This is a genomic window from Shewanella sp. NKUCC05_KAH (assembly GCF_019345585.1).
GTDB classification, from domain to species: Bacteria; Pseudomonadota; Gammaproteobacteria; order Enterobacterales; family Shewanellaceae; genus Shewanella; species Shewanella oncorhynchi.
On record NZ_JAHKQZ010000004.1, the window covers coordinates 173,015 to 230,685 of the forward strand.

Consider the following 57,671-nt stretch of genomic DNA (forward strand, 5'->3'; position numbering starts at 1 on the left):
AGGTGTTTACTTTCACTTACTTTGGTTTCTTTGTAGCGCTGTGGGTATACAGCAAGAATGAAAAAACTAAACCTGTTCCAGCGAGGTTGACACACTAATGAAAAAATTATTGATTGCATTAGTTACCTTGTTGCCGACGTTGGCTATGGCCGCGAGCGGACATAAAATTCATTTAGAAGATGCCAATGTTGATCTGCATGATAAAGCTTCTTTAGAGCGTGGTGTGGACCTGTTCCAACATTACTGTTCTGGTTGCCATAGCACTCAGTATCAACGTTATGAACGTGTAGCGACCGATATCGGTATCTCTGCGGATGATATGCGTAATAAGTATATGTTCACCGATGCTAAAATTGGTGAGTTGATGCAAAACGCTATTCCACCTAAAGATGCTGCTAAATGGTTTGGTGCTACACCGCCAGACTTAACTTTAGTTGCTCGTGTGCGTGGTGAAGATTGGGTTTATTCCTATCTGAAAGGCTTCTATAAAGATCCAAGTCGCCCATTTGGTGTGAATAACACAGTATTCCCATCTGTTGGTATGCCACATGTACTCGAAGAGTTACAAGGCACACCAGTTAAACAACAAGATGGCACTATTGTGGTGACTGGCGGTAAATTGAATGCGGAAGAATACGACCAAGCAGTACGTGATATCACTGGCTTCTTAGTTTATTCGGCTGAACCTGTTAAGCTAGAGCGTCAAGCTATGGGCTGGTGGGTACTCGGATTCCTATTTATATTCTTTATTGTGGCCTACCTCTTGAAGAAAGAGTATTGGAAAGATGTACACTAGGCACCAATAACGGGTAAAATGTAATATCCGCATAGTGTAAACGGGGGGCTTTGCCCCTCGTTTACTTTTGTTTTATTTCGATTCTGGAGGGTATCAATGGCTGTTGCTGCCAACAAACGCTCTATCATGACACTGTTTTCAGGTGCTGATGATCTGTATAGCCATCAAGTACGTATCGTGTTAGCTGAGAAAGGGGTTACTGTTGATGTTTTACAGGTCGACCCTAACGAAATGCCTGAGGATTTGCTCGAAGTAAATCCATATAACTCAGTGCCAACTTTGGTAGACCGTGAACTCGTTTTATACGAATCACGCATTATCATGGAATATTTGGATGAGCGTTTTCCTCATCCGCCTTTGATGCCAGTTTATCCGGTGTCTCGCGGCCAAAGCCGTTTGATGATGCATCGCATCGATACTGACTGGTATTCGCTTGTTGACCGTATCCGTAAAGGTGATCGTGTTGAAGCGGCTCGTAAAGAGTTGACTGAAAGCCTGATCGCAATTGCGCCTATCTTCGGTGAAGTGCCTTACTTCATGAGCGAAGAATTTGGTCTAGCGGATTGCTACCTTGGCCCATTGTTGTGGCGCTTACCTGTATTAGGTATTGAGCTAGATAGCCGTGTAGCTAAAGATATCAAAGCGTATATGACACGTATTTTTGAGCGTGAATCGTTTAAAGCTTCTTTAACTGAAGCCGAACGCGAAATGCGCATGGGTATGTAATGAAACCTTTGACTCCAAATCGTCCTTATTTACTAAGGGCTTACTATGATTGGTTGATGGACAACCAATTGACTCCTCACGTTGTGGTTGATGCCTTTGTTGAAGGCACTCAAGTACCGCAGCAATACGTGAAGGATGGCCAGATAGTGTTAAATATCGCTGCTGGCGCAGTGGGCAATTTGCAAATTAGCAATGAGTGTGTGGAGTTCAATGCGCGTTTTGGTGGTGTTCCTCAGCAGGTGATGTTGCCAATGGCGTCGATTGTCGCTATTTATGCCCGTGAAAATGGTGCTGGCACTGTCTTCGATATCGAAGATGCTTACCTGATGGACGATGAAGTCGATTCATCTTTATCTGTTGTTGAAACAACAGATAAAGCGTTTGAACCGACAGATGAGCCTCCTAAGCGTCGCAGTCATTTAACTGTGGTTAAATAACTATGGTGAAATGCCCAAGTCGTTTAAAAACTAAGCCAGTCTAATGACTGGCTTTTTTGTCGCTGTATTTTAATCCCCACAATTGGTTAAACCTTAAGTACAAGGTGTGATAGCATTTGCGCCCGCATTCATCCGTTAGATATGCGTTACCTTTACCCATTTAGACCAATGGATCTTGTATGTTGCTAATGATCGATAATTACGACTCTTTCACCTTTAACTTAGTGCAGTATTTTCAGCAGCTAGGGCAAGAGATAGTGGTTAAGCGTAATGACGAAATTAGCCTAGCCGACATCGAGGTGCTTGCGCCTAGTCATTTGGTGATTTCTCCAGGACCTTGTACTCCCAATGAGGCGGGGATCTCCCTTGCGGCGATTGAATATTTTGCTGCGCGAATGCCAATCTTAGGTGTCTGTTTAGGACATCAAGCGATGGCGCAGGTTTTCGGTGCCAATGTAGTGCGTGCCGAACGGGTGATGCACGGCAAGGTCAGCGTTATTGCGCATACAGGACAGCGGTTATTTAAGGGATTAAATCAGCCTTTAACCGTGACACGTTATCACTCGTTACTGGTTGATGCTGTGCCTGAAGGTTTTGTACTCGATGCTTGGTTTGACGATGCAATTCACGGCCGAGAAATCATGGCCATGAGCCATCAAGACTTACCGCTTTATGGGGTGCAATTTCATCCCGAATCAATTCTCACCGAGCAAGGTCTCGAACTGTTAGCCAATTTTTTAGCGCAACCGGCTGTGTCCGTATAATTTCCTCGCCTTAAAAACTCTCCACACTATCAATTTCTGTTACAAGATTTATCCTTCTTTTAAGCAAGTTTAGCGATTAACTATGCTATAACTGCCGCAAAACTACGCGAATAGGCGAAACCAGCAGATAAGTAGACTGGGTCATTTAGCCATTGCGATAACAATAAAAGGAAGGATAAATGAGAAGCGTAATGCGAAATTTGGGTTTTAGTGCGTTAGCGGTTGCCGTATTGGCAGGGTGCGCAGCGACATCGACTGAAACTGCAACTCCCGTAATAGCTCCGCCAGCATTCCAAGTTCCCTTAGCCCAACCGCCACAAGTTTCACAGGCGCTTACGCTTAATCAAATTATGGCAAATCCTGATTGGATGGGGATCTTTGCCAAAGAGGCTTACTGGAGCGACGATAGCCAAAGCGTGCTGTTTGCCCGCCAAGCGAGTGCTTCACCTCTGCGTAGCTATTATCAGCAAGGCATCAATGACAGTCGCGCCGTCGAGCTAGCTCTCGATAAGTTACATGCCGCAGATCAGCAGTTTGGTGTGTTTGATCGCACTAAGTCCCACAAGGCTTACCTATATCAAGGCAACATTTTTGTTAAGCAATTAAGCACGGGTAAGATCAGCCAATTGACTCGCCAGCGCACCGCCATCGATGGTGTGCGTTATCTCAATAATGGCGATATTGCCTATTGGCAGGGCGACAATGTTTTCCAAATCCATCAAGATTCAGGCTTAGTCGAGCAACTTGCTGAAATTAAAATGGCGAAAGCGCCAGAAGGTGTAAAAGAGCCGACGTCTTATATTGCGAAACAACAGCACAGATTGATTCAGTATGTAGCGCTGCAGCAAGAAAATGCTAAAGCTAAAGCGCAGTACCAAGATGAATTACAAAAAAACGATCCAACGCTCGCCGCCAGCACTTGGTATTTAGGCGATAGCGAAGTGGTGTCAGAGCTGAGTTTATCACCCGATGGCCGCTATATTTTAGTCGCGCTTACAGATAAAAATTACACAGGTAGCAGCGAACACGACATCATGCCTAATTACTTAGGTAGCGAAGGTTATATCGACCCAGTGCCAGTGCGCGCGCGCGTGGCTGAAGATACGCCACCAGGGCAACGTTTTGTTGTGCTTGATTTAAACCAACATAAAAAAGTCGATATCACAATCGAGGGCCTTACTGGTTTTGATGAAGATGTGCTAGCCAAAGTGAAAGCTGAAAATGCTAAAGCGAAAGGCGAAACTTATCAAAGCACTAAATCGCCACGTAAAATTCAGTTGATGCAGGATTGGGGCTGGACTCAGAGTGCGATTCAATGGCATGAGTCGGAAAATAAATTAGCCCTGATGCTAGAAGCCACCGATAACAAAGATCGCTGGATCGCCAGTGTCGATTTAGCTAAGGGTAAATTCATTACCGAACATCGTTTGCATGATGATGCATGGGTGAATTACGACTACAACCAATTCGGTTGGTTACCGGATACGGATACCTTGTATTACTTGTCAGAAGAGTCCGGTTATTCGCAGCTTTATATTAAAGCTCAAGCCGAAAAGCCGCGTGCGTTAACCCAAGGCAAGTTTGTGGTGAGTGATATTACGCTGTCACCGGATGCCAATTACATCTATTACAAAGCGAACCTGAGTCACCCCGGTATTTATAATGTTCACCGCGTGAATCTTGCCACTGGTAAAAATGAGCAACTAACTCAGTGTGATGGAAACTTAGATTACAGCTTAAGCCCCGATGGCACTCAGCTATTACTCAATGCCTCACGCCGCACACAGCCTAATGAACTCTATGTTCAACCCATTGGCGGCGAGTTAAAGCAGCTGACGTCTTATACCAGTGATGCCTTCAAAAATTACCCATGGCAAGCGCCAGAAGTGGTAGCAGTACCTTCAAATCATGGTGCTGGCAATGTGTACGCTCGAGTTTATCTGCCGCAAGGCTATGATAAGTCCCGCGCTGAGAAATATCCTGCGGTGATTTTCAATCACGGCGCAGGTTATCTGCAGAATGCCGATTATGGTTTTAGCGGTTATTTTCGCGAGTTTATGTTCCACAACCTGCTGACTCAACAAGGTTATGTTGTGATGGACATGGATTACCGTGGCTCTAAAGGTTACGGCCGAGATTGGCGCACCGCTATTTATCGCAATATGGGTCATCCAGAAGTGGAAGACTTAAAGGATGGCGTAACGTGGATGGCGACTCATACCCATGTCGATACTAAGCGTGTCGGTACTTATGGTGGCTCTTACGGTGGATTCTTAACCTTTATGTCTTTGTTTACCGCGCCGGACTTGTTCCAAGCTGGAGCTGCATTGCGTCCTGTGGCGGACTGGGCACATTATAATGCGCCTTATACCTCTAATATCTTAAATACGCCTGATGTCGATCCTATCGCCTATGAGCGCAGCTCTCCGATTGAGCATGCTCAAGGATTAACTAAACCACTGCTTATCATGAGTGGCGTAATGGATGACAACGTTTTCTTCCAAGACAGTGTGCGTATGGTACAGCGCCTCATTGAACTGGAAAAACCAACCTTTGAAATGGCGATTTATCCTGTTGAGCCCCATGGTTTCCGTCAACCTTCTAGCTGGTTAGATGAATACCGCCGCATCTATAAGTTATTTGAACAAGAACTTAAATAATTCAGTTCGATTTCTTTTAAAGGTCTCCTAGCCGAGGCCTTTTTATTGGGTAACTGACTAGGAAATATCCGATATAACTCTTTGTTTGCGTTCTGCGACTTTGCATTATTGCTAAGATTAAGTGTATGTGCTGAAATTGTAATGATTTTGAGAGTTTGATTGTGTTGACGTCACTCGGGCATTAGCGATATAGGAAAGATTTATAGTGGCGATTTCGGTTGCGGGCGGTGTAAGACCCGGCAAAATTATAGAGATAGAACATAGACTCTATCAACAATTGATCCTCGGAAAGCAAAAAGCGAGCCCGACTCTTTTGGATGAACTCGACCTTGAATTAGAGGCCGATGCAAATAAGTTAGATGTTGAACGCGAAGCCATTTTGGTGCGTTTGATGAAACAAATTAAAGCTAAAGAAGTGTTTGAAGCCGTATCGAGCCAGTTGCATGAAACTGTCATTAACGCCATCGAGCATCAACTCGCGTCCCCTGAATCTGTTCTGGCTAAGTCAGATATCAATGAGTCGCAAATCCTCTTGCTGGAATTATTGCTGGCAAAAAATCTCGATGCAACGCGATTAAGGCCACTGATCAGTAACTTAAGTTGGTTGTGCCGCGACTTAACCAACATGGTCAACAGCCCATCTTTTCGCGCTCGCCGGTCTCAGAGCTCAGATGTGCGGGTCACTGATATCAAATTAGTGATGAATTACATCGGTATCGAAAACCTTCGCACTATTATTCCTTACTTTTGTTTGCGAAATTGGCTTCCTAGTGGCAATGCTAAGTTGTTATGGACTACCCGTAAATTATGGCGCTACAGCATAGTCAGTGGCATAGCGGCAAATGCTTTAGCTCAGCTTCATAATACTGACTCAGCCTTGGTTTATAGTAGTGCCTTACTTAATCAGTTAGGCACATCCGTTGTATTGAGTTTAAGTGCCCGTTTATTCGACCAAACATGGGGATCTTGGATAAGAGAAGCCAGTAGCAGCCGTGATAAGGAAGTGTATGATGCGGTGATTGCCACTGAGTTTCCTGCTAAGGCCGTGTTTGAACAAGTGTTAAACCATGGTCTTAAACTTAATTGGCAATTATTAGAGTTACTTAAGTTTGAAGCGAGTCCCTTAACTCGGTTGTTAAAGGAGTTAGACCAAACCTTAAGCTATCGAGAATTGTCGCCTCAGTCGGCATTAGTCGCGCGGGCAAACTGTTATGCTAAGGTGGTATTGCTCGAAGAAATGCGTCAAATCGATCCCCAAGAAAAGCGCTTAATGTTTGATTATTATGAGTTAAATGAGCAAGAAGTACTGCGCTTAAAAGCACAAAACTATAGGAAGTTAGATCTGCTGTAATCCTCGGTCTGCTACGTAGCGCCATGATTGCGGCGTTTAAGTAGAGGAATGGATATGCCAAGCTGGCAAGCATCTGTACTAAATACCATTTTATCCTATGTCGCTAGGCCATCCATCAGTCGTGGACAGGCAAAAATGCCCTTAGCGCAAGTGCGTGAAAAGTTGCTTGAGCTTGATAGACGTTGGCTCCCTTGGCCGGATAAGTTAGTCAGCGCTACCATCCCCTTACAACACTCAAACTTGTTACATTATGTGCTTCTGAACGAACCTCCTCGCCTTGGAAATCTGTTTTATATCCGTGGCGGAGGCTTCTGTTTTAAAACGCCCCATGCCCATGCAAGACTGGTCGCAGATATCTGCCAGCGTTGTCAATTAGATGCTTATATTCCGGATTATCGTCTCGCACCAGAGTATCCTTTCCCCGCGCCATTTGATGATGTACTTGAAGCCTATAGGCGGTTAATTGAGCTGAAAGGCACGGAGAATTTGATCCTCATGGGTGACTCGGCGGGCGGCAATTTAGCACTGAGTTTGTTGCTGGAATTAAAACGTTTAGCCCTGCCTTTACCGACCGCCTGTATCTTGCTATCGCCCGCGTTAGACTTAGCGCTTACGGGGGATACTGAGTTGATACTCGCAGCCGACGATCCCTTCTTTACCATAGAGGCATTGCTGCGCTTACGTGGCGCTTATCTTGCGGGGGCCGATCCTATGTCTGCAAAAGTTTCCCCCTTACAGGGAAACTTGGCAGACCTGCCGCCTATCTTAGTGATTGCGGGTACGCGGGAGTTATTATTACAGGATTCTGAACGTTTAGTCGCCCAAATAAAAGCCTGTGGTGGTGAGATAACGGGCTGCTTTTACCCTAACATGCCCCATGTGTTTCCTTTGTTCAATTTATTGCCCGAAGCCCTTGAAGTGAGGTCGAAAATTGGCCATTTTGTGCTTTCACATTTGATTCGTTAAAATGGTGTAGTTATTCACATTCAGTGAATAGCTAGCAAAATGAGGGGTAAATAACTTTTTTTCTGACTAATTATGCTGCAAGCCACGGGCTTAACCGCTTGTATAGTTCTTAAACTGCAATCTTTATGCACTTTGGGTGGAAGTGCGTGGATTGATGTTTGTGAAAAACTGGTATTTTGATCACATTTTCGCTAATAATGGTTATTAATAGACACAAGCAATCCCAGTATCACTAACTCTAGATAAAGATACCTATGGGACTCTGACGGTGCAAGGCGCCGTTACACAAACACAAAGGACGAAGAAGAATGAGCGTTGATATGAAGTTGGACCGTGCCCAGTTTGACGCAGTGATGGTGCCTAATTATGCGCCTGCTGCCGTGATCCCTGTTCGTGGCGAAGGAAGCCGAGTTTGGGACCAAGAGGGCAACGAGTTTATCGATTTTGCTGGCGGTATTGCGGTAAATTGCTTAGGTCACTGTCATCCAGCCCTTGTGAATGCCCTTAAGACACAAGGTGAAAAATTATGGCATCTATCAAACGTAATGACGAATGAGCCAGCCTTGGCATTAGCGACTAAATTAGTTAATAGCACGTTTGCCGACAAAGTGTATTTTGCCAACTCTGGCGCCGAAGCCAACGAAGCCGCATTAAAACTTGCCCGTCGTTATGCCTTAGAAAAACATGGCGTTGAGAAAGATGAAATCATAGCGTTCGATAAAGCTTTCCACGGCCGTACATTCTTCACCGTCAGTGTCGGTGGACAAGCTGCCTATTCCGATGGTTTTGGTCCTAAGCCGCAGAGTATTACTCACCTGCCATTTAACGATGTTGCCGCCTTAGAAGCCGCAGTAACCGATAAGACTTGCGCCATCATGCTTGAGCCGCTGCAAGGCGAGGGCGGTATTATCGATGCCGATCCTGCATTCCTAAAAGCCGTGCGTGAATTGGCTAATAAGCACAATGCACTAGTGATTTTTGATGAAGTCCAAACGGGTGTGGGCCGTACTGGTGAACTGTACGCTTACATGGGTACTGAAATCGTGCCTGACATCTTAACCACAGCTAAAGCGCTCGGTGGTGGTTTCCCTATCGCAGCTATGCTGACAACGGCTGAGATTGCCGAGCATTTAAAAGTGGGCACTCACGGTTCTACCTATGGTGGTAACCCATTAGCCTGCGCTATCGGTAATGCTGTGTTAGATGTAGTGAATACACCTGAAGTGTTAGATGGCGTAAAACATCGCGAGCAGTTATTGCGTGATGGTTTGAATAAAATCAATGAAAAATATCATGTTTTTTCAGAAGTACGCGGTAAAGGTTTACTCTTAGGGGCCGTTCTTAATGAACAATACCAAGGTCGTTCACGCGACTTTTTGGTGGCCTCTGTCGCTGAAGGCTTAATGAGTCTGATGGCGGGTGCTAACGTGGTGCGTTTTGCTCCTTCTCTGGTGATCCCTGAGGCAGATATTGCTGAAGGTCTAGCTCGTTTTGAACGTGCTGTGGCGAGCATAGCTGCCGCCTAAATGACCAAAGGAGTGCTGAATTTATTCGCACTCCTTTTTTGTCAGGGAATACTTACCTGCATCACTGCCTGTCTTTTTGAAGAGAGGTGCCTTGATGCACGGTAAGCCAAAGTGAGGAGACACTAAGATGTTAATCATACGTCCTATTCAGGCTGGTGATTTTGAGGCCTTATATCAAATTGCCGAAGAGTCTGGTCATGGTTTTACGTCATTACCTGTGAATGCGGATCTGCTCAGACATAAAATTGCTCGAGCAGAAGCCTCATTCGTCAAAGCCGTAGAGACTCCCTTCGATGAAGGTTATCTAATGGTGCTGGAAGATACCGATACCCGTGAAGTGGTGGGAACGTGCGCCATCGAAGCGGCGGTGGGAATGGAAGATGCGTTCTACCATTATCGACTCGGTACCGAAGTCTATCATTCTGAACAAATTGACGTTCGTAACGAGGTCGAAACACTCACTCTTTGCCATGACTACACTGGCGCTGCTGAGATGTGTACGCTGTTTTTGCGTGAAGCATATCGCAAGGGCAACAATGGCCGCATGTTATCCCGCAGTCGCTTTCTGTTTTTAGCTCAACATGCGAAGCGTTTTGGTGAAACTGTGATTGCCGAAATGCGCGGTGTGAGCGATGCCGATGGTCATTCACCTTTCTATGGCTGGCTGCAAAAACACTTTTTAGGCATTGATTTTATTCAGGCAGATTATCTTTCTGGTTTGGGCAAAAAGGCATTTATGGCCGAAATGATGCCACGAAATCCTGTCTACGTTTGTCTGTTGCCTGAAGAAGCGCAGAAAGTGATTGGCGAAGTGCATACCAATACTCGTCCTGCATTAAGTCTGCTGCAGGCCGAAGGCTTTCGATGCCGCGGTTACGTGGATATTTTTGATGGTGGTCCAACGGTTGAGTGTCGTTTATCGGACATTCGCGGCGTGCGTGAAAGCCGTTTATTAACCGTCGATATTGGTGACATGGTCGAAGCCGACACTCAATTTATTATCTCAAATACTCAATTAGCCAATTATCGAGCGACGTCTGCTGCACTGGCCGTGGACGACAAATCCGAACATATCATCATTAGCCCTGAGCTGGCCGCGGGTTTGCTACTCGCAAAAGGCGATCAAATCCGTATTTTGGCAATGTAGGAATAATCAATGACACATTATATTCAAGGCCAGTGGCATGCTGGCAAAGGTCATGACGTGACCTCAATTAACCCTGCCAATGCACAATCTATTTGGACCGGTAAAACGGCCACTGCAGAACAAGTTAATGCCGCCGTTGATGCCGCGCGCGCCGCACAGTTTGATTGGTTTATGTTAGGTTTCGATGCACGTTTAGCCATAGTTGAAGCGTATCGCAGCCAACTCGAAGCCAATAAAGCGGAACTGGCAGAAACGATTGCCCAAGAAACCGGTAAACCTCAGTGGGAAACCGCGACCGAAGTCGGCGCCATGATAGGCAAAATTGCTTTATCGGCTGCGGCTTACAATAAACGTACGGGCACAGAAGCCAACGATACGCCAGCAGGACGTGCGGTTATCCGCCATAAGCCCCACGGTGTTGTGGCAGTGTTCGGTCCTTACAACTTCCCTGGTCATTTGCCGAATGGCCACATAGTCCCTGCACTGCTGGCTGGGAATACTGTGATTTTCAAACCTTCAGAGCTCACGCCTAAAGTCGCTGAGCTGATGGTTAGCCTATGGGATAAAGCGGGTCTGCCAGCTGGCGTGCTTAACTTAGTTCAAGGTGAGGTTGATACGGGTAAAGCGCTGGCTTCACACCCACAGCTCGATGGTCTGTTCTTTACCGGTAGCTCACGCACGGGTCATTTTTTACATCAACAATATGCCGGTCATCCGGGCAAAATTTTAGCACTTGAGATGGGGGGTAATAACCCACTGATCATCAAAGGTGTGCAGGATATTAAGGCCGCAGTGCACGATATTTTGCAGTCGGCTTATATTTCATCTGGCCAACGTTGTACTTGTGCGCGCCGTTTATATGTCGAGCAAGGCGAGCAGGGCGATGCGCTGATTGCCATGTTAGTCGATGCGGTTAAACAGATTAAAGTCGGTCCTTGGAATGCGCAGCCACAACCTTTTATGGGCTCAATGATTTCTGAAACTGCCGCTAAGGGTATGGTTGCGGCGCAGGCGAATTTGCTGAACTTAGGCGGTGTGTCTTTGGTCGAGTTGACCCATCTAGAAGCGGGTACAGGCTTAGTGTCTCCTGGCCTTATCGATGTGACAGCGATCGATGCATTGCCGGATGAAGAATACTTCGGACCTCTACTGCAGCTGGTGCGTTACAGTGATTTCGATCAAGCGATCAAATTGGCTAACCAAACGCGTTACGGCTTGTCTGCGGGATTACTTGCCGATAGCCGAGAAGATTATGACTATTTCCTTGCGCGTATTCGTGCTGGCATTGTTAACTGGAACAAACAAATCACTGGCGCATCGGGCGCGGCACCTTTTGGTGGTGTTGGGGCTTCGGGTAACCACAGAGCGAGTGCTTTCTATGCTGCCGATTACTGTGCTTATCCGGTCGCTTCGGTCGAGGCTGATGCCGTGAGTTTACCCGCGATATTAAGCCCAGGTTTGAGCTTGTAAGCGGGTAGAGATTTGACTTTTATGTGGTAAAGAATATGTGGGAAAGAGGAGGAAGGACTAATGTTCTTCCTTTTTAATAACAAGCAGTAACGTTACTTGAGTTTCTACTGTGGGTATGTGTGACGCTGCAACAGTGGCATTTAGGTCGTTACATTTAGTGTTTGCGGCAAAATAACAGCAATAACCGCAGCACAATAAAAGGAGTTTTTATGCATACCGACATCAACGCGTTATTTGCCGCTCTGTGGCAAGACTATATTCAAATGACCCCTTCTGCGGCAAAAGTGCACGCGTTGTTGGGTCATGGTAAGCCGATCATCAACGACCATATTGCCCTGCGTACTTTCAATATCGCTAAGGTGAATTTGGACGTACTGGCTAAGCATTTCACTTCGCTAGGTTATGTACCTTGCGGTGATTATAAGTTTGAACAGAAAAAACTGATCGCTAAGCATTTTGAACATCCAGACTCGACTCAGCCTAAAGTGTTTATCTCTGAGCTGTTGGTTGAAGAATTTAGCCCAGCGCTGCAAAAAACTATTCAAGGCTTAATTGCTCAAGTGGATGTTGCAGCGACTACCGCTGACAACTTTATTTACTCAGGCCGTCATTGGTCTTTAGATTCTAAAACCTATCAGGATTTATTAACTGAGAGCGAGTATGCGGCTTGGGTAGCGGCTTTTGGTTATCGCGCTAACCATTTCACAGTGTCTATCAATCACCTCGACGGTTTTGAGACTTTAGAGTCAGTGAATGAAGCTCTGAAGCAAGCGGGCTTTGTACTTAATAGTTCAGGTGGCGAGATCAAAGGTTCGCCAGAAGTCTTGTTAGAACAGTCTTCGACTATGGCTGATAAGATTGGTGTTGAATTTACTGACGCGACAGTGGAAATCCCAAGCTGTTTCTATGAGTTTGCGCTACGTTATCCTATGGCTAATGGCGAGCTCTACACAGGCTTTGTGGCGGCGTCTGCCGACAAGATTTTTGAAAGCACCAATGTGAATAAAGTCTAACGTCCTCAAATTGCTTTCTGCATAAAAAAACGCCATCAATTCGATGGCGTTTTTTATGGATATTTCAAACAAGGCATTTAATACGATTGGCATAACCCGGGGCTAGCTAAAGGTCAGCTCGATCCTCAATCCACCTAAGCGAGTGCTGTGATTAAACTGCAGTTCAATCTCGTATTGCTCGGCAATTTCTTTCACTATTGATAATCCTAAACCGTGACCCATCACAGACTCATCAAGCCTTGTTCCTCTTTGTGTGAGCTTATCTAGCTCATCATCAGCAACCCCTGGACCATCATCATCGATACAAAGGCAGAGACGCTCTTGCTGACGCGATAGCTGAATGCTGACTCGGCTCTGGGCCCATTTAAAGGCGTTGTCTAGCAGGTTACCTAAGAGCTCCATGCCATCTTCCCTGTGAATAGGCAGTCTGAGAATATTGGGATCGAGTTCGAAATCACATTCAATGGACTTGTTGCGGTGAACCTTATTTAGCGTGTTGGCTAGGCTATGTAAATCCCTAGGGATCACCAATTGCGCTGCGGGGAGCATGTCGCCAGTGATCCTCGCGGCAGCCAGTTTACGCTCGACCATCTTGTGAATCGAATCAAGTTGCTGCTGCAGGGCAATGGCAGTTTCAGGATCTTTGAGGCCAAGAGCTTCAACCTGTTGCTGCATCACGGCAAGTGGCGTTTTGAGCCCATGGCTCAAATTACCTAAGTTATTGCGGCTACGTTCAATTTGCTTGGCAGTATACTCAAGTAGTTCATTATAGGTTTTTGCTAATGGTTGTACTTCGGGGGGAATATTATTGAGCTCCAGCGCGTTAATTTCCCCTTGTCTTAGCCGAGAAAGTGCATGCTGTATGTGCTTAACTGGCTTAAAGGATTGACGTAGGATCAAGAATATCCCCGCGATCATAGCAACTAACATCGCCAGATTGACACCAAGCTTAGTGCCATAAACTTCGCTAAACACACGTCTACCGATACTCAAATCTTGCGCAACGGTTAAGGTGGCGCTGACATTGGCACTGCTGGAATTTAACCCTAATGATAATAACTGCATATCGTTATTTTTTGGCCCTTTAGCTTGCCAGACGCGGGTTTGATTCGGTGCCAGTGGCTCGATATCTAACTGCATATCCCACAGGGAGCGTGAGCGAATCACTTCATTTGGCAGGTTAAGCTGAAAATAACGGCCTGAATAGGCGGGCTTGTAGAAACTGGAAAGCTGGCTTTGATCTATGCTGATCTCCCCATCGTGGATATGGGTTGCCAGCATGATATGTTCGAGATCTTCTTCTAAGCGATTGATAATAGAGTCGTGGAAGGCCTGACGTAGCATGGACTCAAACAGTATCAGTCCAATCACAGTACCTAACACGAGTAAGCCAGTTAACCATAAACTGAGCTTAGTGCGGATCGAGATCATTCAATAATGCCGTGGAAGATGTAACCTTGGCCGCGACGGGTTTCGATCGTGGTTTTACCCAGTTTCTTGCGTAGATGGGTGACATAAACCTCGACCACATTACTCTCTTTTTCATCGTCAAACTGATAGAGCTTATCGGTTAGCTGCGTCTTAGATAACAGCTTCTTAGGTGACATGAGGAAGATTTTTAACAGCCTAAATTCCATTGCTGTGAGTTCATACAGCTGCTCGGCCACTTTTACTGTTTGCTCTGCTTCATCTAAAACCACGCCACCATAACTCAATTGTTTACTTGAGGTGTTTAGACGACCATGTGCACGGTGGATTAAAGCTTGGATTCGGGCCAATAATTCCTGGGCGTGGAAAGGTTTACCTAAGTAATCGTCGGCGCCAGCATTAAAACCTTCTACTTTTTCATGCCATTGGCTGCGGGCCGTCAGCATGATGACTGGAGTGCTGATCCCTTGATTTCGCCAGCCTTCGAGCAGTTCGAGGCCGTTGCCATCGGGCAAACCTATGTCTAAGATTACGCAATCGTATTGGGTTTCTTTGATCAGATAATCGGCTTCAAGCGCTTTGTCTGTAATATCGGTTACATAGCCAGCGAGTTTGAGTTGTTTCTCCAGCTCGGTGACTAGCATTGGGTTATCTTCAACGAGTAACAGTTTCATGTTTTCGACATTCGCTCGGTAGTGCTATTGATTGATCGGCTTGACCATTAGTTGCATCAATACTGAGATTAACGATTTGGCCACGCTGAACTTTGATTTGCAAATCATAGCGCCATTTATGATCTTCTTGATAGAGATGAGCATCAATTAGTTCACCTTGGCAAAATTGGTTCACTACGGCGAGTGTACCGTTTAAGGACAATATTTGCCCAGAGTTAACTAACGCCTTGGCTTGATAATGTTCTAATTCAATAGGTTCGGCATGCAAGATTATTGGATGCATCAGCGTGAATAGGCTGAAAAAACAGATTAAAAACAGCCGTTTCATTTGAGCTCCCCAATAAAAAATGGCCTAGAATTTATTCTAGGCCACTTTAATAAGGCAGGCTTAAATCAAGCTGAAGACTAACTTAACGGGTACCGTATACCACGATTGTCTTACCATGAGCTTGGATCAAATTCTGTTCTTCTAACATCTTCAAGATACGACCCACAGTTTCCCGTGAACAGCCAACGATTTGGCCTATCTCTTGACGAGTGATCTTAATCTGCATGCCATCAGGGTGTGTCATAGCATCAGGTTGTTTAGCCAGATGTAATAGAGTTTGAGCAATACGGCCTGCAACGTCTAAGAATGCAAGGTTACCCACTTTCTGGCTGGTACTTTGTAGGCGATAGGCCATTTGTGCAGACAGCTTCATGAGAATTTCAGGGTTAACTTGAATTAACTGTCTGAATTTCTTATATGAAATCTCAGCGATTTCACAAGCTTGCTTAGCACGAACCCAAGCGGTACGTTCGGCTTGTTCTTCAAACAAACCTAGTTCACCGATAAAGTCACCTTGATTCAGATAAGAAAGGATCATCTCCTTACCTTCTTCATCTTTAATCAATACCGCTACAGAACCTTTTACTATGTAATAAAGGGTATCTGAGTCTTCACCAGCATGGATAAGAGTGCTCTTTGCAGGGTACTTATGAATGTGACAGTGTGATAAAAACCATTCCAAAGTTGGATCAGGTTTTGGCTTACCAATCAGAGCCATGTTGGTGTTCCTCGATTGATTAAAACGAAAGTAAGAGTATTCTAAATAAGCATTTTACGTCAATTAAACTCACAAAAACTTGATGGAAGTCTTAGTTTAGAATAAGTGAATAAATGCAATTAACCATCTAAAATTAGAGCTTATTTTGCTACTTTAGTGATTTAAGTCAACTAAATCGATATGAAACTCGCTGGATTCACTTAACTCTGTCGAGTTAATCACATCTTACCAGTCTATTTCAGCAGTTTTATTATAGATTATGAATAAAATATGCCACTAAATTACACAATAACATGTTTCACTTTTTAAATTTGACATTCCATTTGGCTTAGCTTCCCCCATTATCCTGAGGTTTGTGTGTATTTAGGCTCGACTTATGGGGTTAATTCTGGCTAACTTTGAGGGCAGTTGTTTTTAAGAGAGGTAAGCAAGTGAAATACAGATTATGGGTTTTAGGTGCAGGTTTAAGCTTAACAATAGGGCTGAGCTCTGCGGCGCACGCATTTTCTATCCCGCAGCCAGCAGCTGAACTTGCGGCCAGTAAGTTTGTGCATATTCAGGTGACGGCAGAGCAAGGTGATGCCGATGCCCAATTTTTGCTGGGATTAATGTATCTCTCCGGACGTTTTGTGTCGCAAGAAGTGCCGACTGGATTGCACTGGATTTCACTTGCCGCCGAACAACAACATGAAAAAGCGCAGCAAACCTTAGCGGATCTGTCATTTGAAGGCCAATTGATCAAGCGTGACTTGTCAGTCGCTGAGCATTGGTATAAAGCGTTGAGTGAGCAGGGCAGTCGTTGGGCTCAATTCCGTTTAGGCTTTATTTATGCGTCTGGCGGTGACGGTGTGCAGCGCAACTGCGGTAAAGCGGTCGAGCAATTTTCCCAAGTGGGTGATGATGTTGCTTTGGGTAATGTGGCGTGGATTTTAGCAACTTGCCCCGAAGCAGAATATCGTGATGGCAATAAAGCGGTCGAGTTGTCCTTAAAATTACTCAAAGTGAATGAAAACGATCCTACAAATCTTGATAATTTAGCCGCGGCTTATGCGGAGTTAGGTGATTTTGGTGCTGCTATTTCGACGCAGCAGAAAGCGATCGAAGCGTTGAAAATGAATGCTGAAATGACTAAGACTGATGAGTTTATGCTGCGGTTACAAACCTACGAGCAAAAGCGTGCCTATCGCGAAACCTTACGTTTACTCGAATAGGTATTTCTTCATCATAGCTCTCTTAGTTAACTGCTATTTTTATTCTAGTATTGATTAATGGATTGATTCATAAATTGAAAAATAAAGCCTGAGTGGATACTCGGGCTTTTTGTTTTTGATTTAAGGCTCACCGAGCGCCCAAGAATCTAGGATGTGATATTCGACACCCGTGCTTGTGCTTTTTGAATGGTATAAATGCAAATTATCGGGCGTTAACGTCAGCGTATTCATACCTTTGAGTTGCAATAAAGCCGACTCATCTAGTGTCCATTGTTTTGCTTTTCTAAATAAACTGATGTGCGGGCAAAAGTTGTGCTCATTCCGATGCAATTGCAGTCGGTCAGCAATTTCTTGCGTCTGTTTAGCGAATTGCGCTAACGGAGGCTCAATATCATCGCCTTTCAAGCAACATACTTGCGCATTGGGCCATATATCGAGCTGGTTAAGCCGAACGCTAAATCTTGGCTTCACTAAGCGGTCAACCGCATCAAGGAGGGCGATTTTTTGCTCGTTGTTAGCTTGACCCATAAAGCAGAGCGTTAAATGCAGATTGCTGACACTCACCGCTTTCGCCTCAGGATTAAGATGGCATATCAATTGCTGCTGCAATTCACTTAGATATACCCTTTGACTATCTGTGGGAGCGAAGCCGAGGAATAGCCTTTGTTGCATCGGTTTATCATCCTTTTGGAGGGCTTAATATGGATTATCTCAGCGAAGACTTTGACGTTAAGCGCATTTGAGCGTTAATCTAGCTGTTGAATTTATCAGCTAATTTGTGACTCAAGCAGACGTTTAATTCACTGTGAGCCTATACTTAATGCACGTCGATAATACCTTAAATGGATTTTTAGGTAAGGAAGAGACTTTTCATGTCAGTAGGTTTAGCTAATCCACTCCAACAGGCTTTGGTCAGTATTTTTAGTGAATCCCCGCTAGAAACCTTAGAGCAGAATGTTGACAGAGCGCTTGAGACTATTACTTTGCAACTGCATTGTGACGGGGTATTTGTATTAACCGGAAGCCAGTCACTGGATCGTTTACGCACGCGTAATCTGTATTTAAAACCTCAATTTGCCCAAGGCCAACAAACCCGAGTCTGGCCCTTGGCACGAATGCCATTTTTTCGCTCTCTTGTCCGTACTCCGCGTCTATTAAATCTGGCTGATGTGAATACCTTACCTGCCGATGCTCAGGCTGAGCGAGCTTTATTAAGGGATTGGGACGTCAAGAGTCTATTAGTATTGCCGCCAGTCGTGTTTGGCGAAACCCGTATTGCCTTGGGGGCCGTAAATTGCTCCGAATGCTGTGAATGGAGCGAAGAGTTTATAAGTGAGTTTAATCACGCCGCTGTGATGATTGGCTCTGCGATGGAATTGACGCGTATTGCTTTAAGCATGCTTGCCAGTGAACATAAATACTGTGAAGTATTCAACCAGTTGCCCTTAGCCTGCGCCTTGTTAGATAAGCATGATCAATTGACTATGCTGAATAAAGTCGCTCTGCAAACCCTGCCAATTCAACATGGCTATGATTTATTCGACATGGTGCGTGAGGAAGAACACGCCATGCTAACCGATACCTTACATGTGGTACGAGAAGGCGTGCTCGGCCAAGCTTGGTGTGAATTACCTTTAAAATCAATTCATCAATTAACTTGGTTAAAACTGAGTTTTAGCCAGATTAGCGGCGATAAAGATACTTTAGTCATGATTGCCGAAGATGTCAGTGAAAAGTACCGCTTAGCCGATGAGTTATCCTTCCATGCCAATTATGATGCGCTCACAGGATTGCCCAATCGGTTACATTTCGAAGCCCTATTAGAAAACCTACTACATGCCCACGACGATATGCCTATTTGCGTGGCGTTTCTCGATTTAGACCAATTCCAAGTCATTAACAATATCAGTGGCCACCAGGCGGGCGATAAACTGCTTTGCCAAGTCGCATTACGTTTGAAACAGCTCGTACGTAAAGGCGATATTGTTGCCCGTTTAGGGGGCGATGAGTTTGGTATCCTGATGCATTACTGCAATGTGGACTCTGCGAAACAGATTGCTAAGCGGATTTGTACCCAGTTAGCAAATCATGAGTTTATTTGGGAAGGTCGTAGTCACAATGTCAGTGTCAGTATGGGGATTGCTAGACTAGATAAAAAATCTGCCGATATTTATACCGTCATGAGTCAAGCTGACGCTGCTTGTCGATTGGCGAAGGATCAAGGCCGAAATGGCTGGCATTTATACAGTGCGAGCGATCCTAAAATGAACCGTCTCTACACCGAGATGATGGCCTCTGTTGATATCGTCGGCGCACTCGCGTTAAACCAATTCGAGCTTTATTTTCAAAGCATAGTGCCGTTAAACCGCGAGGAAACTGGCTTACATTTAGAGATCCTACTGCGTATGGTGCAGACTAACGGCACTATAGTGTCTCCAGCTATCTTCTTACCCGCTGCCGAGCGATACAACTTGGCTTCTAAGGTTGATCTTTGGGTGATCGATAATTTGCTCAAGTGGGGTGGTAGTCATTTAGATATTTGGCAGCAATTGGATCTTGTGTCTGTGAATCTGTCGGCAACCTCTTTGGGCGATCATGAGTTTATGAATTGGCTAGAAATGCGTTTGATGGCCGAACCTGAGCTGGTGGATAAGCTTTGCATCGAGATCACAGAAACCGCGGCTGTGAGTCAGCTCGATCAAGCCACAAAGTTACTCGAGATACTTCGTCCGCTCAATTGTAAATTAGCCCTCGATGACTTTGGTGCAGGCTTTTCTAGCTTTGCTTACCTTAAGCGACTCAATGTGGATTTTGTAAAGGTTGATGGCCAATTTGTCGTCAATATTTGCGAAGACTCTGCGGATCAGGCGATCGTAAAATCCATCTGCCAACTTGGTCAAGATATGGGGTTTGATGTGGTTGCTGAATTTGTCGAATCCCAAGAAATAGGGTGGAAATTGCAAGCCTTAGGCGTCGACTATGCTCAAGGTTACGCCATCAATAAACCGATACGCTTAGCTGAACTACAGTCAGGGCTCAGTCAACCTTGGCTCGAAAAGCGTGAGATTTTTGCTCCCTATCCACAGCTGTAATCTTGGGCATGGCAGCCTTTAGCTGTTACTTATGTCAGCACTGACTTGATAATGTTTGCTGTGAAATGGTACTCAAAGCCGATTGTTAGTACACTGACGCCCTGTCTTGGCCGCTGATGTCTTTTTCTTGAACTCTCTACCTATTCATAGCTTATTAGCACCGCTGCGCGCGGCTTTTTCTCGTCACGCTCAAGTGATCCTCGAGGCACCGACAGGTGCGGGTAAATCAACGGCGTTACCTTTGGCTATGTTGGATTGGCCAGAAATCAGCGGACGCATTTTAATGCTCGAACCGCGGCGTGTCGCGGCGCGTAGTGTGGCGCACTATATTGCCAGCTGTCGCCAGCAAAAGGTGGGGCAAGAAGTCGGCTATCGCGTCCGCGGTGAAGCTAAAATCAGCGCTAATACCCGTTTAGAAATTGTCACCGAAGGCATACTGACGCGAATGATCCAACAAGATCCCGAGTTAACTGGGATTGGAATGATCATCTTCGATGAAATTCATGAACGTCACCTCACCACAGATTTAGGTCTTGCCCTAGCGCTCGAAGTGCAAGCTTCACTGCGGGACGATTTAAAGATATTAGCTATGTCAGCGACTCTATCTGGTCTTGCCTTAGCTGAACTCATGCCAGAAGCGGTGACCTTGCACAGCGAAGGCCGGAGTTTTCCTGTCGACATCGAATATCGCCCCGTGCCCACGCAGCAGCATTGGATCGATCATCTTGGCCGCTGCGTGCTCGAACTGGTCTCGGCCAGCAGCAGTGCCAGTGTTGATAAAACGGCTGCCAATAATGCCGTGCTCGTGTTTTTACCCGGTAAAGGGGAGATCTTACGATTACAGCAGTTTTTGCGCGAGCGCTTAGCGGACGATGCTTTTTTGATTTGCCCTCTTTATGGTGAACTTTCAGGGGCCGAGCAAGATAGCGCGATCGCTGCAACTATAGATGGCTGGCGCAAAATCGTGCTAGCGACTAACGTGGCGGAATCGAGTTTAACTATTGAAGACATAGGGTTTGTCATCGACAGTGGCTATAAACGACAAGCGAGTTTTAACCCTAAAACCGGTGTCACCCGCTTAGGCTTGAAACGTATAAGCCAAGCCTCCGCAACTCAGCGTAGTGGTCGCGCCGGGCGTTTATCAGCGGGTGTGTGCGTTCGCCTGTGGAGCCAAGAAGAACATGGCCGCATGCTCAGGGCCGATGAACCCGAGATCAGCCAAGCGGATCTGGTGGCTATGGCCCACGATTGTGCTTACTGGGGCGCAAAATCCTTTAGCGACTTGATGTTGTTAACGCCGCCACCTAGTGTGCATGAGGCGCTGGCGTGGAAACTGTTACAAGATTTAGGCATGGTCGATGCTCAAAATAAACTCACTCCCCACGGTAAAGCGGCCTACGAGCTAGGGTGTCACCCAAGGCTTGCTCATATGTTATTGGGCGCAAAAAGTTTGGGCGCAAACAATGGGGGAGTCAATAATGCTAACGAACAAGCAACGCAATTGGGCAGTTTGGCCTGCTTGTTGTCGGGGGTTTTAGAGGCGCGCGGTTTGCCTAAAAAGGGCGCCGATATTATGAATTACCTGCACTTTGCCTGTCATGGACAAGCTGGGCAACAGGCAAAACAGTGGCAGAAAAAGCTAGGATTAGCGGCGGATTTGTCTAAGATAGCGACCCATGCACACCACAGCGATGTGGGGTTATTATTAGCACTTGCTTATCCGGATCGTATCGCTAAGGCCCGCGGTGTTGAGGGCTACCAATTAGCCAATGGTACTGGCGTCGTGCTCGCAGCCGAAGATGCATTGGCGCAAACGCCGTGGATGGTGGTGGCGGATTTTCAAGAAACTGAAGGCAGAAACGCTGGGCGGATTTACTTAGCGAGTCAGCTTCAGCCAAGCTTGTTCGACGGCGAGTTAAAAGGTTTGCTGGACATTCATGAGATTTGTGGCTGGGATGAAGCTAAAGGTCGAGTGATTGCGCAGCGCCAATACAAGGTCGGACAAATTTTAGTAAAAACCGAGACGATTGCTAAGCCTGAACGTAAGCAAATTGTCGCGGCCTTACTGGGCTATATTCGCCAGCAAGGATTACAAATCCTCAATTGGAACGCTAACTTAGAACAGTTTCAACACAGGCTCAAACTGGCAACTGAGTTCGACGCGGGCAGTGACTGGCCCAAGGTTGATGATGAAGCATTATTAGCGAGCCTAGAAACTTGGCTGGCGCCTTACCTCGAAAATGTGAATAATCTGCCGCAATTAGTTAAGCTTGATTGCTTTGGTTTTGTGGCAAACTGTTTGAGCTGGCAGCAGAAACAGCGTCTTGACGAGTTATTGCCAACTTCCTGGCCGTTAGTCACCGGTACCTCTGCGCCAATAGTATACGACGAGTCTGGGCGTGCGCTGCTGCGTGTGCGTCTGCAAGAAACCTTTGGCATGGCGCAGAGTCCTATGTTGGCGCAGGGCAAACTAAAGGTGACGATGGAATTACTCTCTCCGGCCCAGCGTCCATTAGCCTTGACGGCAGATTTAGCCAGCTTTTGGCAGGGACCTTATGTGGAAGTTAAGAAGGAAATGCGCGGTCGATATCCAAAACATCTGTGGCCAGACGATCCTGTGAATACACTGCCGACAAAATTTACCAAGAAGAAAACCTTGGGTTTAGCTCAGCCCTAGCACCATGCCGCTGGTTTTATAACATTTTGTTATGAAACACTTTGATTCGCACCACGTTAGCTTTGTGCCTATGGCTGATGTCTTTAAATACATGAATGATGAAGTAGATATGACAACTAAGACGACAAAAAAATCACCCGCTTCCCGTCGGGCTAATCATGGCCGCGGTTTATTTCGACGAATTTGGTCTATCAGTTGGAAATTAGGCTTGGCTGGATTAGCTGTAGTGACTTTTTACAGTATTTATCTTGATCAAATTATTGCGCAAAAATTTGAAGGCCAAAAATGGCATTTGCCCGCGCAGGTGTTTAGTCGCTCTATGGCGCTGTACCCCGGTGCGGCAGTCAGCCATCCGCAAATGATGGCTGAGCTTAAGTTGCTCGGCTATCGCAAAGTCGCTAACCCGCGCCAAGTGGGAGAGTTTTCGGCTTCGAGCACTCGTATTGAATTGTGGCGTCGGCCGTTTTTGCATCCTGAAGGCGATCAAGTCGAACAAAGAGTCATGATCAGTTTCGACAGCAATGGCATCAGTTCGGTCACTCGAGTCTCAGACAAGCGTCAACTCGCCGTATTCCACCTTGAGCCTGTATTGCTCGACCGCATTATTACTGGCGATGGTGAAGACAGGCTGTTTGTGCCGACCGAAGAAATGCCGAAGTCGATTGTGCAGGCGTTATTGCTGGTGGAAGACCGTAGCTTTTACGAACATCATGGGGTGAATCCATTCGCGATTGCGCGCGCGGCTTTTGTGAACATCAGCGCCGGTCGCACTGTGCAAGGTGGCTCGACGTTAACTCAGCAGTTAGCGAAAAACTTTTTCCTTTCGAGTGAGCGTTCCTTGCTGCGTAAGGTGCGCGAAGCCTTAATGGCGGTCATTATTGATTTTCGTTACAGCAAAGACGAAATCCTCGAAGCGTATCTTAACGAAGTGTATATGGGGCAGGATAAATCCCGCGCCGTCCATGGTATGGGTTTGGCCTCACGTTTCTATTTTGGCCGTCCTATCAGTGAGTTGACTATTTCCCAGCAGGCATTCTTAGTGGCGGCGATTAAGGGACCGTCTTACTACAATCCATGGAAATATCCGGATCGTATTCAAGAACGCCGTGATCTAGTATTGCGTTTACTCATGGATGCGGGGGATTTAACCACGGCTGAGTACAAGGTGGCGGTAGAGTCCCCCTTAGGGATCCGTAATCTCAATAAACCAGCACATCAAAAATTGCCTTCCTTCTTCGCCTTGGTAAAACAGGAAGTGAACGAGCGTTATGGCGATGCGCTATTAAAGCAATCTGGGGTGAAAATCTATACCACGCTCGATCCTATGGCCCAAGAAGCCGCCGAAATTGCGGTGACTCAAACCCTCAAGAGCTTAGATAAGAGCAATAAATCATTGCAGATTGGTATGGTCGTGACCGACAAATACACGGGCGGTATCGCGGCTATGGTCGGCGATAAAACCCCAGGATTTGATGGCTTTAACCGCGCAGTTGAAATTCGTCGTCCTATTGGCTCGTTAATTAAGCCTTTTGTGTATGCTACGGCTTTGGCACCTAATAGCCAATTTACCTTAGCGACCCCTCTTAAAGATCAACCTATTACCTTGAAAAGTGAGCAAGGTAAGACATGGTCACCACAAAACTTTGATAAGAAGTTCAGTGGTCAGGTGCCTTTATTAACGGCATTGAAAAAGTCGATGAACGTACCGACGGTAAATCTTGGAATTGCTGTGGGTGTGGATGCGGTTGCAACAACATTGGCTAAATCGGGTTGGCAGGAGCCGTTAAACGAGTATCCCTCCATGTTACTCGGCGCCGTCAATGGCTCGCCATTAATGGTAGCGCAAGTGTACCAAACCTTAGCTGATAGCGGTGTTTATCGTAAGTTAACCACAGTGACCGCTGTGCTAGATTCTGATAAGAACCCATTGCCAGTGACGCGATTGCCTAAAGAGCAAGCTATAGCACCTGAGACAGATTTCTTAATTCAATTTGCTATGCAGCAAGTAGTGAATACGGGAACGGCGACGCGTTTAGGTAATGCTTTCCCTGGCGTTGGACTGGCGGGTAAGACTGGCACCAGTAACGACAGCCGCGACTCTTGGTTTGCGGGCTTTGATGAGCGTAACGTCGCCGCCATTTGGGTTGGTCGTGACGATAACGGCAAAACCAGTTTGTATGGTAGCAGTGGCGCCATGGCCGTGTATCTTGCCTTCTTAAAGGAACGTCCACCTATTAGTCTGCGCTCAATCCCAGTAAGCGGCGTAGTGAAGGGCTTTTTTGACCGAGATACAGGTGTGGCTAAGGAATCCACTTGCAGCAATGTCGATGCGCTTCCGGCATTAGCTGCGACCTATCGTCCTGTGAATAACTGCGGCGACCCTTTGCAGTGGTGGCAGAAAATTTTCTAGGTTAATAGGTCGATAATGGGCCAATAACGCACTTATGCGTTGGATATAAAACCTTTTAGTCAGTAGAACCTGTGCCGATGGAAGTGGTGTGATCGAGGGCAAACTCGGGGCGCCAATCTTCCCTTTGCACGGGACGTTAATCCAAAGTGAGAAATGACATGTTTAAAACCGCTGCCGCCGTGCATATTTTAGTGAAACACAAAGAACAGGCTGAGGATATTGTTAAGCAGCTGAATAATGGTGCTAATTTTGCTGTGCTCGCTAAGCGTTTTTCCTCTTGCCCCTCGGCCAAAAAAGGCGGCGATTTAGGCGAGTTCAAAAAAGGCCAAATGGTGCCACAGTTCGATAAGGTTGCATTTTCAGGTGAATTACTGGTGCCGCATATAGTGAAAACTAAGTTTGGCTGGCATGTGGTTAAAGTGTTGTATCGCACTTAATACCCCAGTAATAAGCGCATCTTCACCGAACGTTATTTTCGACTAATCAAATAGATTGGAAGATTAGGGAGCGATCAGCATGAAATTTAGTTTTAACACTGAAGATGCGAGTCAAGTTTGCGTAGGGGCTTTTGCTCTTGCGGTCCCCGTTGCATTTTCTGAGGAAGCGTGGCATCTCGGTGAGACTTTACCTTTATTGAATATCGGTATGCTTTTTAGTTTATCGCTGCTCTTTCTTGGGGTATTCACCTATCACAGCGTGTTCCAACAGAATATTGCTTCCCGCGTTCCTGTGTTTATTTTTCGTATCGTGGTGGCGTATTTGCTCACTGCCCTCGTGGTATTCCTCGTGCTGCTTTGCCTCGATAAAGTGCCATTTTTTGAGGACCCACTAACCTCTATAAAACGGATCATAGTGATCACTATGCCAGCCTCTATGGGCGCTATTGTTGTGGATAGTTTTGATAAAGAATGACACTGTTTCGCTAAATCTCATGACTTTTGTCACTGGTTGATTGCGGTTGTCTTGCGCATACTTATTTCTATGTTCTGACTTTGACATTGATTAAGCGTCATAAGCAGACTTAAATTTTGAGCTTGATAACGATAACGCCAATAGATAAAGGAAATGACTATGAACACTGGTGCCCTCGCTTTACTTATCCCAATACTCGCAATTGTTGGTGGATATGTGGTCGCTATAATGAAAATCCGCAACAAACAAGGTGTGTCGACGCGTGAGCAAGTGGCCGAAAACCAAGCTTTGCAGACCGAGTTAGCCATCCTTCGTCAGCGTATCGAAGTGCTAGAGCAGTTAGCCACTGACGATGGTTTTCAGTTAAAGCGTGAATTTAAAAAGGTCTAACGATTTATTCCTTGGCTTATCGGTGGCTAGGCAATACTTACGTTTTAGATGTTATTTGTTCTGACAAGGTATTGCTCGCCAAACGATAAATGATGTTGAGTTATTTTAAACGAGTCACGAGTGATGAAAATGGCCTTATTTCGCTAACATTTCTGCGGCATTATCGGCTGTTATATGTCGCGTTATCACGCCATAAAGGCTCTATCTTGCATAAAATTCCGCCTAATATCTGCAGAATAAACCTGAAACGTCAACAGATCCTGATACCCCTGTCATTTGTTTGGCTTTACAAATGTGGGCAGGGTGTTACTTTGTACGCCTTACGTGGGTCAAGTCATCGGGTGAGTTAAATACCTAATTTAAGGTAGACTCGTGATAATTTTGTTATCCATCCCTGTATTGAGTTATTACAAATAGAGTTTATATGTTTCTAGCGCCTTATTTTTCTAAGCAAAATCAAGCTATTTCCGTTTCAGCACAACAAGCCAGTGACTTCGCGAAGAAAATTGCGCAGGACTTTAATCCTATCCACGATGTGGGGGCAAAACGCTTTTGCGTACCGGGAGATTTACTGTTTGCCCTAGTATTGACTCAATATGGTTTGAGCCAGAGCATGAAGTTTAGCTTTGCGGGTATGGTGGGTGATAGCGTCGAACTGCAATTCCCTGAACAAGTGAGCGAGAGTTTTTCGATTCGCGATAGTCGTGAAAAAACCTATCTTAATGTCAGCCGTCATGGCGATGTGAGTTGTTGCGATGCGCAGACCGAATCCTTTATTCGTCAATATGTTGCTTTCTCTGGGCATAATTTTATCGATATTCTGATCCCTTTGATGAAACAACATCAAGTGATGATCAACCCAGAACGGCCTTTAGTGATTTACGAAAGTATGTCGTTTGACTTAACCACTCTCGATTTTGTACAAGTGACCTTATCACTCGTTGGCCAAGATTTAAAAATCGACGGTAAACGTGGCGATGTGACATTGCACTTTGAATTACACAGTGGCGACACTTTAGTTGGCACAGGTATAAAAACCTTAGTGATGAGCGGATTACGTGCTTACGATGAGGTTCTTGTACAGCAAATGCGCGCCACCTATGAAGGTCGTAAAACTGATTATTGATTGACGTAAAAGCAATAGGTTGGCGTTTTGTCTTTTAGATAAAGCGCCATGCAATCCTTGATAGCGCGATTAAATGCTAGCAATTAATTGTTATTGACTGATAGCTGCGACACGATTGCTGAGACGTTTTCCGCGCCGCTACGTATTTCTCCCATCACCAATGTTACCTCCGCTAACTGTTGTTTTCCTTCCAGTGCAATACCTTCAACTTCGTTCATCATGCTAGTTGCACTTGTGGTGAGTTGTGTATTTTTAGTGACGACGGCGGCAATCTCACTGGTTGATTTACTGGTTCTGGAAGCAAGCTGCCTTACTTCATCGGCGACAACGGCAAAACCTCGGCCTTGTTCCCCCGCTCGTGCGGCCTCAATTGCGGCATTTAATGCTAGTAAATTAGTTTGATCGGCAATCGAACTAATGGTTGCGACTATCGCTTGAATACTTTGAGATTGTTCATTGAGTTGAGTTATCGCCAAGGTCGCTTTATGGGTTTGCTCGGCAATAGCATTAGAGGTATTTACGGTCGCATTGAGTAAATGTACACCTTGTTCTGCTTGCTCGACGGTACGTTGTGACGTGGTCAGTGCAATATTGGCGGCTTCACGTACAGCGTGGCTTTGCTCGATCCGCTTGCTGATATCGCTCGCAAATTTAATCACTTTAACCACTTTACCTTGCTCATCCATAATAGGATTGTATGCCGCTTCTAACCAAATCGAATCGCCATAAGCATTTTTACGTTCAAAGAGACCGCTGCTATATCGACCTTGCTTTAGATCGTCCCAAAAATGTGGATTTTGTCGATAAAACTCATCAAAACAGAAAATACGATGGTGTTTACCAATAATCTGCTCTTTGCTAAAGCCCATTGTCTTTAAGAAGTTAGTATTGGCTTTCAAAATCGTGCCATCGGTAGTGAATTCAATAATGGCTTGCGAGCGATTCAAGGCATTAAAAATGGCCGCTTGGTCATCAAGTTGGTGCTTATCTTGGGTGATATCAACGGCTGTTTTCATTATTTTAACGACTTTACCTGCCTGTTTTATAGGGAAGTAAGTCGCTCTAAGCCAGATCTCTTGGCCATTTTTATTCACTCGTGCAAAATTGCCTTCCTGTGGATGACCTGCTTTTAGATTACTCCAAAATTGCTGGTAGGTAGCAGAATTACCATAAACCGCTGAGCAAAATAGTTTGTGATGTTGGCCTACAACTTCATTAAGTGAATAACCTACCGTTTTTAAAAACAACGCATTAGCATCGAGAATTATTCCATCAGGCGTAAATTCTACTGTGGCAATACTGTGCTTAATCGAGTCGATGATCGACTCCGCCTCTTGGCGTTTACTTTCGCTCACTTCTAGGCTTTTACGTAATGAAGAGTTGAACACTGAGATACTCCTGATGAGTCTAACTGACTCAAAAACTGCAGTTCTTTATTGAAAGCTCGATATTTCGAGCTAGATATACTGATAAATATAGCTGTGATTTTAATATGTGGTTTATTTCTATGAAACGCGTGATCGGGATCTATATACCTAAATTGAGTAAAAAAGATCACTATTCCTCGGTTTATTCGCGAATAGGCATAGCTAGAAAACATTAATGAGGCAATTCGGCTTAATCAGATTGAATTAACGCCAAAGAAAAAGCTGCCAAAGGGCAGCTTCTTAAGTGTCATCTATGCTCGGCGGTTAGCTTAGTTTTTCAATCTTAGCTGGTAGCCCTTGTCTGGCCGAAGCGCCACTTGCCCAATCCACCAGCGGGTAACGGCCGTGGCGACTCGGATCAAACAGATTCAAGTCGTTCATATTGATGCCGACTCGGATCAGCGGATTGGCGGCGATTTTAAGGTTGTCGATCACTACGTCCCGCGCGCCGAGTTCCTTATGACCATAACCGTGTTCGATAGCGATGCAGTCAGGGTGCACTCCGGCAACACATTCCACTAAGGCAATCACGCTGCCGTTGGGCGTGCTGATCTTGACCGTGTCACCTGTGCTGATCCCAAGGCGACTGGCGGTCTTCTCGTTTAGCCGCACCGGATTATTAGGGTGCACTTGGCGCAAACGATCCGAGCCAATACTCATAGAGCTCATGGTGTGGGATTTGTAACTACTGATCAGCAAAGGCCATTGTGATTTATTAAATGCCTTATCGAGCGGTGTGCCATTGGCTAAGGCGGGTTGATATAAGCGTGGACAGCCACTCATAAATTCCCCTGTGAGACTGTTACGGCGACTGCCCACTTCGGGATTCCACAGCATCATAGGTTTTGGCCAAACCTTGGTTGGATTACCCACTTCATCCCGTGCACCGCTCATATTTTCAAAGCGGCCGCCGCGGGCAAATAAGTAGCTGACTTTTTTGACTTCATCTGGCTTGAGTCTGGCGTTGAGCTCACTTTGGATACGACTTACACCGCTAAGATACGTGTCCTCAGCGTTGATATCGGCGACGGCTTTACCCAAATAGGCCACGTTAGCGGCGCCGTAAAGTGAGTAATCCGCTGCGCGCGTTAACGGATGTAAGCTGCCATCGGCGGCTTTAACGGCATTTTCGCCAAAGCCAGGTAGTTGCAGTTTTATCGCCACTTGGCTCAAGAAAGACTCCATGCACACCACATCGCCACTGGCCATTTTTGTGACCCTTGGTTCGACAATCGGCCAGCGACCTGTCGTTTCCTTTGTCAGAGTCCCATGCCACGAAGGGCTCCAACCCCATGACTCGTAAGTTAATGTGTCGGGCACGATATAATCCGATAGCGCCGAGGTTTCGTTAATAAAGCTGTCGATACTGATAAACAGTGGCAGCACTTTGGGATCTTTCAGTTGTTCACCAATGGCTTCACCTAGGCCCGCTTGACCATAAATCGGATTGCCCATGTGGTTAATCCATGCTTTGAGTCGATAGGGATAACCGTGCACCGCCGCCGTTAAATGTTCGCCAAGCAAGGGCGATGAAATCGGAAACCAAGGCTCTTTAGCGGGATAAGGCGATTCGCCCGCTTCGACTTTACGGCGATACTCTGAGGTTTTCTCGTAGGGGAATTTAGATCGCGATAGAAATACGCCCTTAGGCTCGACCATGCCGTCAAACTCTTGCAGATTATACCTTGGGCCTTTACCAAAGGCGGGAAAGGAACCGCCGGAAGCTAATGCGCCACCTTTTAAATTGATGTTACCTATCATGGCGTTGAGCATCATGATTGCCCACGCGCTATAAAAACCATTGGCGCTCATTGTGCCGCCGTGGGAGATCACCGCAGCCTTAGTGCCATGGCTGGTAAATTTATCCGCGAGGGCGATAATTTGCGCCTCGCTGATATCGCACTCCTTGGCATAGTGTGCCATCTCGAAGCTCTGCGCCGCTTCACTTAACAGTTGGAAGCTAGATTTAACCGCAATCATCCCTTTAGGTGTGTCGACGTTTTGGTTAACGTCGAGCTTGGCTTTCAGGCTTTGGCTAGCCAAAACTATCTTGCCACTCGCAGCATCGACAACCAACTGCGAGTCTTGCTCGCCGTAGGCTTTGCCGTTGAAAGGTAAGCCAAGATCGCTGGCAAAGAGATATTGGCCATATCTTGGATGGGTAGATTCGCTAACGATCAAGAAACCTGCGTTACTGAAGCCACGGTAACCTGATGCTTTTGCGGCATCGACATTGGGCGCACTCAAAAAATCGGCGGCGTAGCGTTGGTTATCGATAATCCAGCGCAACATGCCCATGGCGAGTGCCGAGTCGGTGGCGGGGCGGATCGGCAACCAAGTATTGTTACCCGCGCAAGGTTGATTCGAGGTATTGGGCAGCATGGGCGACACCACCACATAACTGAAATTAGTGTTATTCACCCGCGCGTTAGCCAATTGTCTTGCTTGGCGTTTAAAGGGATTACCCGATTGCTGCGGTGAAGTGCCGATAAAGAGTAAAAATTCGCTATGGTCCCAATCGGGTTTCAAGTGGGCGTATTTTTTCAAATCATCCAATAAAGCGCCTGCTCCGGCGCGGTAGGTAAACCCACAGTAAGCGCCGTGGTTGGCAAAGTTTCGGGTGCCAAAGCTGTTAAAGGTAAAGCGTTTGATAATGGCATCGCGGCCTTCATCGGAGGCGTTTGAGACCAGTAACTGGTTAGCCTTAGGGCCGTATTCTGGATTATTGGTATCAAGCGGCGTGGCGATATCACGAATCGCTCTTAGCCCTTCGACTTGGCCCTCACCAAATAAATCACCACCTTCGACGACTTCATTCAGCAATTGCTCAAAGCTAATGCTCTGCCATTGGCCGCTGCCGCGCTTACCCACACGTTTAAGGCATTGGGTAACGCGATGTGGACTATCTAATTGTTCTAGCATGGCATTACCGCGGGCGCAGGCGGTGGAACGTCCTTGCAGACCCTGTTCTTGAAAGGCGCTAAGCCCAACAAAGGCGGTTTTGATCGGTGTATCGAAATCGATATGTTCCCGCGATGACAACGGATGATAAGGATTACCGCTGATACGGATGATTTTATCGGTTTTTTGATCGATACGAGCACGCACGCCGCATTTGGTCCAGCAACCTAAGCACATAGTATTGGCGATGCGTTGATCGTCATTGCTGATTAACTGACCTGACTGTAAATCAACTTTGTATTCAGGTGCTAAGGAATTGCCGTGCAGCGGATCTTGGGTTGGTTTTCCTGAGGTACCATTGACGACACCTTTACCTATTTGCGCTAATGTATGGCTATAACCTGCAGCAAATAATCCCACACCACCCGTTACAGCGGCCCCTTTGATAAAACGACGTTTACTCTTATCCATGATGGACTCCTTAATTCTGTAAACTATTTGGGTGCTCAGCGAGCAAGTTTTGCCGCAGGCGTTTGGCGAATAAGTTCGGAGACCAGCGCCATTAATGCTAACCAGAGGCCGAAGGTACCAGCTATTCCTAATAGCCCTTCAGGTCCCCAAGGCAGTTGATAGAGATAAGTCCCCGCGCCGTATTTAGGATCGGTTTGCGCTTGAATTAGCACTATCCAGCGAAATCCCCACGCAAGGTGAATGGCCGTGAGGCTGACGATTAGCATTGCCATATTGGGTAAGTGACGAATGGCGAGCATCAGTGCCAGCACGGCGAGTGTGACCAGTACCCAAATTGCTGCCAGTTGCCAGCTTGGGCTGGTTTCAAGCAATAATGCGGCTTCGGGGGCCGAGCCCTTATCGAATAACGCCCAGCCGATAAGGCATAGGGCGAATAGACCAAAACTCGCTCTTACCCAGAGTAATAGGCTGTCTTGGGTGCGCTGTTGGTAGCCCTTTAATAGTCGATTCAGTACCACCAAAGTGCCGCAGGCGGCGAGCAGGGCGCTCATTGCCATCAAAGGTGGCAGCCAATAGGTATGCCATAGTGGCCGCGCCTCAATGGCCATGGTTTCCATGCCAGTGTAGAGGGCGATACTGCAGGCACTCAGGGCCGTGATCAGTGCGATCGGCTTGATGAATTTGTCACTGTTCCAATCACCGAATCTCAATAATTGGCCTATTTTATTCACCCAATCTGAGTCTTGATTCGTGGTGTGCTTAGGCAGATATTGACGCAGTAGCAGCCAAGCAAACACTGCGCTGGTGCCCGAGAATACGGGCAGTAAAAAGGCGCCATACCACATCCAAGAATCAGGGCGAACTTGTGCATAAAAATGCCAAGCCCGCAGCGGTTGGTGTAAATCGGCGAGTAAGGCGATAGGGGCGACTATGCCTGCGGTTAACATTAAACAGGCGCAGAGCTTCAGCAATCTGTCATCGGGTTTGGGTTGGCTAAACAAGTGTATTGTCGCTACCCATACGCTGGCGTAGGCGAGCCCCATCATAAAAAAGTATTGCACTGCCCAAGGTAGCCAAGTAATGGCGATATCTGGGGTAAAGATTTCTTTAATGACCATGGTGGATCTCCTCGCCAGTATCGGTAAGTAAGGTTCTTACGGGGGCTTGGCCGCTAATCTTGTCCTCAAAAGCGCTGCTCATGCCGATGTAGAACACCCGTGGCGCAGTGTTGGCCGTCGGTTTGAGCACCTTGATATCGGTTTTGTTGGCGGCAAGCAGTTGGCTTATCTGGCTGTTGGGATTATTCAGATCGCCAATCACACGGGCTTCTCCTACGCAGGTTTCGACACAGGCAGGCAGTAATCCTGCATCTAACCTATGGGCGCAGAAGGTACATTTGTCGGCGGTATTGGTGTCGTGGTTGATAAAGCGCGCATCATAGGGGCAGGCTTGTACGCAATAGCCACAGCCAACACACCATTCATTATTGACGACCACTATGCCGTCCTTGCGCTGGAAGGTCGCGCCCGTAGGACAAACTGGGATGCAGGGCGGGTTTTCGCAGTGATTACAAAGTCTTGGTAGCATTAAAAACGCAGGCGGAGTGGTATCTTCCTGCTGCGAGACTTCATACTGCTGCACTGTGGTGCGAAATTGCCCGAGGGGCGGTTGATTCTCGATAGTGCAAGCGACGGTACAGGCTTGGCAGCCCACACAGCGGCGTAGATCGATCACCATACCGTAACGTTTACCCACTTGGCCTTCGCTGGCACTGTGCATTTGAGGGCTGCGCTTATCATCCTGTGCATACACTTGCACGACAGGGATGAGTGCGGCGCCAACACTGACGCTGGCCATTTTGCCGAGAAACTGACGTTTACTCTTGTCCATACAGATTTCCTTCACTACTTGCAGATGGCGAATAAACTGGCTCATAGACCTAGAGTTAAGGTTTATGGCGAGGTTTACAGGCATTCTGTAAAAGGGGAGGCGGCATAACTATAGTGGTTTTCCACATATCGGATGTGGACTTGATCTAGCGCAACAAATATCCGTTAGAATAGCCTTCAAAATGCTAGGGTTTTATTTTTTGTTACTTGAGTTTGGCCTTTTCTTAGCTTGAGTTGGACTTGATTTTAGTGTGAGTGACTGGGGATAAAGGATTGCACTTCATGTTATTGAGGATGATGAAAACGGTGTTTCGCTTAGCTCTATCGGTCAAGTGGCCGTTATCGATTCTGAGCACTCCACATTCCGTGGCAATACCGAGAAAAAAGCCAAGGAACGCAGTGTTATTCCTATGTTTGCTGGCTTCAGTTAAGGTGTTTGCTGCGGAGCCACTGAATCAAAGTGCGCATTCGGGATTAACTGACCCTGAGGTTGTTGCTCAAGTTGCTATCGAAGAGCCCAGTTATCAAGTAGTCGATGTTGGCGTGTTAGCCATCCGCGGTTATAAGGCAACCATCAACCGCTGGCAACCTTTGATGGGGTGGCTCGAAACCCAAATTCCCAACAGTTACTTTAGGTTACATCCTCTCACCCTCGATGAGCTAGCTAAGGGCGTTGAAACCCAAGGGCTCGATTTTGTGATCACAAACCCAGGGCAATCTGTGTTACTGGCACGGCAATATTCTCTCACTTGGTTGGCGACCCTGCGTAGCCCGTTAAATAATGGCGCGGCAATGCAAGTGGGTTCGGCGCTGGTGGTGCGCGCCGATTCACCCTATCACACCTTAAGTGATCTTAAGGGACGTCGACTCGGGATCGTATCGAAAAATGCCTTTGGTGGTTACTTGACCTTAGTGTACGAAGCGCAGCTAAAGGGCATAGATTTGCCTCGCTTTGTGGGTGAGATTATTCCGCTGGGGTTCCCGCTAGATAACTTGATTTATCAGTTAGATGATCAAAAAAGTGGTGATGATGCGGCGAAAGATAATCGACTGGATGCGGCTGTCGTGCCTGTGTGTCAGCTTGAGCAGATGCAAACGGAAGGTCTTATTAACATCGCCCATTATCGAGTGCTCGATAATCAAGCGCCTGCGGGATTTAATTGCCAAGTCTCGACCCACCTTTATCCCAACTGGTCTATGGCAAAGACCAATCGCGCTTCCCAGTCTCTGGCTAAAAGTGTGACTCAAGCTTTGCTAGCGCTGCCCGAAGATCATCTCGCCGCTAAGTCTGCCGATTCTGCGGGCTGGACCACGGCCGTGAGTCAGCTTGCGATCGATCAACTGCTTAAAGATCTCGATATGCATCCTTTGCAGGCACCATGGTGGCAAAGGGCGTGGCAGTGGATCAAGCTACATCAACAATGGGCTTGGCTTGTTTTGGGGATTTTGGTTTTACTCAATGTGTATCATTTTTGGCTTGAATACCGCTTTAGTCGCCGCGGCCGTGAGTTGATTAACACTCAGCGTCAGCTCAATGAAAACCGTGCGTTACTGGAACATGCACAGCGTATTGCTATCGCGGGTGAGCTTGGCGCGAGTCTCTCCCATGAACTCAATCAACCTTTGGCGGCGATTGGCCATTATTGTCATGGCGCCGAAGTGCGATTACAGCGGGGGACTAGCCCTGAGGAGTTGCAATCTGTATTGGCGCTGATCCAGCAGGAAGTCACACGTGCCGACAATATTATCAGTCGCTTACGTAATTTATTGAAGAAGCGACCTGTGTCGAAACAGCCTTTGTATTTGCATGAGTTGGTCAATGATACTGTGCCGCTGCTCGCCTATGAGTTTGAACAACATCAGATAAACCTTGCCGTCAATGTGAATGGTGAACCCTATTTACAGTCCCTCGATGAAGTTGGCATGCAGCAGTTGTTGCTTAACTTGCTGAAAAATGCCTTTGACGCCTGCGTTCAGCGGTTAGAGCTTGAATCCAGTGGCACCGAACAGAGCATCACGCAAAAGCCATACACACCCACGATCGATATCGATCTTCGCTATCAAGAATGTACGCTCTTGCTGACAGTCACAGATAATGGCACAGGGTTAACCGAAGAGACCAGTCTGCTGATGCAAGCATTTTATTCCACTAAATCAGAGGGGTTAGGTTTAGGCTTAGTGATTTGCCGTGATATTGCCGAGAGCCATGGTGGTACGTTTAGCCTAGAAAGCGCTATGGGTGGCGGTTGCCAAGCGCAGGTGGCTATACCGCGTAAACCTGAACCCAATGGAGCCAATAATGAGTCTTGATCTACCTGTGTATTTAATCGATGACGATGACTCAGTGCGTCGTTCTTTGCGTTTTATGCTTGAAAGTTATGGCCTTAAGATCACCGACTTTGATAGCGCCGAAGCCTTTTTCACCATAGTTGACTTAACACTACCGGGTTGTGCGCTGGTCGATGTGCGTATGCCGGGTTTGAGTGGTCAGCAGTTGCATCTTGAATTAGTGGCAAAAAATAGTCCGCTAGCGGTGATTTATCTCACGGGCCATGGCGATGTGCCAATGGCGGTAGATGCGCTTAAATTAGGTGCGGTAGATTTTTTCCAAAAGCCCGCCGATGGCGCTAAGTTAGCCGAGGCGGTCGTCAAAGCGCTGGAACATACCAAGGCGCATCATCAAGACAATCAGTATCTTGAGACTTATCAAGCGCTCACGCCAAGGGAGCGGGAAATACTCAACCTGATTGCCCAAGGCCTGAAGAACCAAGAGATCGCCGATAGTCTCTGTATTGCCATGCGCACGGTCGAGATCCACCGTGCCAATTTGATGAAAGGCATGCAAGTGGGATCGCTGGCGGAAATGATGCTGATCTACAGTCGGATTGCCGAACGCTTGCGTCTCGAATAAATCCGCTGGAATTTACCTTTTATCGCGCTAATTGCCGCTTTGTTAGCCGCCTATTTTGGCTAAGTTGTCGTATCATTGGCCGTTTGATTTGAGCCTAGCTATAGGGTTATGTTTTTGCTGAGCAATGGGCTGAGATGTGAGCCAAGGCATTAGTGCATCGCCGCTTAATTGCCAATACACTGTGATTGCCTTATTTTAGGGGCACTATTTTTAGGCCACGATTTTTAACATCACTTTTAGTCACTTTTTTAAAGTGTTTATTTACAGTGACGATTTTAACGTCAGTGGCCCTCTTGGATTGTTTTCTCTTATTGTGTAGAAGCTTCTGCAGCTTAGATAAGACTCTCCTGTTTGCATAAGGAATGAAATGGCAAGCTTGATTCGTATTGTGCTGATTGATACGCACCTTCCGGGCGTGGTGGAACTCGCCCTCAATGGTCATACCAACATTTGTGGTACTAACGCCTCGGGTAAAACGACATTACAACGTCTAGTCCCTGTTTTTTATGGTGAATACCCAAGCCGCGTGGTGCCTTCGACCCGCGACAGTTTCGAGCGTTGGTATTTACCACACGATTCAAGCTACATCATTTACGAATATCAAAAGGCCGATGGCTTACTGTACCAAGCTGTGCTGGCCTCGGCGGGTGATGGTAAGGGCGTTAACTATCGTTTTATCGCCAAAGGTTTTGAGCTAAGCGATTATATTAAATCGCAAAATGGCGACACTATTCTGTGCCACACCATGGCGGAATTAGGCCGTGATTTAAAACGTGCCGGCATCGCCACCACTAATTTGCTTAATACCCGTGAATATCGCGCCATTATTCAAAACGATCGCACCCTATTAAGCACGGGCAGCAACCGCAGCGAACTACGCGGTTATGCACGCCAATTTGCTCTGTGTGAGGGCGAGCATTCCCTGCGTCACATCGAAAAACTCGCTAAAGCGGTGCACTCCAAAGAAGGCAAGATGGAGACGGTCAAATCCATGATCGCCGCCATTTTAGAGGAAGATGGGGTTAATCCGCCCAGCTCACGTTTGAATCCGCAGCGCGTTGAAGCGTGGATCCGTGAAAGCCAACTTATCCAAGGCTTTGAAGTCATTCGCCCTGAGTTTGAAAAACTCGAGCAAGAATTTAACCAACTGCTCAGCGCCGAACTGCGTTTATCGAGTCTGTCCCGCGGTTATCGCAACGATGAAACCTTAGAAGCCGATCGCCAAGATATTCAGCAAACCTTATCTAAAGAGCTGAATTTAAAACTCAGATTGCTTGATGATGAATGGAAAGAGCAGCGCGATGAGCTCAATCTCGATTTATCGGCAGCTAAGGGCGATGTGGCAAAGTGCGAGTATGAGCTCGATGCCATTGAAGATCAGCATGCTGCCTTTTTAGATGCGAACATAGAGCAAGCCAAGGCCGATCTTGAGATGCTGCCAAACTGGCGCACCGATGTTGAAAACCTAAGTGAACGCCATAAGCTGCAAACCGAGAAGCACCAAGACATTGAGGCGGCGTACAATGCCCGTCGCAGTAAGATTGGCGAGCAGTTAAACCGCGAGCTTGAAGGTTTGCATGCCGACCAAGACAAGCAGCGTGAAGCCCGCGATAAACAACGTGAAGTGGCGCGCACCGATATTGACGCCCTAGAGCTGCAATGGCGCAACCAAATGGATGCGGGCAAGGCTAGCTTTAGCGAGCAGGAATACCAATTCAAACTCACTGCCGCCGAGCTTAAATTGCGTGTTGATGGCGTGACTTACACCGAAGAAGAAAAGCTGAGTCTCGCGATTTTCGACGAACGTATTCACCGCGCCGACGAAGAACAAGAAAGCTGCAATGCCAAGGTTGAACGCTTAAGCAGCGATGAACGCAAGCTCAGAGCCAAACGTGACCAAGCCAACGAAGCCTTGCGTATTGCCACCTTAAGGGTGAATGAGCGTCAAACTGCGCTGGATGAACTGCACCACATGCTGTTCCCGCAATCCCACACCCTATTGGAGTTTCTGCGTAAAGAATCCCAAGGTTGGGAGCAAAGTTTAGGGAAAGTGATCGCACCTGAACTACTGCATCGCACTGATTTACATCCAAGCTTAGTGACTGAATCGAGCGAAGCTTTCTTTGGCGTGCATTTAGATCTTAAAGCGATCGATGTGCCTGAATATGCCGCCTCTGAACAAGAGCTGCGTATTCGGTTAAGCAAAGCCGAAGAAGCCCACACTAGTGCCCAAGAAATGCAAGCCGAGGCCGAATCTCAGCTGGTGGCCATTAATGGCGAGTTGGATAATCTCAGCCGTGAACTGACTTTTGCCCGCACGGCGTACAAAAATAGCCGTGACGATCTGCGTCGCCTATTTGATGAAAAGCGCAGCGAGCAAGAGAAAATTAACAAAGCATTGAGCGAGCGCAAAGCCCATGCGGGACAAAGACTGACTCAACTCGATGGTGAGCTAAAACAACTTAAACATCAGCACGAACTCTGGCTCGAAGATCAAAAAGAGCAAGCGCTTGAAGCGCGCATGGAAAAGAATGCCTATTGGCAGGAAGTTATCGGCGCGCTCGACAACCAACTCGGCCAAATTAAAGCGACTATTGAAGGACGCCGCGAAAGCGCCAAAATCGAGCAGAAAGCCTGCGAGACTTGGTACAAAAACGAGCTTAAATCCCGTGGTGTGGATGAGGATAATATCCTCAAACTCAAGCAACAAATTCGTGAGTTAGAAACCAAAATCAGCCGCGCCGAACAGCGTCGCAGCGACGTACTGCGCTTTGACGATTGGTATCAACACACTTGGCTTGCGCGCAAACCTAAACTGCAAACTCAGCTTAGCGATGTGAAGCGTGCGGTATCGGAAATCGATCAACAGCTTAAGGCGAAAACTCAGGATGTTAAGGCCCGCCGTCAACAACTCGAAACCGAGCGTAAAGCGTCCGATGCGGCGCAGGTTGAAGCTTCTGAAAACTTAACTAAATTACGTGCCGTGATGCGTAAACTCGCCGAGCTTAAGTTACCGACCAATAACGAAGAAGCCCAAGGCAGCCTAGGTGAGCGCCTGCGCCAAGGTGAGGATTTGCTGCTAAAACGCGATTACCTGATGGGTTCGGTGAAGCAATATGTAGAGCATTTCGACTCAGTGATCGCCAGCAAGTCAGGTTCGGGCCTTGCCGAAACCTGGGAGCGTGCCCGCGAAGAATCGAGCTTTATCAACGATAAAGGTATTCGCCTGCTGGATTACCGTAAGTTAGTGCCACAGCTTGAGCAATTGCTGAACGTGATCGTGCCGCAATCGATTACCGCGCTGCGTGAGCAAGGACGGATTTTCGGCGTCGACTTAACCGCTTTCTACGATGTGTTAGCCGATATCGACCGCCGCATTGCCTCCCAAAGTGCGCGTATTACCCGCGAAGTGGGCGAAGAGTTATTCCTCGATGGCGTGTCTGAATCGGCTGTACGTATTCGTTCGCGCATCAGTGAGTTAGAGTTCTGGCCTGAGCTTGAACAGTTCGTCAAAGCCTTTAAACATTGGAAAGCCGATGGCTTTAATGGCTTGCCCGATGAGGATTACACCAACAGCATGCGCCGCGCCTTAGACATTATCGGTCGCGCCGCATTAACGGGGGGCATCTCTAAGTTGCTGGAAATCGAGCTGCGCCTCAAAGAAGGTAACAGCGATTTGATCATCCGCACCGACAGACAGCTTAACGAATCCTCAAGCCACGGTATGGCGTATCTGATTTTGTGTAAGTTCTTGTTGGCATTCACGCGCTTGCTGCGTGGCCGCGCCGATGTGACCATTCACTGGCCAATTGATGAGTTGGGCACTTTGCACCATACCAACGTGAAGAAGATTTTCGATGCCTGCGAAAATAACAATATTTGTGTGCTGGGCGCCTTCCCGAACCCTGAGTCTGAGGTGCTGAACTTGTTCGCTAATCGTTACATTATCAACAAACAAACTAAGAAGTTGCAGGTGGTTAAGCCTAAAGTCAACCCAATTGCCGACATGTTGAATAAGCGTTTGTCGAAGGAGGCCATCTAATGAGTGATGCAACCCAAACCGTATTAGTTGGCACTGGCGCTTTGATTGAGCTGTTACTCAAGGGCGAGTTTATTTGCCGCACCACTAATGAAGAAGGCTGGCGCGCCCTTAAAAATAGCAGTACCCGCGAGCGGGTTGAAGCTTACTTAAACCAGATCAACCGTACCGTGGCGTCTGCCGCCGAAGGTGATGTGTTCTTCTGCGGTTACTTACAGTTAGGCGATGCCGAACGTAAAGTGATTTCATCGCAGTTTAAAGATATCTGTCAGGCATTGATCCCGCTGGTGGAATGGTTGGTATTAGTGCAAGAAGCCAGTGGCCAAGATGCGCCGCTGAGCGAAGGTGCGCCCGTGCGTTTGACCGAGCTGCAAAGCCGTATCGAAGACACGCCAGCGTTCCGTGAGCAGTTAGCCAAACTCAGCCAATATCGTCTATTTGGCTCGACTAGTACCAACAGCGATGCGCAAATCAAATTAGTCTTCAAACGCTTAGTCGAACTCGGCTATTTAGTACGACCCAATGCGGAGAAGCAAATTTATATCGCCACGGGCAAGCTGGATTATCTGTATGAAGTTATTCGTTTTATCGATGAAACCGAAGGTTTAAGCCTAGAAGCGCAGGCGGAAACTGCGACCCAGCGGGACTTAATCTAATGTTGGCACTGTTAAACCTAGGTAAAAGCTGCGACCAAGGAGGCCATGATGAGCAGTAACTTACATCAGGCGGGTGTGAAACTGCTCAAGCAGTTAGGTCGCCATGCAGACATCATTATGGATACCTATTTGGCGGGCTCTCTTAACGAGGATGCGCACGATCCAAGCGTGGTCGAAAAGCTTAAACAGGCAGGGATTTTATGGCGGCCAGAGCCAGATCAGGAGCTGCGGCTTAAGCGTTCAGTGCGTGCCTTACTCGAAGAAGGTTTAAGTGATGAGCGCAATCGTCAAATCGACTCTAATGTCGGTTCGGCCTTAGCCACGATTAAAACCTTGGCCGATCATTATAAAGAGGCGCGTCATAGCTCAGATTACAGCGCCGCTGAGGCCTATTTATCAGATTTAAGCGAACATGTTTATAGTTTCGCCGACAGTCTGCGTTATTCGATCCGTGTGCTCTGGGGCCGGATCAATAACGAGTTCGGTTACGTTGGTACGATCAACGCTAAGATCCGCGAAAACGAATTAGCTCAAAGCCAAGTGTCTGAATTACTTAATGGCTTAGAGATGTTCCAGTTTAGTGAGCTAGGCGAAATCGCTGGCGATATCCGTGAACTGCGCAAACTCTTAGTGACGACTTTGCAGGAAACCATGAGCGACTGCGCCCAGGAACTGAGCGTAGTGCAGGGGCGTTTACTCGAACTCTTAGGTCGCTTCAGACAAATCCGTGGCCGTACCCGTTTGCTTAAGGGCTGGTTGCTCTACACTGATTTGCATCCGGATTATCGGCCTGCGGACCATGTATCCCACAAGGAAATCCCGAGTCTATTCAATCGCGCCGAAATCTTGCTCGCGCCTGCTGCGGTAGATGTGCATAACGCCAGCCAAGAACTGGAGTTGATGGGCATAGTCGCGCACATTAAAGCCATCAGCCGCCATCCTGTGATTGCGGCTGTGCGTGAGCATGATGTGTCCGTTTCTATCACCCAAAGTGAAGACTTCGATGTGCCGGATAATCCACTCAAACAAGCGGTGGATGAGTATTTCGTCGATGTAATTGAGTCTGGCCTGCGTCAATCTGCGCTGGAATATCTGGCGGATAAGGCTTTGCCTTGGGACGCTGAAAGCTGGATTTATCAAGTGATTGGTGGCTACGAAGGTCTGCCCGATGAACATAAAGCGTATTTTGAGCTTGAGCCATTGGGCGAACCGCATCCCATCTATAGCGGCAACTTTATTATTCGCGATGTTGAGTTATGGCTCGCCTAGGCCAGCAACAATTACAACTGTTGGAGAACGCTTTTATTAAGCGTTCTGTAAAGGTTAAGCTCACGGCTAACTGGCGCGCGATTTATCGCGAGTTAGAAGTGGGTGAGTTAGACGAGTCTGAAAAGTATCTGTGTTTTGCGCCCAAAGATTTTGAACTGCTAAGGCAAAGCGTGTTGGCGTTAATGGGGCTTGATTTAAGGCAGCTTGATTTCAATGTCGATCGCATGGCGATGTCCGCCAAAAGTCACGATGAAAAGCTCGCTAAGATACGCCCTGAAGCCGAATACGTTTTGATGAAGTATCTAGGTTTCGGATCTTCACCAACTGGGATTTCAACTCGCACATCACTGCGTATTCCTTTGGATGAAGCACAAAAGCATTGCCATGAACTCAATGTCGCAGCCATCCTAGTGGTTGAAAACTTAGATGTATTTGATGTTATCCATCAAGCGCGTTTACCTGAGAATTTAACCCATGTGATGGTTATCTACCGTGGTAGCGGTCATCATTCCCCGATTGGCGTGCGGCATTTTTTGCAAGCGATGGCAGATAAATTACCGATCATTGCCTTTACCGACTTAGATCCCGCAGGACTACAAATCGCCCATACCTTAATGGGTGTGACCCATTGCCTTGTGCCACAACTTGCGCTGACAGTACCTGCTGAGTTATTGGCAATAGCACAAATTAATTCTACTGATGATTTCGACAAGCAAGCGAAACAGGCTAAGTATTTGCAAAATGCCGAGTTAAAGCATTGGCAAAAATTAGCCGTTTGGCTAAATCAACACCGTATTAGTATCAAACAGCAACACCTGCTGGCTCACGGACTTGAACTAGTGTTAGTGCCATATATTTAGCTGTCATCCATCCCATCTCTCTGCTTTACTATAATTAACTGGTTTTAAATCCTGTTATAAATTTAAATTCAGTTATTAAGTCTGATTTTTATTTGGTTGTTGTTTCTTATATGTTTAATTTGATGTTATTTGGTGTTTATTTTGTTTGTTTATACTGGTTTAAATATATTTCGTTAGTGCTTAAATATTGTGCTGGTAAATTTTTTATGATTTAAAATCAGTTTATTACTGTTTTTCTGTGATGGTGTTAACTTAATTCAAGATGAAAAAATGAAATTTATTCATTGAATTAACGGCTAGCATGTTTCACTATCCCCGCCTGAGCCAAAAATGGATTGGCAATTGTGCTCATCATGGAAGATGAATAACAAATAAATGACCTTTCTGGGGAAATCACAAGCATGATGAAATCACTTTCGACGCGGATCTTTATTGGTCTGTTTGCCGGCCTTATTTTCGGCACAATAGTGCAATACTTCTTAAACGATATCGGTTTTTTCTCGGGTAATTTAGTCGAGCTTGCCGGTGGCGTTGGTACTATGTTCGTTAATATGATCATGATGCTGGTTGTGCCACTCGTGTTTGTGAGCATCGTTTGTGGTGTCTGTGAGCTGCAAGATCTCAAAAGTTTTGGCCGCTTGGGCGGTAAGACCTTCGGTTTTTATATCATCAATACCTTTGTCGCAATTGCGACGGCATTATTAGTGGCACTGCTACTCGAACCCGGTAAAGGTGTAGATATGAGCAGCACGGATGGCGTAGCGATTACAGCAACTGAATTGCCAAGCCTGATGGCGTTGGTGATCGACATAGTCCCACGTAATCCTGTGACGGCTTTTATGTCAGGCAATATGCTACAAGTGATCTTTATGGCCTTGTTGCTTGGCGGTGTGATTAAGTCCCTTGGGGAGCATGTTGCGGGTGCTGTCCAAGGTTTTCAAACCGCCAATAAAATCATGATGAAACTGATTTCTGTGGTGATGAGTCTTGCGCCCTATGGTGTATTTGCCTTGATGTTTAAACTCGGCGCGACCTTAGATGCAGGTGTGTTTATGAGTGTGGTTGAGTATATGGTGCTGATCCTCGCGCTGCTGCTACTGTGGATTTTTGTGGTTTATCCTATGGCAGTGGGGATATTTACCCCAATTTCAGCCAAAACCTTCCGCGAGAAGACCCAAGAGCAAGTGCTGTTTTCACTCTCGACCGCAAGCTCAAATGCGACTATTCCCGTGACCATGCGTACTTTAACTGACAAGTTAGGCGTGAACCGTGCTGTTGCTGGTTTTGGTGTACCGTTGGGTGCAACCATGAACATGGGCGGTGTGGCGATTTATATCACTATTGCGATTTTCTTTGTTGCCAATGCTTTTGGCATGCCCATTACCTCTGAGCAATTGCCTTCGCTGTTATTTAGTGTCTTCCTATTATCTGTCGGTGCGGGCGGTGTTCCCGGTGGCGGCATGGTGATGATAGGTGTGTTAATCCATCAAATGGGATTACCGATTGAAGCCTTTGCGATTGTGGCAGCGCTGGATCGTATTATTGATATGGTGCTGACGTCCTGTAACGTGGTTGGTGATACTGCGGTGTTGACCATAGTGGATCAAACCGAGAAAGTGCATCAGCTTGAGTCAGCGAAGAGTTAATGTGCCACTAAGTCGTATTCTATAAAAACAAAAGCCACTGAAAACAGTGGCTTTTGTTTAATATTCTCTATGCTGGTATTGATGTGTTGCTAGGTTAGCATCAACTATGTTAGCCCATTACTTAGTGCGAGTAATTTTATCCAGATAGCCCATGGCAAAGGCTGATAATACAAAGGTGATGTGTATTAACAGATACCACATGATTTTGTCGTTATCGATATTCTTCACATCCATAAAGATTTTCAGTAGGTGAATAGACGAAATCGCCACAATCGACGCCGCCACTTTGTTTTTCAGTGAGCCAGAATCTAATTTACCCAGCCAACTTAGCTTCTCACTGTCTTCGCCCACATCCAGCTGCGAGACGAAATTCTCATAGCCAGAAAACATCACCATCACAATCAGGCCGCCCACGAGGGTGATATCAATCAAGGACAGGGTCACCAGCACTAAATCCACTTCAGTCATCTCAAAAATGATCGGCAGAATATGGAAGATCTCTTGGAAGAATTTAATGCCTAAGCCCAATAAAACAAAGCTGAGTCCCAAATAAATTGGCGCCATAATCCAGCGCGATGCATACATTAATTTTTCAAATATTTGTTCCATAATCCACTAAACCCTTTATCTAAAATGCGGTAAAAAATCGAGTCACTAATGACTAAAACAGTAACATAATGCACTTTATGCGCGCTATTACCCAATCACAAGGGCGTGAGTTATATGCTGTTATTGTGTTTTTTTTGTAACCTCTGTGGTTATTTAAACCCTATTTGGGTGTTAGTGGCGCCACATCGTTTAATTTGCACTGCCTTTGATATGTCTGATCGTCGCTTTTTTCAACCTAATACCAAGTAAATTCAGCCATGGATGATCATTTTTCTCGGTATTTTAGGGCTTTGATGAAGGAAGTGACATTTGTCATCCTAGATTGCTGACAACTCACACTGCCGTGATGGACATTTTACGCAGATACTTAAGTCATCTAAACAAGGAGGCTTAATCATGCAACATAAATCACTGGACCAACAATTAATCGAATACCGTCAACAACGTGCTTTAGCTATGCCTTTATCCGGCATGATTGTGTGGAGCTTACTGTTTTTATTGAGCTTTGTATTACCTCCTTCGCAGTTGGTTATGGCGGTCTTTATCGGTACTGGTTCTATTATCTACCTTGCCATGGGTATTTCGCGGCTGACGGGCGAGAATATCTCGTTTAAGAAAAGCGCTGAGCGTAATTGGTTTGAGACTGTGTTTCTCGCTGCGATGGGGATGAGTTTTTTAACCTTTAGCATTAGTATTCCCTTTTTTATGGAAAACTATTTAGCCTTGCCTTTCGCCCTTGCGGTGCAAACAGGTTTAATGTGGTTAGTCCACGGTGTTTTAGCTGCGCAAAAGGTGGCCATAGTGCATGCGATAGTGCGCACCTTAGCCTGTGTGGCAGCTTTCATGCTCTGGCCCGAGCTGAGCTTTCAAATTCAGCCTCTAATCGTGGTGTTTTGTTATGGTTTTTCAATTCCTGTGATGCAGCGCCGTTGGAAGATTCAGCAAAATCTGTGTGTTAGCAATTAGTGGGTTATCTTTGGGTTATTGTGTAGATTTTGGCTTTGCGGCCTAATGGCCGAGGTGAATCAAAGTCGTGGGGCTCACCCTTGACGTTTAATTAAGAGTCTAACAAGTGATCTCGCCCTAGATCGATTTGTATGTCTGCCAGCGCACAGAGCTCAAACTGGTGTTATTGCATTATGGTTATTACCCTGCACTTTTTGCAGTGTGAAGGAGCTTATAATGCAAACCATGAAACTTACGTTCGTTACCGCTGGTGTTGTACTCGTTGGTAGTTTACTGCTTAACGGTTGTGATAGTGGCAATGTGAATACCCAAACAGGTACACCAGACTTAACTGTAACAACCGAGGATGGTACTGGTGATGATATTAAAATTGCCACAGCAGTTAATACTGCGTTGATCGCTGATCAGCAGCTACAAAATTTAGATATTCAGATAGAAACCCGCAAGGGCGATGTCACCATTTCCGGCAATGTAAATAGCCAAGCTCAGAAAGACCAAGCTGAACGGGTGACGGCAGCAACCTCTGGTGTGCACTCGGTAAATAATCGGTTGGAAGTAAAATAGCAATGTCAGTAAAGCCGCCTGTTTGATGTATTCAATTGACAGACGACAAACAGGAGCGGCAGCTCTTATCTGGCTTTAATTCACCGCTTATGCCACAAAATACCAATCCCCGCCAACCATGCTGCGGGGTGTTGGCCTTCTTGATTTATAAATGTGTGAGTCCAGCTATGGTCACTCACGCTGGCCTTGCGGCTGCTGTGGCAAATTTGTGCTTTGGAGTTTGTACCCGTCGTGACTTTCTTTGCGCCACATTTCGCACTTGCTACGTAGCTTTTGGCTTTGTGGCCTTACGGCCGAGGTGAATCAAGGGGCTTCACCCACACCCGATAATAGTGCTGGTTTGTTTGGTGTTGAATTGGCAAGGTTATCGCTGTGAGTATGTTAGCAATTGCGGCCTTACGTCCGAGGTAAGTCAAAGTCGTGGGGCTTCACCCCACACCCGACCAAGGAGGACTGCTCGTCCTATCCTCCTTGGATTCTCCAAGACGCCCCCAACGGAGTTGAAAGCCCCTTGGGCATTTAGCGTTCTTATGCTATCGCGTCAGACGCTCGTCCCTGATTCGACTGACGCTATCTCGGCATATATGCCTCGATCACGCAACGAACGCAAATGCCCTGCGGCAACTCCGAGGGGAGGTGAACTTCTGTGATCTCGGTGTTAGCTGTTAATCCCAAAAGAGTTTTCCTGTCCCATCTTTGTATTAATTTTCTTACCTTACTTATCATTTATAGGCTGCATACTTCTAAATGCTGTGTCTCTGTCTCCTCCTTTATATTCGTGAAGGCAAATTGCGGCACTTAAAAGTGTTTCTCTTGCAATGTCGAAAGCATGCTTCCTCTCAATTTCAAAAGATTCTAATCTGTCATAATAAGTACCGTGTAAAACCTTAGAACGTCCATCTTCATAAATTTTTCTAATAAGTTGCTTTAATGTTTTACATTGATTTTTTAATACAACCGTATCCTCTTTTATCTGAAGTAAGTTTGATACCATTTTTGATATGCCATCGGTCTTACCGCCACAAGAGAGTACATCTAGACTAGAACCAAGTTTAGCCATAGCTATTGAATCATTTGATTCACGACAGCCTTCAGCAAGCCAATTAAGTGCAGTAGCCCAACGCATTGCTAGTTTAGGTGATGGGTGTTGTTCAGGCGCTAAAAGTCCATGCAAAATAGACACAAGTGGCGGGATCACTGATTTTGATTTATCCAGACAATCCTCAAAAGTCTGTTTAGAATGACAAATCACTCTATCACTTAATCCATTTCCCGGTCCCCAAAGATAGCCATCAGTTTCGATTAAACTATAGAAATCAATAGGAATTAATCGCTCCCCATAGATTGCTTGCTGCAAGAATAATTTATCGTTTCCTAGTAATAGTGAAATGGAATCAAGAGCTGTTTTTGCTACAATGATTGCTAACTTTTGAGAAAAATTTTTTTCAAAACCATTAATAGTTACTTTAATTAAAGAGGGACAGTGTTTTATTGCAGGATATATTTCTGTGGCTAGACTTAATGGATAATCTTGTGAGCGTTTCCCATCTAATAGTTCCGCTACAATTTCTTTCCATCTATTATTTTCTTCTTTTTCACCAAAGTACATGTCCTTCGCATTTTGAGGGAAATCAACCGTTGAAAGCCAATCCTTTCTACTAATAAGCATTATAGGGCCAAACTCAAAAGGTTTATCCGATTCTAATCCTAAAGTCCAAGCAGGAAAATAATGTGTGAATGCTGTTGTTTTATTTTTTATATATTCTTCAATTGCACACTTAAGTTCTCTAATTATGACTTTATCACCTTCTATGAGTTGACTATCAAGCTTACCTAGCGCAAACATATTAGCAACAATTTGTCGAGTACACTTGGTATAGATCTTGAGTTCAATTCTTGGCGTGTTTTTACTGCGATTTTCGTAGAGAACAAGTGAAAGATTATTGAGATGCATTAATGCAATATTAGTAAATTTTATCTGGTATCCATGGGTTTCATCTGTTACGAGGTTCGGGAAACCATGCTCTTTACTCCATGAAAACTCAGTAGAATGGGTGTTTTTTAATTCAACGGCTAACTTCATTAAATGTTCTTTTATGCTCATATAGGTGTTTACTTCAATAGTTTTGCAGCCAGTAAGTTAATTCAATTTTATGGGCTAAATATATTGGTATTCTCAGATATTTATTTGTGTCTAGATTCTCTTAGGGTTATAAAACTGTGAATTTTTTAAGCTATAACGTCCTGAAAAATCAGGAGTGGAATCAATTTTTCAAGTACTAAATCACCTGTGAGCTATGACTGCAATCTTGGCAGGTGAGAGCATAGCTCTGGCTGCGTTTTCGTATTTTGATATTTTTGCTTTGGCACATTGGGCACGTTTGTTTCATTGGTGTGTTTTTGGTGCATTGATTGCATTTAATGTAGTAACCAAACTTACCGTACATTGGGGTGTAGTTTGTTGATTCTCCGCAATGTTTACAGCTAAGAATGCTGTGTGTAGTAGATTGCGTTATTGCTTGGGTTTGAGCTTCAAATGCTTTATTAACTTCAAAGTGCGCAACAGGCTCTCTAATTTGTTGTGTCTGCGGGAGCGTTATTTCATTGGTTGATTTATGTGGTTCTATATGTCGATCGATTAAGAACTTGGTAATGGAATTGAGTTCTTGTTGATTAAAGTCGGGGCGGGTGTCGCTTACATTTATAATGCGCATGAACTTACTTTTAAGATTCATGATTTTTTCAAGTTTATCGACTAAAAACTCTGTTTTAACTAACAACTCAGAAATGGCCGTTGGCATAGTATCTCTGTTGATTACCGCATCACTTGATACCGCGCACACATGGTCCCAGCAACGCATGCCAAAGCCCTGCTGTTTTATTCCGAGTAACTTGCCGAGAATTTCACTTCGATGCTGCTTTAGCATCTCTTTAAGCAGTGATTGTTGTAGTTCAACCTGTTTGATTGGTGAGGGCATGCCAAACCAGTGATTGCCGTGGCTGCGAGTCCATTCACCCTGTTGGTTGACTTCTACATGGCCTTTTATGCTCTTTGATTCAATTAGCACAAAACCGTAGGGGTAAATAATTAAGTGATCAACTTGCGCGGTTTCGTCATTAAAGGTGAATCGAAAATCATTGATGACCAACACTTCTGGATGATCTTTGAAGGCGCGGCGTAAATAGAAGGCAACATCCTGTTCTTGTTTTTGACCCGCAATCGTTTGTGGTGTTTGGGTATTTTGAAGTGTTTTGGTTTTTAGAATCATTTATCAACAGCATCCATTCATAACTTGATAATAATCAGCCTCATAATACCCACTTTGCAGTTCAAAGATAAAGACAAAAATAGCTAATCATTAACGCTGGGAGTGTCATTATTTACTATCAGATATACACAGGGTTTAGCTGGATTAAAAAAGATGGTTCAGGAACCAATCTTTTGGGATTAACAGCTAACTCTGAGATTGCAGAAGTTCATCTTTCCCTGCGAAGTTGCAGAAGGGCATTGAAGACTCTTTATTAAAGGCCAAAGAGCAAATAGGCTTCATTTTTATGCCTTGATTACTTTCCAAGAACTCCAGTGTCTGAGGAATACACCATCCCCTCGGAGTTGCCGCAGGGCGAATAGACAAATTGCGTGAGTCTCGGCATGGATGCCGAGCTAGCTTTCGCAGGTGCAGGGACGCATCCTTCGGAAGCGATAGCAGATTTGGCAATGAGCACAAGGGGCTTTCAACTCCGTTGGGGACGTCATGGAGCATCCAAGGAGGATAGGACGAGCAGTCCTCCTTGGTCGGGTGTGGGGTGAAGCCCCACGACCTTCTCGGCCGCAAGGCCGTATAATTAACAAAAAAGCCACTGTAATCAGTGGCTTTCATCATAAAAATCAAAATCTAAGCGATTCGGCTTACTCTATATTTGGCTCTTCGCTGTAATCGATACCGTGGTAGCTCAGGCAAGCGTCGACTTCGTTGCTGCTGCCTAGGATGACGGCAACACGTTGGTGAATTTGTGTTGGTTGAATATCCAAAATGGTTTCATAACCGGTAGAAGCCTTACCGCCAGCTTGTTCGACTAAGAAGGCCATTGGGTTGGCTTCGTACATCAAGCGCAGTTTGTACGGTTTTTTAGGATCTTTATTGTCGGTTGGGTAAGTGAAAATACCACCGCGAGATAGCACGCGGTGTACATCGCCGACCATGGCCGCAATCCAGCGCATGTTGAATGATTTTTCGCGTGGGCCAATTTTACCGAGCAGTAAATCGGCAATATAGGTTTGCATTGGCGCTTCCCAAAAACGTTGGTTCGACATGTTAATGGCAAATTCGGCGGTATCTGGGCTAATGCTCATGGCGGCGTTAGTCAGTAAAAACTCATTGGTTGCGGGGTGCAAAGTAAACAGTTGCACGCCTTGGCCTGTGGTTAATGCCAGCATGGTTGATGGACCATAAAGTACATAACCTGCGGCTAATTGTGCGCGGCCAGATTGTAAAAAACTAGTTTCAGTCAGCTCGCCAGCAGGGGCGGGCAGGACGGAGAAAATGGTGCCGACTAATGAGTTAATATCGATATTAGATGAACCATCAAGTGGATCGAAACACACCAGATATTGACCATTTCGGCTGACTTCAACCACATGATCTTCTTCTTCCGACGCCAAACCGCGCACTGTACCGTCAGCTTTTAATGCATCTTTGAGCATGTCGTTGGTGATGATATCCAGTTTTTTCTGGGTTTCACCTTGGACGTTTTCTTGCTCAGTCGCGCCTAACACGCCCGCAAGTGCACCGTGGCGAACGGCATGGCTAATGGCTTTTGAGGTGTCGGCTAAGGTTAAAATTAGGTGGGAGAGGGAGTCGTTCACTGCCTGTGAGGTCAGGTGCTGGGCAAGAGTCTGCATGTTATGTCCTTTAGAGGTTCAACAATGAGGTCAATTTCGTTATTTGCCGCGAATGATAACTCAGTTAGTCGACAATTTCAGCGATGTTGCTGATGCTTTTAGCGAATATTAAGGCTTTTAGGGATTATTTGGATTGAGCTTGGCGCAAGGGCCTAATTTGTATCGGCATATTGCATGCTCTTTCTATTTATAGGCGGCCTCTGGCACAATGTCGGCTTGTTTTTAATCGCTGACATCTTAGGCGATTATGTTTCCAAGGAATAATAATGATTAAAAATAGGTTAACTTGGTTCCCTGCGTGCTCACTTAAGGTGCGCGCCGTTCCCCTACTGATAGCGAGCCAAATGGCCATGATTTCGACAGCTATGTTTTCAATTACCCCAGCTTATGCAATGGAAGGCGGCAAACTGCCACTGACGATTGAGCGAATGAATGCCTCGCCCGCATTAGCGGGCACCAGTCCTCGAGGTTTGAAATTGTCACCCGATGGTCAGCGTGTCACTTATCTTGCGGGCCGTAAAGACAATCAAAACTTTTATGATCTCTGGCAGATGGATGTAAAGACGGGCAAATCTAGCCTATTGCTCAATGCCGATAAGTTGGCAAGCAATGAATTATCCGATGAAGAAAAGGCCCGCCGCGAACGCCAACGTATTTATGGCGAAGGCATTATGGAGTACTTCTGGGCCGATGATAGCCAAGCGCTATTAATTCCGGCTGCTGGTAATCTGTATTATTTCTCATTAGTGGATAACAGTGTCAGCCAACTTCCCATTGGCGAAGGGTTTGCCACAGATGCGCGCCTATCGCCCAAGGGACATTTTGTGTCTTTCGTGCGGGATCAAAATCTGTATGTGTTAGATCTGGCGACCAAAAAACTCCAAGCTATGACGAGCGATGGCGGCGGGGCGATTAAAAATGCCATGGCCGAGTTTGTCGCTCAGGAGGAAATGGATCGCATGACAGGTTATTGGTGGGCGCCCGATGAATCGGCCATCGCCTTTACCCGTATTGATGAGTCCGGTGTCGAGCAAGTAACCCGTAACGAAATCTATGCTGATGGTATTAAACTTACTGAGCAGCGCTATCCCTATGCCGGCAAAAACAACGTCGATATCGCCCTCGGTGTGGTCACGTTAAAAGATAAGGCTATCAATTGGGTGACCCTGCGCGAAGAGAACAGCGAAGACAAGAGCAAAGATATTTACCTGCCGCGGGTCGATTGGTTGCCCGATAGCAAACATATGTCGTTCCAGTGGCAGAGCCGCGATCAACATAAGCTAGATTTGCAACTGGTGGCGTTAGACTCGCTGACTAAGCCAAAAACCTTAGTGAAAGAACGCAGTAACGCTTGGGTGAACCTCAATAACGATCTGCACTTTTTAAAACAGCAATCGGCTTTTATTTGGGCATCTGAGCGTGACGGCTTTAATCATCTGTATCTTTTTGACTTAAAAGGCAAACTTAAAACCCAATTGACTCAGGGCGAGTGGGCTGTCGATGCGTTGGAATACATAGATGAAACCGCTGGTTGGGTATATTTCACTGGCCGCAAAGATACGCCAATCGAGAAACAACTCTATCGCGTGCCTTTAGCGGGTGGCAAGGTTGAGCGGGTAAGCAAGCAAGCGGGCATGCACGATCCTGTGTTTGCCGACAATCAAAGTGTGTATCTGGATTATTTCAATAGCTTATCTCAGCCACCGCAGATCAGTTTACACGGTGACAAGGGCCAGCAACTGGCTTGGGTTGAGCAAAATGAAGTCAAGCAAGGCCATCCTTTATATGACTATGCGGGTCTGTGGCAACTCCCTGAATTTGGTGAACTGAAAGCCGAAGATGGCCAAGTGTTGCAAACCCGTTTATTCAAACCTGTGCCGTTTGATGCGAGCAAGAAATACCCTGTCGTTGTACGGGTTTACGGTGGGCCGCACGCACAGTTAGTGACCAACAGTTGGAGCGAGCAGGACTACTTTACCCAGTATCTTGTTCAACAAGGCTATGTGGTGTTCCAGTTGGATAACCGCGGCAGCGCCCACAGGGGCACAAAGTTTGAGCAAGTGATTTACCGTCACTTGGGTGAAGCTGAAGTCAAGGATCAAAAAGTGGGAGTGGACTATTTACGGAGTCTGCCATTTGTCGATGCCGATAATGTAGCAATTTACGGCCACAGCTATGGTGGTTACATGGCCTTGATGAGTTTATTTAAGGCGCCGGATTACTTTAAAGCTGCGATTTCTGGTGCACCTGTAACCGACTGGCGCTTATATGACACCCATTATACTGAGCGTTACTTAGCCCATCCTGAGGGGAATGAAAAGGGTTATGAAGCCAGCAGCGTGTTCCCTTATGTGAAAAACTATCAAGCGGGTTTGTTGATGTATCACGGCATGGCCGATGATAACGTCTTGTTTGAAAACAGCACTCGGGTTTATAAGGCGTTGCAGGATGAGGGCAAGTTGTTCCAGATGATCGATTATCCTGGATCTAAACATTCGATGCGTGGCGAGAAAGTGCGTAATCACTTATATCGCTCACTGGCAGATTTCCTCGATAGGCAGTTGAAAAACACCAAATAGTAGGCATAAAAAAACCAGATCCTAGGATCTGGTTTTTTGTGAATCGATTCTTATCAAACCAATTAATGCGGATGTCGCTTAGCGGGCGATTAGCCTTCTAAGTTACCGCAAAAACGATAGCCTTCACCGTGAATAGTCGCGATGATTTCTGGCGTATCTGGCAAGCTTTCGAAATGCTTACGGATACGACGGATAGTCACGTCTACAGTACGATCGTGTGGCTTAAGTTCACGGCCAGTCATTTTCATCAGTAGATCGGCACGAGTCAAAATTTTGCCTGGGTTTTCAACAAAGTGCAGCATAGCGCGGAACTCGCTACGTGGCAGTTTGTAAGATTCACCCTGTGGGCTCACTAATGAACGGCTGTTGATCTCTAAGCTCCAATCATTGAAGCGGTAGTATTCTACTGAGCTCTTTTCTTCGACTTCAGCGCCAGCGCTGTTGACACGAGTCAGAAGGTTACGAGCACGAATCGTTAATTCACGTGGGTTGAACGGCTTGGTAATATAATCGTCCGCGCCAATTTCAAGTCCAAGAATTTTGTCGACTTCGTTGTCACGACCTGTCAGGAAGATAAGACCGATGTTGTTGATTTCACGTAGTTCACGTGCCAACAATAGACCATTCTTACCTGGCAAGTTAATGTCCATAACGACCAAGTTAATTTTGTTTTCCTGCATAGCCTTATGCATTTCTGCGCCATCATTGGCCTCAGTTACCACATACCCTTCTGCCTCGAAAATACTTCTCAGCGTGTTACGGGTAACGGCTTCATCTTCAACGATCAGAATGTGCGGATTTTGCATATTATTTACCTAAATTTTAATCAGTTTATACTAACCAATAAGAGCAACTTACTTCGGGCTCTTATATTCATAAAAGCGTTGATACTTCCTTGAACTGCTTTGTGCTCAAAAGGAAAATCTTTACGGTGACATCTATATCTGGATGTAGATTAAGTGCACGTTTAAGTGTAATACGAGAAAACGTAATCAGTACCAACTTCGATAAGCAATAGTTAGAATAAGTTCCTTAACTATTGTTTTTTTTAAATGTTTAAAAGACAAATCAAATGTAGAACAGATTTTAAACAGATGCCCGGTCAGTTCACGTTACTTTAAGCGATATATGTAACAAACTGTATTGAACGATAAGCATCTTGCTCAATCTGTTTCAACTCACCAGTACGTACATTGTACTCGTTTTAGTCATTTGTTAACAAATGAAATGTTAACAAATTTTAGGTGAGCAGGGGTTTTTACCATGATATTTACTTTAGCTATTGATTAGTATAACTAATGTATTTCTTATTCCTGTGAGCCAGTTCACGCCTCTTTGGATTTTACAATCACTCTGCTACACTAGCTTGGGTTCATTTTTCGACTAGACTACCAATGGACAATACGACTCAAAATTTGTGGCAATGTTACCAAGCGCCGTTGTTTTTGCTGACTCAAGCATTATCCTGTGATTTTTCCTTTGCTGTTATTACCGCTCATAATCCCGCTTCAAAACTTCTCTCTCCTAGCCAAAACCGTTTACTCGATCGCCAACTTCTCCGTGAAATTGAATTACTCGGTAGCCCTTATCGTGCTTTAGTGGGCGCTGCACCGGATTTATCCCACATGGAAAAAAGTTGGGCCGTGTTTATCGATAGAACGATGGCATTGCAATTGGGTAAGAAATTTAATCAATATGCGATTTATGTTGTCGAACAAGGGGATGTGAGCTTAGTGCCTTGCACCTTGGATGGACATGATGAAGTGTGTTTAGGCAAATTTAGAGATTATGTGCAGCTGGTATACGAGCTACCCGATTTGAATACTTAGTTGTTTTCAAAAGATTTTATTTAAATTGTTCATTTGTTATGAAATTAGCATTGACTTCATTAGGGGTTTATTGCTACTTTTTTCGTCCCTTTCCTAGGAAAGGAACAGAAGAGGAGCGTTAACTAGGTAGTCGGTCAGAGGAGCACAAACTCCAGCGATGACTGATGAGGGAGATTAACGCCGAGGCATAGATATGGTTGCTGCATGTTTATGTCGGTCGCTCAGGCTGAATCCTGACGATTGTCACCTGTAATTGGTGGAGAGCTTCTGGTGACGATTGCTGTTTCCCTTCTTTTGGGGTGCGTTATCATTGAGCACCAGGCTCTTCGA

General features: G+C 46.0%; 45 protein-coding genes and 1 riboswitch (1 of these 46 cut by a window edge). Of the genes, 31 read left to right on the forward strand and 14 right to left on the reverse strand.

Going from position 1 to position 57,671, the window contains the following annotated elements:
* The 12 genes from KO533_RS05685 to KO533_RS05740 form a co-directional block, all read left to right on the forward strand.
* A protein-coding gene (locus tag KO533_RS05685; RefSeq protein WP_105250274.1) for a cytochrome bc complex cytochrome b subunit crosses the window boundary here: on the forward strand, window positions 1-98 show its 3' end. Its footprint begins 1,117 nt before the window's first position; only the last 98 of its 1,215 coding nucleotides appear in the window; its start codon lies beyond the left edge, outside the window; its stop codon occupies window positions 96-98.
* Complete coding sequence (locus tag KO533_RS05690) at window positions 98-796, forward strand: cytochrome c1 (RefSeq protein WP_219253228.1); 699 nt, start codon at window positions 98-100, stop codon at window positions 794-796. Before KO533_RS05685 ends, KO533_RS05690 begins: the two co-directional genes overlap by 1 nt.
* 96 nt (window positions 797-892) lie before the next feature.
* Window positions 893-1,522, forward strand: a complete 630-nt coding sequence (gene sspA, locus KO533_RS05695) for a stringent starvation protein SspA (protein ID WP_006080065.1) — start codon at window positions 893-895, stop codon at window positions 1,520-1,522.
* Window positions 1,522-1,959 carry a ClpXP protease specificity-enhancing factor gene (locus KO533_RS05700; RefSeq protein ID WP_105250272.1) on the forward strand — a complete coding sequence of 146 codons (438 nt, stop codon included), beginning with the start codon at window positions 1,522-1,524 and terminating at the stop codon, window positions 1,957-1,959. Before sspA ends, KO533_RS05700 begins: the two co-directional genes overlap by 1 nt.
* Before the next feature lie 179 nt (window positions 1,960-2,138).
* On the forward strand, window positions 2,139-2,723 hold the full coding sequence (locus tag KO533_RS05705; protein ID WP_219251055.1) for an aminodeoxychorismate/anthranilate synthase component II: 585 nt from the start codon (window positions 2,139-2,141) through the stop codon (window positions 2,721-2,723).
* 179 nt (window positions 2,724-2,902) lie between these two features.
* Complete coding sequence (locus tag KO533_RS05710; RefSeq protein WP_219253230.1) at window positions 2,903-5,383, forward strand: prolyl oligopeptidase family serine peptidase; 2,481 nt, start codon at window positions 2,903-2,905, stop codon at window positions 5,381-5,383.
* 205 nt (window positions 5,384-5,588) lie between these two features.
* Entirely contained in the window at window positions 5,589-6,734 is a 1,146-nt protein-coding gene (locus KO533_RS05715) for an HDOD domain-containing protein (protein WP_173496274.1), read from the forward strand.
* A 54-nt stretch (window positions 6,735-6,788) separates the two neighbouring features.
* The gene (locus KO533_RS05720; RefSeq protein WP_173496275.1) at window positions 6,789-7,700 is read left to right on the forward strand and encodes an alpha/beta hydrolase; all 912 of its coding nucleotides are present in this window, start codon (window positions 6,789-6,791) and stop codon (window positions 7,698-7,700) included.
* Window positions 7,701-8,008: 308 nt separating this feature from the next.
* On the forward strand, window positions 8,009-9,226 hold the full coding sequence (locus KO533_RS05725; RefSeq protein ID WP_105250267.1) for an aspartate aminotransferase family protein: 1,218 nt from the start codon (window positions 8,009-8,011) through the stop codon (window positions 9,224-9,226).
* Window positions 9,227-9,353: 127 nt separating this feature from the next.
* A complete protein-coding gene (gene astA / locus KO533_RS05730; RefSeq protein ID WP_113939140.1) occupies window positions 9,354-10,373 on the forward strand; it encodes an arginine N-succinyltransferase in 1,020 nt (339 codons plus the stop codon).
* A gap of 9 nt (window positions 10,374-10,382) precedes the next feature.
* Window positions 10,383-11,843, forward strand: coding sequence for a succinylglutamate-semialdehyde dehydrogenase (gene astD, locus KO533_RS05735; RefSeq protein ID WP_219253232.1), 1,461 nt, complete (start codon window positions 10,383-10,385; stop codon window positions 11,841-11,843).
* Between the two features lie 209 nt (window positions 11,844-12,052).
* The gene (locus KO533_RS05740) at window positions 12,053-12,856 is read left to right on the forward strand and encodes a DUF1338 domain-containing protein (RefSeq protein WP_219253234.1); all 804 of its coding nucleotides are present in this window, start codon (window positions 12,053-12,055) and stop codon (window positions 12,854-12,856) included.
* 102 nt (window positions 12,857-12,958) lie between these two features.
* Here KO533_RS05740 and KO533_RS05745 read toward each other — a convergent pair whose 3' ends face one another.
* From KO533_RS05745 to crp, 4 genes are all read right to left on the reverse strand, one after another.
* Window positions 12,959-14,287 (reverse strand): ATP-binding protein, encoded by a 1,329-nt coding sequence (locus KO533_RS05745; RefSeq protein WP_131523982.1) that lies wholly within the window; start codon window positions 14,285-14,287, stop codon window positions 12,959-12,961.
* The gene (locus KO533_RS05750; protein ID WP_131523983.1) at window positions 14,284-14,958 is read right to left on the reverse strand and encodes a response regulator transcription factor; all 675 of its coding nucleotides are present in this window, start codon (window positions 14,956-14,958) and stop codon (window positions 14,284-14,286) included. Before KO533_RS05750 ends, KO533_RS05745 begins: the two co-directional genes overlap by 4 nt.
* The gene (locus KO533_RS05755) at window positions 14,939-15,286 is read right to left on the reverse strand and encodes a hypothetical protein (RefSeq protein WP_219253236.1); all 348 of its coding nucleotides are present in this window, start codon (window positions 15,284-15,286) and stop codon (window positions 14,939-14,941) included. Before KO533_RS05755 ends, KO533_RS05750 begins: the two co-directional genes overlap by 20 nt.
* 82 nt (window positions 15,287-15,368) lie before the next feature.
* Entirely contained in the window at window positions 15,369-16,004 is a 636-nt protein-coding gene (crp, locus tag KO533_RS05760) for a cAMP-activated global transcriptional regulator CRP (protein ID WP_006080082.1), read from the reverse strand.
* Between the two features lie 431 nt (window positions 16,005-16,435).
* On the opposite strand from crp, the gene KO533_RS05765 reads away from it, so the two are divergent.
* Window positions 16,436-17,215, forward strand: coding sequence for a tetratricopeptide repeat protein (locus KO533_RS05765; protein ID WP_105250260.1), 780 nt, complete (start codon window positions 16,436-16,438; stop codon window positions 17,213-17,215).
* Between the two features lie 120 nt (window positions 17,216-17,335).
* Here the strand turns inward: KO533_RS05765 and thpR are convergent, their stop codons facing one another.
* On the reverse strand, window positions 17,336-17,887 hold the full coding sequence (gene thpR, locus KO533_RS05770; RefSeq protein ID WP_219253238.1) for an RNA 2',3'-cyclic phosphodiesterase: 552 nt from the start codon (window positions 17,885-17,887) through the stop codon (window positions 17,336-17,338).
* A gap of 200 nt (window positions 17,888-18,087) precedes the next feature.
* Here thpR and KO533_RS05775 point away from each other — a divergent pair, with 200 nt between their 5' ends.
* From KO533_RS05775 to KO533_RS05805, 7 genes are all read left to right on the forward strand, one after another.
* Window positions 18,088-20,307: an EAL domain-containing protein gene (locus KO533_RS05775; protein WP_219253240.1), complete on the forward strand. Its 2,220-nt coding sequence runs from the start codon at window positions 18,088-18,090 to the stop codon at window positions 20,305-20,307.
* A gap of 127 nt (window positions 20,308-20,434) precedes the next feature.
* The gene (hrpB, locus tag KO533_RS05780; RefSeq protein WP_219253242.1) at window positions 20,435-22,984 is read left to right on the forward strand and encodes an ATP-dependent helicase HrpB; all 2,550 of its coding nucleotides are present in this window, start codon (window positions 20,435-20,437) and stop codon (window positions 22,982-22,984) included.
* Between the two features lie 91 nt (window positions 22,985-23,075).
* Window positions 23,076-25,394 carry a penicillin-binding protein 1B gene (gene mrcB, locus KO533_RS05785; RefSeq protein ID WP_173248724.1) on the forward strand — a complete coding sequence of 773 codons (2,319 nt, stop codon included), beginning with the start codon at window positions 23,076-23,078 and terminating at the stop codon, window positions 25,392-25,394.
* Between the two features lie 158 nt (window positions 25,395-25,552).
* The gene (locus KO533_RS05790; RefSeq protein WP_006084190.1) at window positions 25,553-25,831 is read left to right on the forward strand and encodes a peptidylprolyl isomerase; all 279 of its coding nucleotides are present in this window, start codon (window positions 25,553-25,555) and stop codon (window positions 25,829-25,831) included.
* Between the two features lie 79 nt (window positions 25,832-25,910).
* The gene (locus KO533_RS05795) at window positions 25,911-26,306 is read left to right on the forward strand and encodes a DUF2391 family protein (protein ID WP_105250257.1); all 396 of its coding nucleotides are present in this window, start codon (window positions 25,911-25,913) and stop codon (window positions 26,304-26,306) included.
* A gap of 159 nt (window positions 26,307-26,465) precedes the next feature.
* Window positions 26,466-26,696: a hypothetical protein gene (locus tag KO533_RS05800; protein WP_219253244.1), complete on the forward strand. Its 231-nt coding sequence runs from the start codon at window positions 26,466-26,468 to the stop codon at window positions 26,694-26,696.
* A 424-nt stretch (window positions 26,697-27,120) separates the two neighbouring features.
* Window positions 27,121-27,822, forward strand: a complete 702-nt coding sequence (locus KO533_RS05805; RefSeq protein WP_131525486.1) for a DUF3581 domain-containing protein — start codon at window positions 27,121-27,123, stop codon at window positions 27,820-27,822.
* An 83-nt stretch (window positions 27,823-27,905) separates the two neighbouring features.
* On the opposite strand, the gene KO533_RS22755 is transcribed toward KO533_RS05805, so the two are convergent.
* The 4 genes from KO533_RS22755 to dsrO form a co-directional block, all read right to left on the reverse strand.
* The gene (locus tag KO533_RS22755; RefSeq protein ID WP_219253246.1) at window positions 27,906-29,210 is read right to left on the reverse strand and encodes a PAS domain-containing methyl-accepting chemotaxis protein; all 1,305 of its coding nucleotides are present in this window, start codon (window positions 29,208-29,210) and stop codon (window positions 27,906-27,908) included.
* Window positions 29,211-29,513: 303 nt separating this feature from the next.
* Window positions 29,514-32,621, reverse strand: a complete 3,108-nt coding sequence (locus KO533_RS05815) for a tetrathionate reductase subunit A (RefSeq protein ID WP_219253248.1) — start codon at window positions 32,619-32,621, stop codon at window positions 29,514-29,516.
* Between the two features lie 35 nt (window positions 32,622-32,656).
* Window positions 32,657-33,739, reverse strand: coding sequence for an NrfD/PsrC family molybdoenzyme membrane anchor subunit (nrfD, locus tag KO533_RS05820; RefSeq protein ID WP_219253251.1), 1,083 nt, complete (start codon window positions 33,737-33,739; stop codon window positions 32,657-32,659).
* Window positions 33,729-34,511, reverse strand: coding sequence for a sulfate reduction electron transfer complex DsrMKJOP subunit DsrO (gene dsrO / locus KO533_RS05825; protein WP_011790755.1), 783 nt, complete (start codon window positions 34,509-34,511; stop codon window positions 33,729-33,731). The genes nrfD and dsrO overlap by 11 nt, the downstream gene beginning before the upstream one ends.
* A gap of 281 nt (window positions 34,512-34,792) precedes the next feature.
* Here dsrO and KO533_RS05830 point away from each other — a divergent pair, with 281 nt between their 5' ends.
* From KO533_RS05830 to KO533_RS05860, 7 genes are all read left to right on the forward strand, one after another.
* Entirely contained in the window at window positions 34,793-36,820 is a 2,028-nt protein-coding gene (locus KO533_RS05830) for a sensor histidine kinase (protein ID WP_219253253.1), read from the forward strand.
* Window positions 36,810-37,421, forward strand: a complete 612-nt coding sequence (locus tag KO533_RS05835; RefSeq protein ID WP_219253254.1) for a response regulator — start codon at window positions 36,810-36,812, stop codon at window positions 37,419-37,421. The genes KO533_RS05830 and KO533_RS05835 overlap by 11 nt, the downstream gene beginning before the upstream one ends.
* 367 nt (window positions 37,422-37,788) lie before the next feature.
* Window positions 37,789-41,463, forward strand: coding sequence for an ATP-binding protein (locus KO533_RS05840; protein WP_219253255.1), 3,675 nt, complete (start codon window positions 37,789-37,791; stop codon window positions 41,461-41,463).
* Window positions 41,463-42,116 (forward strand): hypothetical protein, encoded by a 654-nt coding sequence (locus tag KO533_RS05845; RefSeq protein WP_011790751.1) that lies wholly within the window; start codon window positions 41,463-41,465, stop codon window positions 42,114-42,116. The genes KO533_RS05840 and KO533_RS05845 overlap by 1 nt, the downstream gene beginning before the upstream one ends.
* A gap of 48 nt (window positions 42,117-42,164) precedes the next feature.
* On the forward strand, window positions 42,165-43,385 hold the full coding sequence (locus tag KO533_RS05850; protein ID WP_131525493.1) for a phosphoenolpyruvate carboxylase: 1,221 nt from the start codon (window positions 42,165-42,167) through the stop codon (window positions 43,383-43,385).
* The gene (locus tag KO533_RS05855) at window positions 43,373-44,245 is read left to right on the forward strand and encodes a hypothetical protein (protein ID WP_219253256.1); all 873 of its coding nucleotides are present in this window, start codon (window positions 43,373-43,375) and stop codon (window positions 44,243-44,245) included. Before KO533_RS05850 ends, KO533_RS05855 begins: the two co-directional genes overlap by 13 nt.
* Window positions 44,246-44,646: 401 nt before the next feature.
* Window positions 44,647-45,891, forward strand: a complete 1,245-nt coding sequence (locus KO533_RS05860; protein ID WP_219253257.1) for a dicarboxylate/amino acid:cation symporter — start codon at window positions 44,647-44,649, stop codon at window positions 45,889-45,891.
* 117 nt (window positions 45,892-46,008) lie between these two features.
* Here the strand turns inward: KO533_RS05860 and KO533_RS05865 are convergent, their stop codons facing one another.
* Window positions 46,009-46,500 (reverse strand): TIGR00645 family protein, encoded by a 492-nt coding sequence (locus KO533_RS05865; protein ID WP_105250244.1) that lies wholly within the window; start codon window positions 46,498-46,500, stop codon window positions 46,009-46,011.
* Window positions 46,501-46,896: 396 nt separating this feature from the next.
* Here KO533_RS05865 and KO533_RS05870 point away from each other — a divergent pair, with 396 nt between their 5' ends.
* On the forward strand, window positions 46,897-47,466 hold the full coding sequence (locus KO533_RS05870) for a hypothetical protein (protein ID WP_219253258.1): 570 nt from the start codon (window positions 46,897-46,899) through the stop codon (window positions 47,464-47,466).
* 216 nt (window positions 47,467-47,682) lie between these two features.
* Window positions 47,683-48,030: a BON domain-containing protein gene (locus KO533_RS05875; RefSeq protein ID WP_105250242.1), complete on the forward strand. Its 348-nt coding sequence runs from the start codon at window positions 47,683-47,685 to the stop codon at window positions 48,028-48,030.
* A 715-nt stretch (window positions 48,031-48,745) separates the two neighbouring features.
* Here the strand turns inward: KO533_RS05875 and KO533_RS05880 are convergent.
* From KO533_RS05880 to KO533_RS05890, 3 genes are all read right to left on the reverse strand, one after another.
* Entirely contained in the window at window positions 48,746-50,113 is a 1,368-nt protein-coding gene (locus KO533_RS05880) for a hypothetical protein (protein WP_219253260.1), read from the reverse strand.
* A 196-nt stretch (window positions 50,114-50,309) separates the two neighbouring features.
* A complete protein-coding gene (locus KO533_RS05885; RefSeq protein ID WP_219253262.1) occupies window positions 50,310-51,299 on the reverse strand; it encodes a nuclease-related domain-containing protein in 990 nt (329 codons plus the stop codon).
* Between the two features lie 641 nt (window positions 51,300-51,940).
* On the reverse strand, window positions 51,941-52,933 hold the full coding sequence (locus KO533_RS05890) for a class 1 fructose-bisphosphatase (RefSeq protein ID WP_219253264.1): 993 nt from the start codon (window positions 52,931-52,933) through the stop codon (window positions 51,941-51,943).
* A 266-nt stretch (window positions 52,934-53,199) separates the two neighbouring features.
* On the opposite strand from KO533_RS05890, the gene KO533_RS05895 reads away from it, so the two are divergent.
* Window positions 53,200-55,512, forward strand: coding sequence for a S9 family peptidase (locus KO533_RS05895; RefSeq protein WP_219253266.1), 2,313 nt, complete (start codon window positions 53,200-53,202; stop codon window positions 55,510-55,512).
* A gap of 89 nt (window positions 55,513-55,601) precedes the next feature.
* On the opposite strand, the gene arcA is transcribed toward KO533_RS05895, so the two are convergent.
* Window positions 55,602-56,318 (reverse strand): two-component system response regulator ArcA, encoded by a 717-nt coding sequence (gene arcA / locus KO533_RS05900; protein WP_006080127.1) that lies wholly within the window; start codon window positions 56,316-56,318, stop codon window positions 55,602-55,604.
* A gap of 588 nt (window positions 56,319-56,906) precedes the next feature.
* On the opposite strand from arcA, the gene KO533_RS05905 reads away from it, so the two are divergent.
* Window positions 56,907-57,341: a DUF3293 domain-containing protein gene (locus KO533_RS05905; RefSeq protein WP_168824631.1), complete on the forward strand. Its 435-nt coding sequence runs from the start codon at window positions 56,907-56,909 to the stop codon at window positions 57,339-57,341.
* Between the two features lie 100 nt (window positions 57,342-57,441).
* Window positions 57,442-57,616: riboswitch (Lysine riboswitch) on the forward strand.
* The last annotated feature ends 55 nt before the right edge of the window (window positions 57,617-57,671 follow it).

What these genes read in the sequence shown, in the direction of transcription:
- KO533_RS05855 (WP_219253256.1), top strand. Translation starts at nt 43,373, where the DNA reads ATGGCTCGCCTAGGCCAGCAACAATTACAACTGTTGGAGAACGCTTTT.
- KO533_RS05870 (WP_219253258.1), top strand. Translation starts at nt 46,897, where the DNA reads ATGCAACATAAATCACTGGACCAACAATTAATCGAATACCGTCAACAA.
- KO533_RS05865 (WP_105250244.1), bottom strand. Translation starts at nt 46,500, where the DNA reads ATGGAACAAATATTTGAAAAATTAATGTATGCATCGCGCTGGATTATG.
- mrcB (WP_173248724.1), top strand. Translation starts at nt 23,076, where the DNA reads ATGAATGATGAAGTAGATATGACAACTAAGACGACAAAAAAATCACCC.
- nrfD (WP_219253251.1), bottom strand. Translation starts at nt 33,739, where the DNA reads ATGGTCATTAAAGAAATCTTTACCCCAGATATCGCCATTACTTGGCTA.
- KO533_RS05795 (WP_105250257.1), top strand. Translation starts at nt 25,911, where the DNA reads ATGAAATTTAGTTTTAACACTGAAGATGCGAGTCAAGTTTGCGTAGGG.
- KO533_RS05740 (WP_219253234.1), top strand. Translation starts at nt 12,053, where the DNA reads ATGCATACCGACATCAACGCGTTATTTGCCGCTCTGTGGCAAGACTAT.
- astA (WP_113939140.1), top strand. Translation starts at nt 9,354, where the DNA reads ATGTTAATCATACGTCCTATTCAGGCTGGTGATTTTGAGGCCTTATAT.
- KO533_RS05815 (WP_219253248.1), bottom strand. Translation starts at nt 32,621, where the DNA reads ATGGATAAGAGTAAACGTCGTTTTATCAAAGGGGCCGCTGTAACGGGT.
- KO533_RS05725 (WP_105250267.1), top strand. Translation starts at nt 8,009, where the DNA reads ATGAGCGTTGATATGAAGTTGGACCGTGCCCAGTTTGACGCAGTGATG.
- KO533_RS05745 (WP_131523982.1), bottom strand. Translation starts at nt 14,287, where the DNA reads ATGATCTCGATCCGCACTAAGCTCAGTTTATGGTTAACTGGCTTACTC.
- KO533_RS05710 (WP_219253230.1), top strand. Translation starts at nt 2,903, where the DNA reads ATGAGAAGCGTAATGCGAAATTTGGGTTTTAGTGCGTTAGCGGTTGCC.
- KO533_RS05690 (WP_219253228.1), top strand. Translation starts at nt 98, where the DNA reads ATGAAAAAATTATTGATTGCATTAGTTACCTTGTTGCCGACGTTGGCT.
- KO533_RS05880 (WP_219253260.1), bottom strand. Translation starts at nt 50,113, where the DNA reads ATGAAGTTAGCCGTTGAATTAAAAAACACCCATTCTACTGAGTTTTCA.
- KO533_RS05755 (WP_219253236.1), bottom strand. Translation starts at nt 15,286, where the DNA reads ATGAAACGGCTGTTTTTAATCTGTTTTTTCAGCCTATTCACGCTGATG.
- KO533_RS05705 (WP_219251055.1), top strand. Translation starts at nt 2,139, where the DNA reads ATGTTGCTAATGATCGATAATTACGACTCTTTCACCTTTAACTTAGTG.
- KO533_RS05835 (WP_219253254.1), top strand. Translation starts at nt 36,810, where the DNA reads ATGAGTCTTGATCTACCTGTGTATTTAATCGATGACGATGACTCAGTG.
- KO533_RS05720 (WP_173496275.1), top strand. Translation starts at nt 6,789, where the DNA reads ATGCCAAGCTGGCAAGCATCTGTACTAAATACCATTTTATCCTATGTC.
- KO533_RS05800 (WP_219253244.1), top strand. Translation starts at nt 26,466, where the DNA reads ATGAACACTGGTGCCCTCGCTTTACTTATCCCAATACTCGCAATTGTT.
- KO533_RS05750 (WP_131523983.1), bottom strand. Translation starts at nt 14,958, where the DNA reads ATGAAACTGTTACTCGTTGAAGATAACCCAATGCTAGTCACCGAGCTG.
- KO533_RS05895 (WP_219253266.1), top strand. Translation starts at nt 53,200, where the DNA reads ATGATTAAAAATAGGTTAACTTGGTTCCCTGCGTGCTCACTTAAGGTG.
- crp (WP_006080082.1), bottom strand. Translation starts at nt 16,004, where the DNA reads ATGGCTCTGATTGGTAAGCCAAAACCTGATCCAACTTTGGAATGGTTT.
- KO533_RS05885 (WP_219253262.1), bottom strand. Translation starts at nt 51,299, where the DNA reads ATGATTCTAAAAACCAAAACACTTCAAAATACCCAAACACCACAAACG.
- KO533_RS05775 (WP_219253240.1), top strand. Translation starts at nt 18,088, where the DNA reads ATGTCAGTAGGTTTAGCTAATCCACTCCAACAGGCTTTGGTCAGTATT.
- KO533_RS05860 (WP_219253257.1), top strand. Translation starts at nt 44,647, where the DNA reads ATGATGAAATCACTTTCGACGCGGATCTTTATTGGTCTGTTTGCCGGC.
- KO533_RS05840 (WP_219253255.1), top strand. Translation starts at nt 37,789, where the DNA reads ATGGCAAGCTTGATTCGTATTGTGCTGATTGATACGCACCTTCCGGGC.
- KO533_RS05790 (WP_006084190.1), top strand. Translation starts at nt 25,553, where the DNA reads ATGTTTAAAACCGCTGCCGCCGTGCATATTTTAGTGAAACACAAAGAA.
- KO533_RS05875 (WP_105250242.1), top strand. Translation starts at nt 47,683, where the DNA reads ATGCAAACCATGAAACTTACGTTCGTTACCGCTGGTGTTGTACTCGTT.
- KO533_RS05905 (WP_168824631.1), top strand. Translation starts at nt 56,907, where the DNA reads ATGGACAATACGACTCAAAATTTGTGGCAATGTTACCAAGCGCCGTTG.
- arcA (WP_006080127.1), bottom strand. Translation starts at nt 56,318, where the DNA reads ATGCAAAATCCGCACATTCTGATCGTTGAAGATGAAGCCGTTACCCGT.
- KO533_RS05700 (WP_105250272.1), top strand. Translation starts at nt 1,522, where the DNA reads ATGAAACCTTTGACTCCAAATCGTCCTTATTTACTAAGGGCTTACTAT.
- KO533_RS05805 (WP_131525486.1), top strand. Translation starts at nt 27,121, where the DNA reads ATGTTTCTAGCGCCTTATTTTTCTAAGCAAAATCAAGCTATTTCCGTT.
- astD (WP_219253232.1), top strand. Translation starts at nt 10,383, where the DNA reads ATGACACATTATATTCAAGGCCAGTGGCATGCTGGCAAAGGTCATGAC.
- KO533_RS05845 (WP_011790751.1), top strand. Translation starts at nt 41,463, where the DNA reads ATGAGTGATGCAACCCAAACCGTATTAGTTGGCACTGGCGCTTTGATT.
- KO533_RS05850 (WP_131525493.1), top strand. Translation starts at nt 42,165, where the DNA reads ATGAGCAGTAACTTACATCAGGCGGGTGTGAAACTGCTCAAGCAGTTA.
- KO533_RS05830 (WP_219253253.1), top strand. Translation starts at nt 34,793, where the DNA reads ATGTTATTGAGGATGATGAAAACGGTGTTTCGCTTAGCTCTATCGGTC.
- thpR (WP_219253238.1), bottom strand. Translation starts at nt 17,887, where the DNA reads ATGCAACAAAGGCTATTCCTCGGCTTCGCTCCCACAGATAGTCAAAGG.
- sspA (WP_006080065.1), top strand. Translation starts at nt 893, where the DNA reads ATGGCTGTTGCTGCCAACAAACGCTCTATCATGACACTGTTTTCAGGT.
- KO533_RS05890 (WP_219253264.1), bottom strand. Translation starts at nt 52,933, where the DNA reads ATGCAGACTCTTGCCCAGCACCTGACCTCACAGGCAGTGAACGACTCC.
- dsrO (WP_011790755.1), bottom strand. Translation starts at nt 34,511, where the DNA reads ATGGACAAGAGTAAACGTCAGTTTCTCGGCAAAATGGCCAGCGTCAGT.